This is a genomic window from Neobacillus vireti (assembly GCF_036962465.1).
GTDB classification, from domain to species: domain Bacteria; phylum Bacillota; class Bacilli; order Bacillales; family Cytobacillaceae; genus Neobacillus; species Neobacillus vireti_B.
The window spans coordinates 1-57,671 of record NZ_JBALNF010000053.1 but is presented as its reverse complement, the minus strand read 5'-3'; the positions used below and the strand labels follow the sequence as shown (position 1 = coordinate 57,671).

Here is a 57,671-nt window from a genome sequence, read left to right as displayed (position 1 = left end):
ATAAGGTCCAACTCTAATGTGAATCCTGAACTTGCTTCAAACACATATATCGCACTTTTAAATATGTGGATGATTTCCCCATCAATCTTCACTGATTTAACTTCTGCCATTATAGTTCTTCCCCCAAAAAGTTGTTAAAAATATGTAATGGATTATTTATCATCATAACACCAAATGAGCTTTTTGAGGACGAAAAATGGCTGGGATAAGTTCTATTTATGGAGTAAATAATATGAACATTAATAAAGGAGTGATTACATTGGTAAAAGAAAAAATGAATCCAAGGAATGAAAATAACAATTCCGGACAGCACCAAAAAACGTTAGATGAGATTAAAAAAAAGAGTCCGATGGATTGGGGCGTAATAGACTTTGCAGAAAGCGTCCAGCATCAGACTATAAGGGAAGAATAAGTTTATACACAATAGGAAAGTGGTCAAAACATTCTCCTATTGTGTATAAAAATCAATCACATTATTAAGTTATCATTAGAGATTCTTCATCGTTCACCAGCAGCCTTTTTACTTCCTGCGCTTCAACAGGTTTACTAATATAGTTTCCTTGAGCAAAGTCGCAAGAACGATTGACAAGAAAGTCATACTGTCCACCATTTTCTACGCCCTCGGCAACGACATTCATTTTCAAATTATGAGCCAAGGAAATAACAGCAGAAGCAATCTTTGCATCTGTGTCGTCCCTTTCGATGTTAGCCATAAACGTGCGGTCTAGCTTAAGTGTATCAATTGGGAATAATTTTAAATAGCTCAGCGAAGAAAATCCAGTGCCGAAATCGTCGATGGATATCTTAATTCCAACTTGTTTTAGTTTTTGTAAAACCCGCACAGCTTCTTCTGGATTTTTCATGACCATCCCTTCTGTTACCTCTAATTCGAGGGAATCAGGGGATAAACCGGTCTCTTCAAGGACGGAAAGAATCATCTCCATCAGGTTGTGTCTTTGAAATTGTTTTGGTGACAAATTGACACTTATGGTGATATTTCCAAAGCCTAAATCCTGCCATTCTTTACACTGCCTGCAGGCTTCCCGCATTACCCACTCACCTATTTGAACAATCAGACCGGTTTCTTCGGCGATAGGGATAAAGGCATTAGGAAGAATAAGTTGGCCGAGTTTATTTTTCCACCGAATTAAAGCCTCCACCGCTTTGATTTCACCTGTTTGTAAGTTTACTTTGGGTTGATAATGGAGGATAAACTCATTTTCATCCAATGCCCTTCTTAACAGAATTTCCAGGTCCATCCGTTTATTCGCATGATGTTTCATCTCAGGATGGTATAAACTATAGCAGCTTCTTCCCAGTTCCTTAGAACCATACATCGCAAGGTCAGCGTTTTTAATGAGGGAATTAAGGTCTGTCCCATCCTTAGGATAGAAACTAATCCCCATACTGGTTGAGATATTCAGCTTTTGCCCCTTTATTAGGAATGGGGCCGCCATTACATCCATAATCCGCTCGCAAATTCCGGTTATTTCCTTTTCACTAGATAATTGAGGGATTAGAGCGATAAATTCATCCCCGCCAAACCGGGCCAGTTTAACCTCTCTATGCTCCGTTGCTGATTGCAGCCTTTTTGAAACTTCCTGAAGCAGCAAATCTCCCGCTTCGTGTCCCAAGCTATCATTTACAACTTTGAAATAGTCCAAGTCCAATAAAAGGAAGCCCAATAGACTTGGGGATTCATTCTTTTTGGCCATATGCTCCTCTAAAATGGACTGGATTGCCCAACGATTGGGCAGACCAGTTAAGGCATCATGAAACGCCATATGTTTGATTTGTTCTTCAGCTCTTTTTTTATCTCGAATATCTCGGCAAAGGGCAAAATACATTTGGTTTTCCCCAATATGAATGAGGCGAATATTGATATCTACCGGAATTTGAATTTCGTGATTCCCCATCATCATATCCTCAAAATTACTGGAAGCCTGCTCTTTGGATTCAATCTTTAAGTGTTTTATTTTTTCTGGAAGCTTTGAAAAGACCATTTCAGTACTCATCTTGAGCAGTTCTTCCTTAGAAAAATTTAATACTTCACAAGCAGTCGGATTAACTTCCGTAATCATTCCATCTGTTCCGATTAAGAAAAAACTATCTGCAGCCTGCTCTGTTAAACTTCTGAACTTCTCTTCACTCTCTTTTAAGCGATTTTCAGCTCTGACCCGGTCGGTTATCTCTAAAGCAAAACCTAGTAATACGTCTTCATCCGATTCATCAATATGGATAATGGTTTTTCCAGAAAACATATGATGCTCCTCACCTTTATATCCACTTGGAAATTCCCTAGTGATTAGCTGCCGCTTCTTCCAAACTTCAAGGTCATAAGCACGATTCATTTCGGCGATTTCACGTGGAAAGTAATCAAAAATCGTCTTTCCTACGATTTTATCCAAACTTACACCATTCGATAGGCATACTTGTTTATTGGCATAGAGGGTGCGCCCTTCCGGATCTTCCAAGAAGATATTAATCGGTAAAGCGTCCAATATTCCTTGATATAAAGATTCGTTTACACGAATTTGCTTTGAAAGCTCCTGGTTCTTCCGTTCCAGTTCAGCGACCTGTAGACGCAGCTTTTCTACTTCATTTGCCTGCTGATTAGACTGAACGTCCATCTACACCCTCCTCAAAATAGGTACGTTTTTGTATTATATTTAAAGTTAGTTGATGTTAGTTAAGAAAAAATGAATAAATATATTTCTATTATATAACATTATATAATAGGAATATTTGCACATATTTTTAATTTAAGAAAGATTTATGAAGATGAAGAAAAAAATGAAGATAAGAGCGTGGTTATTGTATAAAACTGCATATTAAGGGCATTTTATAGATAGGACTTGTAGCTCAATGATAGAGCAACTTGCAGTCATCCTATGAAGACTGTAACGTATCTTGTGGGTTTGAATCCCACCAAGTCCTTAAAAAGAAGCAGCTCCAGACTTCATCGCAAAATGGATGAAAGCCTGGAGCTCTATTTGTTTATATAGGCAGCAATTTAGATCCCGCCACCCTCGTCATGAATCGTGCTGTTTTCTTTACGAATATTGGCATAAAGGCTTAACGTCCCTAATGCAGCAATTAAAGTACTTACTATTACGATGATATTGTAAAAATTTGTTTTAATTAACAAGTTAATCAATGTATAAGAAATAACCAAAGAAGCTAAAGGTGAAATTAACCAGACTTTCAATATCTTTCTAATCACAGCTTTTTGCCAAAAGCCAATTCCTTTTTGTGATGCCCCGATACCCAAGATTCCACATGTGGTTACTTGAGTTAATGGAATCGGCAGCCCAAAGATAGAAGCAATCGTAACTAAAGCCCCACCAGTAAACGAAACCGCACTGCCTTCTAATAGGGATAGTTTTGTAATTTTCTTCCCATTTGTTTCGATTACCCTGCCCCCTAGGAGAATTGCCCCTATAGCAACAAATAGTCCACCGATCCAAATCCCTTTGGAGGTAGAAAGCATACCTGCTCCGACTAACGGTCCAACGGCATTGGCCACATTGTTCATCCCTGCAGAAAAGGCTTCAAAGCATCCCCCCAAAACAAGGATCCTCCCCAGCCATTTTTTCCATTTTCCTTGCTTTGTCAAACTTGGCCAGCGCTTTTCAGATTTGGCAATCAGTTTTCCAAAAATAAACGTAATGATGAAGGAAACTACTGGAACAATAATCCAAAAAGAAATAATAACAATTAGACTATTAATGAACAAACTTTTATAGGCGATTCCCGCACCTACGATGGCCCCAACAGTAACTTCACTTGTGGAAAGAGGGATTCCCATTAAATTTGCAATAAACAAGGTTAGGGTTGCACCAGCTAAAATAAGAACCACTAGTTCAATCGTAAGGATTTTCGAAGGAATAATCCCACTTCCTATTGTCTTAACGACCTCCCCGCCGCCAAGAACAGCTCCTAAAAAAGCGGCGATGGCTACTAAAACCATAGCAAGCCATTTATTCCTTATCGCATCTGCACCATAGGCCGACCCCATGGATGCGGCGGTTCCGCTTGCTCCAATATTCATCGCGAAGAAGAATGCTATGATAAAAGCTAAATACGTCCAAAACATATCAATCTCTCCTTATGTATGTCTATCTATCTAGCAGAATAAATCTCGCAATGTTCCGAAACTTCAATTCACACTATTCAGGTAGGATTAATTTTATATTATACAATTCCTTTTCCCAATAATCAACATCCAAATTGCTTATGTCATAGAATTTTTTTAAAATTTCTAAAAAAAGCTTGTTCGTTTTATGGAAGTTGTTTACTAGCCCTTCAAATAAAAAAATGCTATAACCCATATGGCTATAGCATCCTTTATCATTATAAAATTTATTGTTGCACCCTCAAAGCTACCCGGCGGATTTTTCCTGAATCGGTCTTAGGCAGTGCTTCCATGTATTCAATTACACGTGGATACTTATAAGGAGCAGTTAAGTTTTTCACAAAACTTTGCAATTCTTTCGTTAACTCAGGTGTACCGTTAACCCCATCTTTTAATACCACGCACGCTTTTACAACATTGCCTCTTACAGGATCAGGTGCGGCAACAACAGCACACTCTTTTACCGCTTTATGTTTCATTAACGCATCTTCCACTTCAAAAGGTCCAATCGTATAGCCGGAGCTAATGATGACATCATCTTTTCTTCCCTGGAACCAATAATAATTGTCCTCGTCTCTAAAAGCACGGTCTCCAGTTAAAAAGTAGTCACCTAGATAAGACGCGGCAGTGGATTCTTGATTCTTATAATAATGTTGAAAAAGGGCCGGGAAATCCTTTTTAATCGCAATCGTCCCCACTTCCTTTACTGGAGCTGGCTGTCCTTCATCATTTACTACCTCTATAAATTCAGGCATTAGAGGCTTGCCCATTGAACCTAATTTACTCTCATCAATGTTCAGATTCGCAATCAATAAAGTACTTTCAGTCTGGCCATAACCGTCACGGATTAGAATGTTAAATTCATTTTTAAAGACATCAATCACTTCACGGTTTAGTGCCTCACCTGCAGAAACGGCTGTATGTAATGGGGTGAGATCGAAATTTGAAAGGTCATCTAATTTTGCCATCATCCGATACTCTGTAGGTGTACAGCATAAAACATTGACCTTGTTGTCTTGAAGAAGCTGCAAGTATTTATGCGGCTGGAATCTTCCATTATAGACAAATCCAGTTGCACCGGAACCTAATATCGACAAGAAAGGACTCCAAACCCATTTCTGCCAGCCTGGTGCAGCTGTTGCCCAAACAAGATCGTCTTCACTGATGTTGAGCCATTTTGAAGCGGCAATTCGTACATGAGCATATCCCCAGCCATGACTGTGAACGACCCCTTTTGGCTGTCCTGTGGTACCAGATGTATAAGCTAAAAAGGCCACATCCTCTTTTAAGGTATCTGCATCAGTAAACGTTTCAGGCTCTTCTTCCATCAATGCTTCCATTGAGAGCCAATTAGGTACTTCCTGACCGAAGGCAATTTGATATTGAAGAAATGGTGTTTCCTCTGTGATATTTTCAAATTCTTGAATTAAATTGTAGTAGGAAATAACAGCTTTCGCTTCGGAGTGATTTAAACGATAAACTAAATCTTTTGCACGAAGCAATTCAGAAGAAGGGCTAATAACAATTCCTGCCTTTAAACAGGCTAGATAAATCACATAGGACTCGATTAATCGAGTAGTCATGACAACGATGCGATCCCCTTTACGAAGACCTAGTTTCGTTAAACTATTAGCTAATTTGTTTGCCTTTTTATTTAGCTCATCATAAGTTAATGTATTAAACTCGCCATTTTCATTTTCCCATTTCAAAGCAATTTTATCAGATACATGCTTTGATATTTCACTTGCTAAATTAAAGTGTTCTGGTGCTAACAATGATTTCAAATCCACTGTGGTCAATCTCCAATCTAATAATTTAAAAAACACTTTTCTAAATAAAACTGTGTCTTTTTTGAAATTTCTAAGAATTAGTACCTAGTAATAGTACAAGCCTTTAAAAATTATATACTTACAATAATACCACTTTGAAATGGAATGTAAATTAATTAACATCAAAATTTCACCTAATCGTAGTATTTAATAACTAATAAAGTGATATTCCCAAACACACGGTGCCTGTCACCATTTATAATATCAGCATAAAAAAAATAGGATAAAATCAGTGTTACCTACTGATATTATCCTACTACCAAAAAGCAAGAACGCGTTAGAGCGTTAAAGTCCTTACTTAAAAAAATAACTAAAATTCAAAATCCACAATAATACTATCTTCCAAGCCAATCTCCTTCAAATAACTGAATACCTCTTGATGTGCTGGATGCGGGCCATAGTTTGCTAATGAAGTTTTGTCTTCAAAGCGGACCGTCAAGCCCATTTCAAAACCCTGACTACGGTTCGAAAAATTAGCCCCCTGCTGAATATCAACAATCCCAGGTATCACACTTTTTAAAGATAACGTTCGGCGAATTAATTCTTCCTTCTGTTCTTTAGTAGTTTTTGACGAAAATTTAAGTAAGACGATATGTTCAATCATGATTTGACTCCTAGTTTACTATTCAGCTTTTCCTTATCGAAACCGGCAATTTGCTTATATCTAGTAGAGATTTCCTTTAATTCCTCATATGAAACCACATCTTCTAAATGGGTATAACCATTTGGAGCCCGCTCTTCGACGATTTGCATGACAACTTCTGGACCATTCTTCCGATTGGATGTGACAATGTTTGCTGTTGGTTCTAATCTAGCCTCCTCGTAAGCCTTCAAAGCTAGTTCAGCATCGTGATGCTCCAAAATCGCTTCTCCCAAAGCATCAGCATCAAGTATCGCTTGTGAAGCACCATTAGAGCCAATTGGATACATGGGATGTGCTGCATCCCCTAATAAAGTAACACGCCCAAAGGTCCACTGCGGCAGGGGATCCCGGTCCACCATTGGGAATTCATAAACAGCATCTGTTTCATCAATCAACTTTGGCACATTTAGCCAGCCAAAATCCCATGACGCAAAGGCCGGTGCAAAGATCTCCTTGTCAATTTTCCGATTCCAATCTGCCCTCGAAGGCATTTCATCTTCAACCGCTAGTTCCGCAATCCAGTTAACAAGCGAACCTCCTTTTGCTGCGGTGTCGGGGCAAACGGGATAGGCGACAAATTTTTGATCCTGGTAGCCTGCCATTATCATGGATCTTCCTGTTAGAAAAGGTGTAGACTCTGTAATACCACGCCATAAAATTCGTCCACTAAATTTAGGCAGTCCTTCATCAGGATAATAAAATTTTCTTGCAACGGAATGAATCCCATCGGCCGCAATCATGATGTCAGCATAGTAAGACCCTAGACTCTCGCCTGTTTTTCGGTTTTCAAACTGCGCTGTCACTATATCGCCAAAGGTTTGGAATGATTTTAAATGATGTCCGGTAAACACTGCTGCTTCCCCAAGTTCCTTTTTAACAGCATCCAATAACAACATTTGCAGCTTTCCACGGTGTATGGAGTATTGCGGCCAGTGGTACCCCGCCTCAACGCCTCGAGGCTCCCGCCAAATATTTTGACCAAATTTGTTAACATAAAGGAGTTCGGCTGTTGGTAAGCCTATTTTTTGTAGTTCACCCTCTAAACCTAGTTCGGTTAAAACTCTAACTGCATGTGGTAATAGGTTAATTCCAACACCGAGAGCTTTAATTGTTTCTACACTTTCAAAAACACGCACTGACACGCCAACGCGGTGAAGTTTTAGGGCAGTCACAAGTCCGCCAATCCCGCCGCCAACCACAATGGCCGTTTTGATATTAGTCATCTTACTCTCTCCTTGTTTTTCATAACTTGCTGATTATTCTTAATTATTACACAAAGAGAAAATATATCAATATTTTATTTTCTACGAAAGGTACAGTTGTATTTTAGCTTCTTGGAGCAGGACCCACTTGACCCCACGATAATTCTAATTTGACAGACAAGTTGCTGCTTAAAATAAAAATAGGAGAAAATCCAAACCGGACTCTCCCCCACTCTATGTATCTCTTAATTAATGGAATTTGTTTTCTTATTTGAGATTGATACCTTAGTTGAAGTCCGATTTAACAGGATACTAGCTGTCATGAATCCAAGAACAACTGCTATCACGATCGCAACAATCGAACCTACGATAGATACCTTCACTGTCATTAAAAAAACAATCGCTAACGCAAGCATTGTCATAATCATGACTGAATTCCATAACACCCGATCTCTTACCTTTTCCAATAAAACAGCTGATGGCACTACTTCCTTTTCTGCAATTGCAGCATTTAATATCGCCTTTAATCGACGTAGATTAATAATTGGACCCATCAATGTCATAACAATCAACAGAGCCAATGAAAGTTCAATCCACGGATTTCCCCATCCCCACCGAGTAAACACAAGATATAACCCTGGTACTAAAATCAAAAGAACACTAAAAGGCAGCAACCCATCCAATTTAACGGCCAATGCAGCCCAATTTCTCAATGTGTCTGTAGTCTTTGAATTCAGCATGGAAATCATCGCTAATAACGTAATTCCCACTGCCACAAACATAACCACAGCGCCTATGATGTGTAAAAATAATACAATACTATAAAGCACTTCCTATTCCCCCTCAATTTTTCTTTTCCAGTATATATAATTTTTTGGTAGGGCGAAAGTCCTTTATTTAAAATATTTCTATATTTTCAACAGTAATTATGAGTATATTCTCTTAGTTTATTTTAGGTAAAAGCACAATATTTAGATTTTCTAACTAATGTTCACAAAACGTTCACTTATGAAGAGGTTACTACTATCGCTATAATACGAAAGATAAAAGGAAGGGAAGATTGAGAAATGCCTACAACTAAGAGAGAAAGTATTTTATTTGGAACGATGATGTGTTTTGGAATGGTTTTAATTATGTCGGTTTATAATTTATTTCTAAATGGATTGATTGGTGAACTGTCCGTAGGAGAAATGTTTATCGAAGGGGCCATTGGATTTATGATAGCATTGTTTCTGGATCTATTTCTTGTTGGTCCAACAGCAAAAAAAGTGGCATTTATGCTTCCTTATGACAAATCCAAAAAAGTCTATGTCATTTTAGCGATATCTTTTTGTATGGTAGTAGGAATGGTACTGTTTATGTCTTTATACGGACTTGGAACCGCCTTCCTTAATAACGGAGTAAGGACAGGATCCATGATTACTAGCTACTTCTCCATTGTCATTAAGAACTTTATCGTTGCTTTTCCTCTGCAACTACTAATAATGGGACCCATTGTTCGTTTTTTATTTGTAAAAATTATTAAAGGAAAGAATTCCATGAGTGTTGCATAAATATCAAAAGAATAAAGCTGCCATTGGCAGCTTTATTCTTTGATACACTACCTATAGTTCTGGGTGATCGTCACACCAGCTTATGCGCATACCACTTCTTTCCTTTAAATCGCAAAATAAAGATTAATGTACGCATTCCCCACTCGATATTCATCGCTACCCAAACACCGATAATTCCAAATCCAAACGTAATTCCCAATAAATATCCTAAGATGACACGCAATAGCCACATTGAGAGCAAGGAGGCAATCGATGTAAAGTTTGAATCCCCTGCTGCCCTTAAGGCCGATGGCATAATAAAGCTTGCTGGCCATAATAATGGATGACCAACTGCCGAAATTAAAATCATCATAAAAATTGTGGGAATAATTTCAACCGGCGGGCTGAATAGTTTAATTAGGATCGGAAACAAAGGGATCAGCACGGCATCCGCAAGTACAAACAGGATCGTGCCTAGTCCCATCATGGAAATAATAAATTTCCTGGCATCCTGGACGTTCCTTCTTCCGATACATTGTCCCACTACTGTTACAATCGCAATACTTAATGAATTGGGGCCAATTTGAAATAACAGGGCAATCGAATTGCCAATCGCATAAGACGTCAATGCAAGTGTTCCTAATTGGACAATAAATGTTTGTGTTAACAGCTTTCCGCCATTGAAGAATAACTGTTCAGCCGCAAAGGGAAGGCCAATAAACATGACTTTCTTTAAAATAGAAATATCAATATGTAACGCATTGGTCAATTTATATCGGATGGTTTCATTGTATTTAATAATATAAATGACTGCCGCAACCACACCTAGCAGTCTCGCAAAAATGGTGGAAATGACAAGCCCTTCCACCCCCATATCAAAAAAGGTAATCAATAAAACGTTTAGAATGGTATTGGTTAAATTCATTAATAAGGATAAATTCAGGCATGGTTTGGTCTCACCGACTCCTCTTAGTGCCCCCGTTACAGCTTGAAAAATGGCGATGAGTGGATAAGAAAGACAACTGCCAATTAAATAAATTCTGGCATTTTGAAATACTTCGGCTTCTGCCCTGCCGAATAAAAGGCTTAAGGTTGGCGTATGGAAGATGATCACCAAGGCACTAAGGACTACAGAAAATAAGGTAACCGCTGAAATGGCTTGCGTGGCAGTTTTGGACACCATCTCTGAATTGCCGCTGCCTTTATATTGGGCCACCATGACCGTACCACCTGTTGCTACTGCAATAAAGACGTTAACTAAGAATATGTTCAATGAATCCACCATACTCACTGCACTTACAGCAGCAACCCCAGCAGAGCTGACCATGGCGGTGTTTAATAGACTCATAATAATCAAGAAAGCTTGATCAACAAAAATAGGCGTGATAATCGCAAATAATTTCTTATAATCAATCGATTCACCTGTAAAATACTTATCTAACAAAAAAACGGTTCTAGGCTTAATTTTAACTGCGAGTTTGTTCATACCGCTACACTTCTTTTCAATTTATTATGAATTTTATAATGATTGTCAAATGAATATGGACTATTATAGCACGATTTTTGGAAGTTAAAAGGAACTTTTTACTATAAAATCTTTTTGTAATGGTACCGCATACAGAAAAGTTATACACATGCCTTAAGTTTTGTTTTATGGGATTATTTTTGTGAATCTTACCATTTTTTATTTAAAATAGTCTATATTAAATAAATGAAGGGTAAATAAATATAACTGGGATATCCGCCTCTACTCTTAATGGAGTTTCAGAAGGTGTTAAAATTTTATTGAAGGATAAGGAGGATTATATATGTTTTTATCCTGTCCCATTCTGGCTGCCCTTATGGGGATGCTGATAGCGCAATTTGTAAAAATTCCCATACATTTTATCTCAACAAGAGAACTAAAATGGAATTTGATGTTCAGTACGGGCGGAATGCCTAGTTCGCATACATCGACCATTATCTCCTTAACGACAGTGATTGGATTGATGTCTGGATTCAAATCAAATGAATTTGCCATTTGTGTGGTTGTTTCGGCAATTGTTATGCATGATGCGACGGGCGTTCGCAGACATGCGGGATATCATGCCGAAATCTTAAATGCTTTATTAATTGATTTTAATTCACTAATTGAAACGTTAAAGAATCCGAAAATAAAGAAACCCGAGTCTCGTGAAAAACTAAAAGAATTATTAGGTCACCAGCCCATTGAAGTTTTTGGTGGGGCGATCACTGGGATCATTATTGGTTTGGCTACATATTATCTTTATCCGTTCTAACCTAAACAATCCACCCAATGAACATGGGTGGATTGTTTAGGTTAATAATTCTTCATACATCCTTAGGCGAATCGATAGTAAATCAATAAGAATGTAGCTAGTACGAAAATAAAATTCAGGAATACAAAGATAAATTGGTCCAGCTTCGTTTTGTGCATTTTAATGGGCGGGTTGTAGAAGGATACACCTTCGATGATAAAGATTACTAACACGATATGAATCATGAAATGGCCAATCACTTCAGTCATGCCAAATAGCATAGTTGTTGATATAAAAATACCTGTTACAACAAATCCAAGCACTCTGTTTAAAATACCGACTACTAATAAATATCCAACGACAAATTCAATAAACGCGGCCATGACCACAAATAAATCCGGTGCAAAACCAAATGTAGGGACGTGGTGGTGGGCAACAATATCTAAGGCCATATCCGGATATACCCATTTTTCCACGGCTACCCAGCTAAGTGACAATCCAGTACCTAAATATAAAAACGGGAAGCCTACTTTTTCCAGCTTTGTATTTCCTACCAATAAGACCCCAATAATGGCAACATAGAACCCGTAGTCTAACATATGGAAGACGCCATGATGGATCGTTTCATAAATAAATAATCCTAGTAAAATTGTTGCACCAAGTTTAGTGGAGATATGGTGCGGGATTAATAAAAAGCCAATCGTGACCCATGTTAAAACGACCGCTGCAGTGTTATGAATATGAAACTCAGGAGCAAATAATGTTCCGTTGACCATTTGGATGATCAGCGCAATCGCCGTTCCATATTTTAGGATATAACGAGAATACTTTCTTAAACTAGATAAACGATTTTCCCAATTTATCATGGGTCCCCATTCAGCCATTTTTGGAATAATTAACGTCAATGAAGCTAACACAACCGCTGCCACTAGTGCAAAAAATAGAAATGCTGGTGATACTATATGTTCAATTGACTCCTTATGCGGCTTAACAGTAGTGAACCACTTTACATGTGCTTCGGCAATAAATGGTGTCATGATCAAACCCACCATTACCAGAATCTGAAATATCTTTTTCATAATAAAAACCCCCTATATAACATAAACAATATGAATATAGTGTTAATATACTTGATAAAGTAGTTCCGTTACCGGACTATACGTGAACATTTTGTGAAACATTTCACATTACTTAATAAAACTCTCCTATTGAAAGTGAACGATTTAAATAAAATCTCTAATTATGTCTTTCACTTAAGTGGATGGTCTAATTTCGTGTAAATTGGATGGTTAATTTTCCATCCAGTTACGTTATGATTAGATTATTAAAATTTGAGCATAATTAAATCTTTCAGTTTACGAGGTGTATCATGAATATAATGTTTGGCTTAGTTACGTTGATTTTAATTATTGCAGCTGTTGCTACGCTGCTGTTAACTGGAAAGTCTGATGAAAATTACAGTAGTTCGGCAAAAAGAAATACCATAAATTTGTCATTAATCTATATTGTTATTATATTTCTAGCGATAATTTCCCTAGGGATTTACATTTGGTTAACCTAATATATAACCAATATAGTAAGATGTTAAACGGAGATGATCAATATGATGTGGACTATTATTTCAATAATCCTTCTTAGTTTAGTTAAAATATTAGTTACCTGCCTTCCAACCGGTTCTGTAAATTGGTTAATCAGGAAGTTTGAAACACACTCAAAACTCAATGAAGAGGATATTACCTTAACGATCGACGGAAAACCTCTTGAAGGTAACAACAAAACGAAAGTGATACATGATTTTAACGAAGCAATCTTTTTAAAGAAACACTATATATTTCCAGGTACAGAGGATTTATTTTTAAACCCAGACAACAGTGAGCCTCCACTCATCATTGATACTAGAAGAGGCAACAAAGAGATCAAGTTGTTTTTGTACCGATATCATGATCGCATTGATGTAGTCAAACATGACAAGAAGAAAATAATCGCCTATAGCCTTCTTTCTGATAACCTTCAGAAATTTTCATTTTAATAAATCTGCTGTTTTCAAGTATTCAATTCAGAAAAAGACCAATAATGCACGGTGGCTCAGTTCAATAAACTGGGCTTTTTTATTCCTCTATTTTTTTAATGTTTTTTTTCGATATTGCCAATATGATTTCAGCTTCCCTGGTATGGTACACTAGGAGATACAAAATATGAGCAACATAAGAGGTGGCAAGAGTGAAAACAATTGTAGTAGTCGGTGGCGGAATTACAGGATTGGCTGCCATGTATGAATTACAAAAATGGAAAAAATCAAATAGATCAGATGTTAGGCTGGTTTTAGCAGAAGCGGCAGAGCAGCTTGGCGGGAAAATCAGAACCATAAACCAAAGTGGATATATTATGGAAACCGGAGCAGATTCCATTGTGGCACGTAAAATGGAGACGATGACTCTAATCGAAGAACTTGGGTTAGAAAAAGAAGTTGTCTATAATGCGACAGGCCGTTCCTATATTTATACGGATGAAGAATTAAAGCTTATTCCGGAGGATGCTGTGTTTGGTATTCCCGCAAGTATTGAATCCTTGGCTAACAGCACGCTCATTTCGGCAGAAGGTAAAGTGGCGGCACTTAAAGATTTTTATACAAAAAATGAAACGTTTACTAAAAACGACTCCATCGGTTCCTTTCTTGAGTATTTCCTTGGTACCGAAATAGTGGAAAAACAAATATCCCCTGTCCTTTCCGGTGTATACTCGGGAAATCTAAGTGACTTGACACTCGCATCTACCCTTCCGTATCTGATTGATTACAAGGAACAATATGGAAGCATCATCAAAGGTCTTGAGGCTAATAAACAGAAATTTAAGGGCGGGGAAAGAAAATTTCTTTCTTTTCAAAAGGGATTAGATTCACTGATTGACGCATTTGAAAGCCAGCTTAATGACGTGGAGATTTTAAAAAAGACAAAAATCAATAAAATTGTAAAAGAAAACTCCCTTTATCAAGTGTATCTTAACAACCAGGAAATCATCGCAGCCGATTTTGTGGTACTAAGTATTCCAAATACAGCGGCTGAAGATTTAATTGATGATCCGGAACTAAAATCCGCGTATTCAAATTTCAAAAACAGTTCACTTATTAGTGTCTATGTTGGCTTTGACGTGCCTGACAGTGTTCTTCCTGCCGACGGGACAGGGTTTATCACCGCAAATTCAGATGAATTGTCTTGCAACGCCTGCACTTGGACAAGCCGGAAATGGGAACATACTTCAACATCCGGCAATCTGCTTGTAAGACTGTTTTATAAAAGCAGCCATCCTTCTTTTGCTTCCTTAGAAAAAATGGATAAAAAAGAACTGCTGAAAATTGCACTTAGGGATATCCAAAAAAGTCTAAAGCTTAATGCCGAGCCCCTTACAAGTATTGTCACCAAATGGTCTGATCAGATGCCAAATTACTTGATTAGTCATCCAAAAAGTGTTGCGGCGCTTGAAAGCAAACTGGCAGCCGATTACCCAGGAATTATCCTTGCCGGTTGTTCCTATTATGGAGTGGGCATCCCCGATTGTATCCAAAACGGATTCGATTCAGCTAGGAAGATTATACAAATGTGTTAATAGAAAAAGGATAGCACGTATACAGCTATCCTTTTTCTATTTTAAAATCTCGTTTAATGCGTCAGCGAACCTCTTGATTCCTTCATGGATATTCTCTTCATTTTCCCTAGAATAAGTAAAACGGACAAATCCTTTTTTCGATCCCATTGTCGAACCCGGCACAAAAATAACTCCTCTTTTAATCGACTCTTCTAGCAATTGAATTTCATTCAGTTCTTTTTTTATCTTACACCATATATGAATGCCGCCATTAGGGATCGTAAAATCAACGTCCTCTCTTAAAAAGGACTGCAGACTGACAACTATTTGATCTCTCCTGCTTTCTAACTTTTTAACTAGATACTTAATATGATCAGTAAAATCCACTGAGTCTAAAAAGTCATTAGCAACCCATTGGCTGTAACTGGCGTGTCCAAAATCTACTTGCTGTTTTGCATCAGATAATCTCTCGATGACGGCCCTGGGTCCGATAATCCAGCCAATCCGTAATCCCGAAGCTACAATTTTTGTTAAGGAACTAATATATAATACATTGCCATTACGATCTAATGATTTAAGAGTCTTCATCTGTTCACCGCTATAAGAGGTTAAACTGTACGGATCATCTTCTACGATTGGGATCCCATACTCAGATGATAATTCAAGTACCCTTTTCCGCTTGCTAAAATCCAATAAGGTACCGGTGGGATTTTGAAAAATTGGACTCAAAAAAATCATTTTAATTCTATGTTTTTTGTATAAAGCGGTGATTTCCTCGGGGTCTATCCCGTCCTTATCCACTTTTAAAAAATACGTTTTGACTCCTGCTGATTTAAAAACCGGCAGATTATAATGGTAGGAAGGATCTTCTATTGCGACAGCATCCCCGGGTTTTAACAAGCATTGAATGACGAGATGCAAGGCTTGCTGCGCCCCTGATGTAACTAAAATCGAAGTTGGGTCCGTCTCGATCCCACGAAATTGTTTAACATGGTTAGATAGTGTTTCCCGGAGAATGACATTCCCCTGTGGATGGTCATATCCAAGTGAACCAATAAAAGAACGATTAGATGTAATATCGCGTAGAGCCTTCATTGGAAATAAATCCTGCGACAATTCACCGCTAGCTAAATTGATGAGTTTGTGCTCCGCCATTTCTTTATGTATTCTTTGTGTTACAGGCAGGTTAGGCAGAAACGACCCGGCCTCAATATACCTGTTCCAACTTGGAATCCGTTTCTTGGTAATTCCCCAGATATCTTTACTGATAGTTGTCCCGCTTCCCCTGTTACGATTAATCAGGCCATTTGATTCCAACTCGTCATAGGCCGCAATAACTGTGCTCCTGTTTATTCCAAGCTCTTTAGCCAAACCTCTTTCCGAAGGCAAAGGTTTATCAGCTGGAAAAGTTCCATCAGCAATTCCATTCTCAATATAAACAGCAAGTTGTTTATAAATGGGTGTTTTTGATTTTCGTTCAGGTGTCCAATCCATTTGTCAGTTCCTTTGAAAAAGATAAATTTGTTTTCTGTTATCCTATAGTTTCCATCATATTATGAATTAAGTTACCTATACAATGAAAAAGCTTTGGACCTTACCCTTGTGTTGTCTATTACCTTATATTTAAAAAAGCAGGTTCAAAAAGGATTGAACCTGCTTTTTTCGATTTATTCACCTTTTGCGCCTTTAAAGAAATGCATCATTCGATCTTTATGTGGAAAAAGATTTAACTCGTTTACCTTATCGGCATGTTTTGTCATGATCTCATTGAAAAGCTCTTCTGCAGATTTATTTTTTATGTCTAACCCCAGCTTCTCTGCCGCTTGGAAAATCTTTTTATTGCGTACTTCATGGGCTATTTGATGAAAGTTCTTATTATCAGTTGCTATCCCTAATTCTTTTGCTTCTTTTTTTATTTGAGTTTCACGAACAGATCGGGCAACATCTCGAAGATCCTTTCCTTCTGTTGAAATCCCCAACTCTTTTGCCTCGTTTTTTATTTGAGTTTCATGAATTTCTCTGGCTACATCCCGAAGGTCTTTCCCTTCTGTCGAAATCCCCAACTTTTTAGCCTCGTTTTTAATGGTAGTTTCAAAGACCTCTGTGGCAAGTGACTCAATTTCTTTCCCTTTTGTATTAATCCCAAGTTCCTCAGCCTTCTTTTTAATCATAGCTTCCCTAACTTCTTTGGCGATGGTCTCTGTATCTTTGCCTTCTGTTTTAATCCCTAATGATTCAGCTTGCCTTTTTATAAATTCAGGATTGAGTTTGAAGTGACCATGACCATGAATATGGACCTCTGTGGATGGAGTTTGTTCATTTGCCTGTGTGTCAGCAAATACTTGGAGTGGGACCAAAAGTGCAATCATCAAAGGAATAGCAAAAAAATAATTCATCAGCATCTTTTTCATCTTGTAACTTCCTCCTAAAAATGGTTTTTAGTTTTACAGATGGTAGGATGCCCATGTATTATTACCAAATTATGAACAAATTGTTAAATTAATAGGCAAAAATGTGATACATCACTTGAATGCCTTCTCGTTGTTTTTCCAACCATAAAAGGGAAATAAAAAAAAGCCATAACGGCTTTTTCATTTGTTTATTAGAAAACAATGGTTTTATTCTGATGAACGATAATTCGGTCCTCTACATGCCATTTTACAGCACGAGCCAACACGCTTCGTTCAATTCTCCGGCCAATTTTCTTAAGGCTATCCACATTATCATGGTGTCCGACCCGGCTGATATCCTGTTCGATAATCGGTCCTTCATCAAGATCATTCGTTACATAATGGGAAGTAGCACCAATTAATTTTACCCCGCGGTCAAATGCCCGTTCATACGGTCTAGCGCCCACAAATGCCGGTAAAAACGAATGGTGAATATTAATAATTTTATTTGGATTTTCCTTAATAAAATTGGGCGTTAAGATCTGCATATAGCGAGCCAGGACAACGAAATCAATCTTATATTCTTTTAAAAGCTTAAGCTGCTCTGCCTCTGCTTGTTGACGAATATCCTTACTGGCTGGAATATAATGAAACGGGATATTAAATCCTTCGACAACCTCTCTTGCATTTTCATGATTACTTATAACGAGGGCAATATCAGCCATTAAATCCCCACTTTGCCATTCCCATAATAATTCAAGTAAGCAATGAAGTTCCTTAGATACAAAAATGGCGGCCTTTTTAATATTGTAAGCATGCGTAAATTTCCATTCCATTGAGAAATGTTCAGCAATATCAACGAACTGTTCCTCCATTTCCTGAGCTTTTTCCTTAAGCCCCGGGCACTCAAACTCAATTCGGATAAAAAAGGTGCCCCCTTCTGGATTGGTAGAATACTGACTTGATTCGATAATATTAGCATTATGGGAAAATAAAAATTTAGAAATCGCCGAAACAATCCCTGGTTGGTCCGGGCAGCTTACCAATAGCCTTCCACGGTTCTTATTTTGCTCTTGAAATAATTCAATTTGATTTTTAATAAATGCATTCATGTCATAAACCTCTCTATCATTGTTTGAAACATTATACCTGAAAAAAACTTAATAGTTAATAATTATTTGAAAATTCTTTACTAAAATAACAATTAGCAGGTCCCTACTTTTAAAATGATTAAACAATGGGATGAATGGAGTTAATTTCCCCATTCTTTCTCACCCGTTTGTTTTTTCGATTACGCCACTCAATAAATAAAAGATTTATCCCAATCCCTAAATAGACTGCCAGTGGAAAAGCCAGCGATTTCTCTAGAAAAATCAAGAGGGGAATCATAACTACTCGAAAGGTTACAAAGACCCAGGTTATTGCATAACTGCGGAGAATCCATTCCTTATGGGCCGGTATTTTTCGTTGGGCAGCTTTTATCACACCCATTGATGTCGTCCACAACCAAAAGAGGTCAAGAATAAGAAAGGCAATCGTTGACCCCTTACCCCCAGTTGCGGATAGCGTGAGGTAAGGAACCATTAGAATATTGATAAAAATAGCTACTGCATATACTTTACCAAGCCGTTTATGAAGATGTATTTTTTTCTGACTTAACTTTGTTAATTGAAACGGGCCAATTGCCAGCGAGATTGTCCCTAATAAAATATGAGGATAGAAAAACCATTTCCATGTCGACACCGAGAAATTTCGGTCTTCCATCTTCCCTTTAACCATAGGGGCATTCTCAACCCCATTAAGGAGAAACATCCAAAAAATATAAATCATAAACAAACCAATCACACCATACATCGCCCCTATTGTAAACCTTCCATGTTTCATGTTAATCTCCTCCCATTATTTTTTCATAACATATATAAGGTGCTGACCGGAATGGAAAGTGAATCGTTCCTCGATCTTGATAGCCTGCCCGTTCGTACATTTTCACTGCTCCATCATTTACACTAAAGACGTCAAGACGAATACTGGTATATTCATGTAAACGGGCAAATTCTTCAGCAAAATGAAGGAGCCGCTTTCCATATCCCTTGCCTTGGTATAAAGGATGAACGGCTAAACGGTGGATAACCAAAGGGTTCCCCTCCTCATCTTCCCAGTAAAGTTTACGATATTTTTTGCTTTGATTCGTATCCACTACAACCGCACCGACTAAATGATTGTCTGATAGGATACCATAGAGATTTCCTTCTTTTAAATCCGATTTAACAATAAACCGATTGGGGTAATATCGATCCCACTGTTGGATTCCCTTTTGCCTTAAATCAGAGGAAATCTCCCTATAAAATTGAAGGACAGTCTTTAACTCCTTGCACCTAATTTTTTGAATTTCCATGAAAGTTCCCTCTGCGATTTTACAAACCGACTGTCGGTTTGTAATGGGTTATAAATCCCCTCATAGGGGATTACGTTAGGCTTTTGCTGATTACTTTAAAGATATCTCTCATGTCCACCAGATCCTTTTCATCCGAGGATAAGATTTGTGTGACCCGAATACCATAGGAAAATGTCATCATCAAGGTAGACATTTTTTCTGCATCAATACTCGCAGGAATCACTCCATTCTCCTGCCCCATTTTGATCCATCTGGTTCCCGTTTCTTTCGTATAATTAAAAATATCCTGGAGTATTTTTTTTACCTTCTCATTATCTTGACTTAATAAATAGATAAAAATTAAGTTGCCTGTATCATGGGCATTTTTCCGCGATTGGAAAAACTGACTGACCATATTAAAGCTTCCGAAGTCTGAGGATGGGTGTTGTTTGATAGATTGAGTAATGCCCTTATGAAAAGTTTCATTCATTTCTTCAATTTTGGATTTTAAGATAAGCCCAAATAATTCATCCTTACTTTCGACATAGTGATAAATGGCCCCTTTTGATAATCCCGATTTTTCAATAATATCCTTTAAGGTCGTACTGCGGCAGCCCTTCTCAAGAATGATTTCTTCAGTGATCGCAAGGATATGTTGGAAGCTTTGATTGTTGTAAAACGTTGAATTCGACATATAACTACCTTCTTTACGGATTCTGGGAGTATTTTAACTAATGTGTGTCAACTTATCTAAGCGTACTTTTGCATAACGGCGATAAACAACTGTAAATAAAATAGCTGCTCCAATGATACTATAAAAGATAAGTTGTGAGATGGCTAAAAAGGTGGTAATAGAAAGTTCATAGACAAGAATCGTTTTAACAATTGCCTCGCCTAATAAAGCAATACCCCAAATAGCCGTCATGATTCGCAGTACAGTGCGAAAATAGGGGACTTCCCAGTTCTTTTCAAATTTCCCTTTTTGTTGAGATGCTTTTTCAGAAGTAAATTTAAGAGCAAAGTGATAAATTAATGGTTTAGAGAAGAATAAGGATGCAATAAAAATAAGTCCTAATAATCCAGTAACCATTGATTCTCTTAATAAAATAAGCCGCTCGTTTCCTCCCAATAAAAAGGCTAGTAAACTTAGGATAAAGCCGGTGAGCATAAATAGCCCAAAGGCATCCGCTTTTTTATATTTCACGATATGATATAGATTATCCCCCATGGGAATCAATGTCGCAATCAATAAAGAGACAAAGCTGGAATAGTAGTCTGTAAGCACATGATAAACAACGACTGGTATAGCTCCATTAATGATCAAACTAACCGCAATCATTTGGATTAATTTCCTTTTTGACGAAATATTCATGTTCCAAACTCCCCTTTTTAAATTCCATATTTTACAATTTAAGTATTACAAACCGACCGTCGGTTTGTCAATGAGTTTTTTACTTATTTTTTAAATTCTCAGTAGGAAGGTGACTTGAAATACAAGTCACCTTTTGATGGTCAATTGATGTAATAGAAAACAACTCATTTTATGAGGTTTACTTTACTACGAGCAACCGTTCCGCACCAGCAACCAAGTCTCTGATCAGCTGCCCGGCTGAAATCTCATTTTGCAATAATCTTGTCCCTTGCCCCGCCCATAATGACATATAGTTCGAATTATTTTGTGAAACGGCTTCCCTTCGAATGTCATTTGTCAGTGTATTTTGGGTTGGAAAGTCAGCTGGGGCAATATTGGCGTTCTGGTATTCTTCAATAAAAGCATTCTTAATCCCTCTTGCCGGACGACCTGAAAAAACTTTCGTAATCACCGTACTTTCTTCCGTACTATTGATGAGTGCCTTTTTATAGACCGGATGCGCTCCCGACTCAAGTGTCGTTAAGAAGGCGGTTCCCATTTGAATCCCTTGTGCCCCTAACGCTAATGCAGCAATAAGGCCGCGGCTATCCATGATTCCTCCTGCAGCCACCACCGGCAAAGACACGGCATCCACTACCTGTGGAACAAGCGAAAAGGTTCCGATGGCGGCACCATGCGTGTTTTGTTCAATCACAAATGTTCCGCGATGGCCACCGGCATCACTACCTTGGGCAATCAGAATATCAGCTCCCTCTTTTTCTGCCAACAGTGCCTCCTGAACAGTTGTCACCATAGTCGTTACCAGTATTCCTTTTTCCTTGGCTACAATCATTTTCTCGCGAGGAAGCACCCCAAAAGCCGTAGAAATGACGGGTACTTTTTCTTTCACTAGGACATCAAATTGCTCTTCAAAAAAGTTGTCCGTTACGACCCTTTTTTCCAATTCCTTTAAACCTAATTTTACACGAATAACATTTAGTACTTTTTGAGACTCCTCTACTCCAGCATATTGATCTTGCCAGTCTGTACAAAATAAGTTTACAGCAAACGGCTTAGAGGTTTGCTTCTTAATTCTTCGGATAGCGGCTCTTATTTCTTCGGGTTTCATATAGGCTGCACCCAAGGTCCCTAATCCACCGGCATTTGAGACACTAGCAACAAGCTCTACTGTCGTTAGACCCCCAGCCATGCCTGCTTGAATAATAGGATGGTCAATTCCAAGTATTTTGCAAAGTTTCGTGTTAAGACGCATATCCTTCTTCCTTCCTCTTTATCTAATTATTGAAATAATAAATCACTTGAAAACAGTCTATTTGATTTATTTCCCCTGTTTCTATATAATACTAGTATTATTAGGTTACTTTTTGTTTCCTTGTTCCTTTTTGTTGCAAATAAATTATTTGAAAAGAGGTAATTATTGTGAACTTAATAGACTCTAAAGTGATCCAAACAGAATTGGAAAAAGAAATATTTATTGATCAAAGTTCAAACATTGAACTTACCAATTTTCGTTATCCTGATAAGAACTTCCCTTTCTATGAAGTGATGATTAGCATCGGTATGCTGCGGATAAGAAATAATGAATATTATGGAACAAAAAATGAGCTATTCGGTATTAGAATGTCAGAGGATCAACAATCTATCTTTATCTTTGAGACTGACAAACAAAATATTTTCGCTTTAAAGAACGAAAGGGAAAGACTAGCAGCCATCGAATTAATTGAATATATATTAACAAAATCAACCCAATTTAATCAATTAGTAACGACCAAGATCAATTTTTTGAAACAGGCAAACGTGATTTCTACAATCGAAATAAAAGAGATCAAAGGAAAGCTGGAACTACTAGAGAGATTATTAACGATTCATTCTGAAGATATCACATTTCCTAGTCAGAAAAGAATTACAGCTTGAGTTCCTTTTAAATACTAAGAGGAATGCTATGGGGAAAAGCTTCAATTGAAGAAATGCTTTTCCCTATTTTTCTATTTATGTTTGAATCGTTCCTCTCACTTTTCCTCATCGTTTCCTTTCAATTTTGACGAAATAATTACAATTTCATTAATTAAAGGTTTTTCTTTAAAAAATTTACTAATTTAACTTTTTAAGAATTTAATATATGGTTACAATAAGTATATTAGAGATAAATAATACCTAAATTATAAAAAGAAAGTGCGTGATTTGATGGAAGAGGAGGCAAAACTTTGTCCTGAGGTTGAAAGATCTTTTGGGTTAATAGGAAAAAGATGGACAGGATTAATTATATTTGTATTGCTAAGCGGCCCCAAGCGTTTTAGCGAAATTAATGCCCTTATCCCAGATTTAAGTAAACGGGTTCTGACCGAGAGAATGAAAGAGTTAGAAGAGCATGGAATCGTCCTCCGCCATGTTTTGCCTGACCGTCCGGTAAGAACGGAATACTTATTAACAAAAAAAGGAACTGAACTAGGAAAAATACTTGGACCTATAAGTCAGTGGGCAAATTGCTGGATGAAGGATAATTAAAGAAATGGCTTTTATTAGAACAAAGACCATCCTTATCTGTGTAAGATTAGGATGGTCGTTTCATTTTATAATGCGGTTTAAAACAATGAAATCCCGTCTGATTGTACGTACCTATTAAAGGGCACTTTTCCAATCCGCAGCAAACTTTTCAATTCCTTGATCCGTTAGAGGGTGTTTAGATAATTGTTCGATTACTTTAAAAGGAATCGTTGCAATATGTGCACCAGCAAGTGCTACACGTGTTACATGATCTGGGTGACGAACAGATGCTGCAATGATTTGTGAATCTAATTTTTGTACACGGAACAATTCAGCAATCTTTGCAACAAGTTGTACACCATCTTCGCTAATATCGTCTAATCGGCCCAAGAATGGAGAAACATATGTTGCCCCAGCACGAGCTGCTAATAAAGCCTGGTTAACTGTAAAAATAAGGGTAACGTTTGTTTTTACACCTTTCTTTGTTAGATAACGGCATGCCTCTAACCCATCTAATGTCATTGGAAGTTTAATGGTGATATTTTTATCCCCGTTATTAATTTTGATTAACTCGTTTGCTTCTGCAATCATTTGATCCGCTGTTAAAGCGTTTGGAGTTACTTCTGCAGAAACAGACTCAACTTCAGGAACCGCATTTAAAATCTCTGCAATACGGTCTTCAAATTTTACTCCTTCTTTTGCAACCAGGGAAGGATTGGTAGTAACACCCGATAACACCCCAATTTTATAAGCCTTTTTAATCTCGTCTAAATTAGCAGTATCAATAAAAAATTTCATGATGTTTCTTCCTCCTATCTTTTAATCTTTTCTATTGTCTCGCTTTTTCGACTCCGTGTCCACCAAATTCATTCCTTAATGCGGCAACCACTTTTCCTGTAAAGGTGTCATTCTCTAAAGAACGATAACGCATCATCAACGACAAGGCGATAACCGGCGTAGCGGTTTGCAGGTCAAGGGCTGTTTCTACCGTCCATTTTCCTTCACCTGATGAATGCATAATCCCTTTAATTTCTTCCAAATTCGGATATTTTGAAAAGGCATTTTCAGTTAATTCCATTAGCCAAGAACGGATCACAGAACCGTTATTCCATACTCTAGCTACTTTTTCATAGTCATAATTGAAATCACTTTTCTCAAGGACTTCAAAACCTTCACCAATTGCAGCCATCATGGCATACTCAATACCATTATGGACCATCTTTAAGAAGTGGCCGCTGCCGGCTTTGCCTGCATATAAATAACCATTTTCCACAGACGTATCTTTAAAAATAGGTTCAACTATTTCCCAAGCCTCCGGGTCTCCGCCAACCATATAGCATGCACCATGGCGTGCACCTTCCATACCGCCAGATGTACCTGCATCCATAAAATGAACCCCGAGTTCTTTCAATTCGTTATAACGTTGAATCGATTCTTTATAATGAGAATTACCCGCTTCAATTACGATATCCCCTTCGTTTAAAAACGAATGAATTTCTCCAATCACAGAATCCACGACGGCATGTGGAACCATAATCCAAACAATTCTCGGTTGTTCAAGGGATTGAACTAATTCTTTTAAGCTTGAAACGCCTGCTGCACCGAATTTTTTCATTTCTTCGACAGCACTCGAATTAACATCGAATGCGACCACTTCATGATTGTGCTCCAATAAATTTTGTCCTAGGTTGAAACCCATTTTTCCTAGTCCGATTAATCCTACTTTCATGATCTATTCCCCCACATTGTTTACTTATTTAAAACATTTTTCGCGATGTGAACGACATTTTCGGTCGTGAATCCAAAATGCTTCATCACGGCTGTACCCTCTCCAGAAGCACCGAATGATTCAATTGATAGCACTTCTCCTGCAAAACCAACATAGCGTTCCCATCCTAATCGGATACCCATTTCGATTGCCACCCGTTTTGTCACAGATGAAGGAAGCACCTTCTCTTTATATTCAGATGATTGCTTGTTAAACAATTCCCAGCTTGGCATTGCGACAACCCGAACAGAAATATCTTCCTTTTCCAGTTCAGCTTTTGCATTGACAGCCAATGAGACCTCAGAACCTGTTGCTATTAAGATTACGTTTGGGTTCGAAGTGGTTTCAGTTAATACATACGCACCCTTAGATACGTTTTCTACATTTGCTTTCGTTTCACTAAATACAGGTAAGTTTTGACGACTTAGGATTAAGGCGACTGGTCCTTCTGTTTGTTGAAGTGCGTAGGCCCAAGCACTAGCTGTCTCATTAGCGTCTGTAGGTCTGATAACTGTTAGACCTGGGATAGCACGAAGAGCAGCCAACTGTTCCACTGGCTCGTGTGTTGGACCATCCTCCCCAACTGCGATGGAATCATGGGTAAACACATACGTAACTGGAAGCTTTGATAAAGCAGCCAAGCGGATAGAAGGGCGTAAATAATCATTGAAAACAAAGAAAGTGCTAACGAACGGCTTTAATCCGCCGTGATAAGCCATCCCATTTGCCGCTGCACCCATCGCATGCTCTCGAACACCAAAATAAACATTACGGGCTCCGTATGATTCGACGGCAAATATTTGCTCCCCTTTAATCTCAGTCATAGTGGAGTGAGAAAGGTCTGCGCTGCCTCCAAAAATGGCTGGCACTGATTTCACAAAATGGTTAATTGCATCCCCGCTGGCAACACGAGTTGATAGTGCTTTGCTACTATCAAACGTTAAAATATCGTTGGCTTCGATGAGAACTTTTCCAGAAATCGCATTCGTTAACTGTTCTGCCAATTCAGGATTTTCTTTTTGATACGAATCAAATAATTGGTTCCAGCTTTGTTCGGTTTCGATTCCCTTACGCTTTAATTGTTCAAAATGGGCTCTTACTTCATCTGGAACATAGAAATCTTCTTCATAAAGCCAGTTGTAGGCTTGTTTGGTTACTTTCCCTTCATCAACTCCAAGCGGTGCACCATGGGCCTTATTGGTTCCGGCTACCTTCGGACTTCCGTAACCAATGATCGTTCTGATTTCAATCAAACTTGGCTGCTCCGTATTTTCTTTAGCCGATTGAACCGCTTTTGTAATGGCCTCAATATCGTTGCCATCTTCTACTCTTAGATAGTGCCAATGGGCAGATTCTGCTCTTTTCTTGACATCTTCAGAGAAGGAAACATTTAATTCCCCATCTAGGGAGATATCGTTCGAATCATATAATACAACCAGCTTCCCTAGTTTCATATGTCCTGCCATTGACATCGCTTCGTACGAAACACCTTCCATAAGATCACCATCACCAACTAAAGCATAGGTATAATGGTCAATAACAGGAAATCCTTCTTTATTAAACTTAGCAGCTAAATGTGCCTCCGCCATCGCCATCCCAACTGAATTGGCAATTCCTTGTCCCAATGGGCCAGTTGTCGCCTCTACCCCAGCGGTATGGCCAAATTCGGGATGGCCAGGGGTTTTACTATTCAATTTTCGGAAGTTCTTCAAATCATCCATCGATACATCATACCCGAAAACATGCAGCATGCTGTATAGTAAGCTAGAACCATGTCCGGCAGATAAAACGAAGCGGTCACGGTTAAACCAGTGTGGATTTTTTGGATTGTGATTCAAATGGTTTGCCCATAATGCATAGGCCATTGGTGCTGCCCCCATCGGGAGCCCGGGATGACCAGAGTTAGCCGCATTGACCGCGTCGATCGATAAAGTTCGAATCGTTGTTACAGCTAAGTTATCAATGTTTTGTGCCATGTCAATTTCCTCCTAGACTTTTTTATTTCTGAAGTACGGCCTCTTTGTCTTCTTGAATTGTTTCATCCAGCCACCATTTAAAGCCATTTTCAGCTAACAAGGAATCAGCGGCATCAGGTCCATACGAACCGGACGGATATTCATGAAGAGGCAATTGATTTTCCGCAAATGCATTCAAGATTGGCTGTACCCATTCCCAAGATAATTCAACCTCTTTCCAATGAGCAAAAAAGGTCGAATTACCAATGAAGGCATCATAGATAAGTCTTTCATACGCTTCCGGTACACCTGATCCATTGCGATCTGAATCTTCACAAGAAAGATTAATTCTAACAGGTTCCATTTTCCCGTTATTCAAATGGTTTTTACTGTTCAACTGCAAGGTAACATTTTCATCTGGGCTGATTTCAATAATTAATAAATTTGGCTCTACTTTTTGATCATTTTCACTATATAGAAGTTTTAACGTATTTTTAAATTCAATAACGATCCGAGTAGATTTTTCCTTCATGCGCTTTCCTGTTCGTATATAGAACGGAACTCCACTCCAGTTTGGATTATCAATCCATAAACGAGCAGCCACAAATGTATCGGTCTGCGAAGAAGGATTTACTCCCGGTTCGTCACGATAACCTGCAACTGATTTACCATCAATCTTTCCAGAAGCGTATTGACCTCGAACAATTTCATATTGAGCCTCTTCCTTACTTACCGGACGAACAGCTTCCATTACCTTCCGTTTCTCATTCCGAATTTCGGCAGCGTTAATCTTGTAAGGGAGGTTCATGGCGGTCATCATCAGCATTTGCAGCATATGATTTTGTACCATGTCGCGAATGGCTCCTGCTTGATCGTAATAACCTGCTCTTTGTTCGACACCAACTATTTCACTCGCAGTGATTTGAACATTGGCAATATGTTCTTTATTCCAAATAGATTGGAGAACTGGGTTTGCAAATTCAAGCGCTTCGAGGTTTTGTACCATTGGCTTTCCTAAATAATGGTCGATTCGATAAATCTCTTCTTCATCAAACGCACTGCTCAATTTTTCATTAAGTTTGCGTGCCGATTGAAGGTCATGTCCAAATGGTTTCTCAATGATTAATCGTTTCCAGCCCTGCGTTGCGCCGAGGCCACTGCTATTAATATTTAGGGCAATGGTATCAAAAAATTCTGGCGCTACCGATAAATAAAACATGCGATTTTCTGCTATTTGCAGTTCTTCTTCTCGTTCTTTAACTAGCTTAAGCAATTTTTGATAATCCTCTGACTTACCTACATCCAACGTACTGAATCGAAACGCCTCAAGAAATTCTCCCAATTGACTGGCATCATGCTCTAAGCGGCGTGAAAACTCGATCACTGATTCTTTTACCTTTTCTTGAAAATTTAGCTGAGTTAAATTCCCTCTGCCAAGGCCAATAATCGAAATAGGTTGTGGCAGCTTATGATCTATATATAAATTATAAAGAGCGGGGTATATTTTTCTCTTTGCTAAATCCCCTGTTGCTCCAAATAATACAAACGTCATTGATTCCATATTTGTTTCTCCTCATAATTGAAAAATTATATCTAGTTATCGTATTACTTAATTATTTTCCCTCATCCATACCCGATTTATTTTCGCGAATTAATGTCAATTTCCTTATGTAAATCCAAGGTAATGACGATGTCAGCCATTCCAACAAATAATCCATTTTCGACAACACCAGGAATGAGATTCAGATCTATTTCTAAATCTCGAGGATTGGTAATCGTTTGAAAGCTGCAATCAAAAATATAATGACCATTATCTGTTAGATAAGCTGATCCATTTTTTTGCCGTAATTGAGGTGATCCGCCAAGCTCTTCTAAATATTTTCGTGTCATTTCCATCCCAAATGGGATCACCTCTACTGGGAGTGGAAAGGATCCTAATGTATCAACCATTTTGCGTGAATCTGCTACGACAATAAACGTATCAGCCGCTTTCGCAATGATTTTTTCTCTTAGAAGGGCACCCCCTCCTCCTTTAATAAGGTGTAAGTCTGGGTTTACTTCATCAGCACCATCAATGGCCAGATCAATTTGGTCTATTTCATTAAAAGTTGTCAAAGGTATTCCTAATTCCCTGGCCAATTGCTCTGTTTGTAAAGATGTAGGGATTCCCTTTATCGAGAGTCCTTGTTGTACTAATTGACCCAGTTTTGTGAGAGTATAAAATACAGTAGAACCTGTCCCTAGCCCAATAACCATTCCATCTTCAACATAATCGGCAGCTTTTTCTCCGACTTTTTGTTTCTCATTCAAGAAGTTATGCTCCTTTCAGAAAGGATCTAGTGGTAACCATGTACATCTTCTATTTTAACCATCGCTTCTTAATTTGTTCCTTTGCGATACGCAGTATTTGTTTCTCTGGTGTGCCCTTCTCCACCATTACATTCGTTAAATAATTTTTACCTCTGTAATGAATCATCAAAGTAACTTCCACCATATCTATCACTCCTTTTATGTTCATTATTATTTTACTTTTTGGTAACAATTAGTAACCTAGATTAAATAACGTAACCATCATACTCCCAGACATTTTTGAGGTCAAGAAATTTAGCTTGAATCAAAGATATCCGATAATAAAAATAAAACAAACTTTTTTACAACAGCCTTACAAACTGAGTTTATAACAAGGTCATAAAAAAAAGGCACTATCCTTCTAGTATGGATAGCGCCTTTTTCAATTGGGTTTCAATTCCTTATTTCCTGCAAAAAATAGTTTGTCGTCCATTATGTTCGTTTTCTTCATAATAAAGTATCTGCCAATCACCAAATTCGTTTAACAACTCTTTTGGCTTTAATTTATAATGAGTGGATATTTCCTGATTCTCTGCATTTGGTGACTGATAATAAGTCTCCATGAAAAAGTAACCACTCTTTTTAAGGAATTTTTTTAGATAAGGAAAAAGCTTGCGATCAAGGTAATTGGTAACAACAATCATATCGAAGGATTGGCTGTCCCAACTGAAATGGTCCATAGCAGTGAGATCGGCCATCTTGGCATCGATTGAGAGGGCCGTTTTTGCTGCTTGTTCTTGAATATAGGTGATAGCAACTTCCGAAATATCTATAGCTTGCACCTTGTATTCCTTTTGAGCTAAAAACAAGCTGTTTCCTCCAAGACCACACGCAAGATCAAGCGCATTGCCGCCACTTAGATAAGATGCAAGCTTTACTAATCTAGGATTCGGTGTAGGTTCCTCAAGCTGTTTGATCCGTTCCATATGTTTCGTGTTCCATTTTAATTTACTGTTCATTGCTTACACCTTTATTATTTTTATAATGGTCATAGTCTGTTTTAACGTAATGAAAAACTACCGCATTGCCCCCATGATCAGGGTGGGTGATTTTTAATAATTTTTTATATCTTGTTAAAATTTCCTTTTCAGTTGCCGTTTTTGATAAACCTAACTTTTGGCGATAATCAAGTGTTTGATCGGTTATGAACACCTGGGCCTTTTCAGGAACTCTTTTTCCCTGTTTAGAAAGTTTATCTTTTAAGTATAACAATTCACTACGTAATTCAATATTTTCTTTTAGTACTTTTCTAGTTTCCTTTTGTAATTCATTTTTTTCAAGCTCTAAGTTGAGAATTTCTTTTTGTAATTTGTTTCTTTGCTGGATGAAAGTCTTGACTGATGTTTTATGGAGTTCCTCTAGCTCTTTTATATGGTCATCCTGTACCTTGACTTTTGCCTTTAATTCTCGGATCAGTTTATCCTGATCTGTAGGAGAGTTTATTATTTGCTTGGGATTTTTAACGTTTGCTATGTATTCAGTCAGTTGATTTCCATTTCCTACTTTTTGAATCTTCCCCTCATACAACCAGCGTTGCACGACTTGAATCCCTATATTAGCGGCTACACCTGCATCATTTAACAGGTTAATAGCCTGATTGGTATCATCAAGTATATAGTCAGTTTGATGAAATGCACCCTTTGCTTGGTATTTAATTTTCCGCTCTCGCAGCCATCTTCTTACCGTTTCGACACATTGATCGTCTGAAACTCCTGCGGCTTTTAAAAAGTCAAAAGCTTGGTCTGTGTTCACATTGCTCTCCTTTCTCTCACGAGTTATAAAGTTGACTCAATCGGGTTTAATATTATAGTTGCTTCCAATGGTTATCACTCTAATATCTTATCGAAGTTGATGGGTAAAGTGAATGGCTCAAATAGACTAATAGTAGAGACCCATGACCGGTCATTTAAATACAGGTTGAACAAGGAATTAGTTTACATAATATTATTATGAAATATATTTAAACTTAATAAGCGGAGTTACATACCGATAAAAGGAATTTTTTTTCAAAAAAAAGCTTGCACATCAACATGCAAGCAAAACAAATTAACATTAAATTTTAGAATCTTATTGTACAAGGTTAAATCAAAGCTACTATTTAGCGTTTGCATCAGGCTGATGAATACCAAATATATTTCCTTCCGGATCCATATAATAGCCTTGCCACGCCATTCCAGGAAGGGCATACTTCGGCATTGCAACCTTCCCTCCATTGTTTAAAATTTTGGATTCTGCTGAATCGTAATCTTCTACACCCATTGTGCATGCAAATGCATTTAACCCCTGATTTGTTTCTGGAGGTGCACTTTGGCGCTGCATTAAAGCACCATTAATTCCGGGCTCATCTTCACTTCCCGTTACTGCTCCAAAATAAGGCATCCCTGCATATTCACTCCAATCTTGAAATGACCATCCGAATACCTCTCCATAAAACTTCTTAGCTCGATCCATATCACTTACATGAATTTCAAAATGAACTAATCTTCCCATATTTTCCTCCTATAATTAACGACACTCTAGTCAATCGTTTGATTTTAATGCTTGTGTCTATTTCATCTCTATTATACAGCAGGATATGGTGACACTTCCAATTATTACAAATAAATTCTTGAGTAACTATCTTTGTTTTTTTAATTCCGTTCTATTTTGTAGTCATCAAGGAGATTTTTTATTGACTGGTTCAGCTCTCCTATATCCACATTCCCCCTGTTCGTATTGTTGATCCCATATTTCCTTTTTAATATGATAATTCTTCTCACACTATCATTAATTCTTTGTTCAGAAATTTCCCCTGTTTGAACAGCCCTTTTTACGGATGTAATCGCATCAACTATTTGGTTATAATCATGGGCCACTAAAATGATGTCACTGCCAGCATTAATGGAATCCACAGCTGCCTCACCCATTTTAAAATGGTCAGTGACCGCCTTCATCGTCATGTCATCCGTTATCACAACCCCGTTGAAATTAAGCTGTTTTCTAAGGATATCTGTGATGATAACCTTGGACATAGAAGCTGGATAATGAGCATCCAATTTTGGAAGTAAGATATGTGCCACCATGACTACATCCGCCCCATTTTCTACGGCACGCTGAAACGGGATTAATTCAAGTTTTTTAAGATCTGTCAGATTTTTATATACAATTGGCAATTCGAGATGGGAATCAACTGATGTATCCCCGTGTCCGGGAAAATGCTTAATCGTTGCGATTATTTTTTGCGATTGAATGCCTTTCACCGTTTGGATCCCAAGCTTACTGACAACATCCGGATTGTTCCCAAATGACCTGTCCCCTATGATTGGGTTGTTAGGATTACTGTTGATATCAAATACAGGAGCGAAATCAAGATTAAACCCAAACCCATTTAGCTCTTTGCCTAAAAGCGTTCCGACTTTGTAAGAAAACTGAGAATCATTTACCAGCCCAATCTCTTTATTAGTAGGAAAATTGATAAGTCCCCCGGGCAGCCTGGTAACGCGTCCGCCTTCTTGGTCAACACTTAAAAATAATGGTAGACGGTTGTGAACATTTTCAGTTTTTATTTCATTTAGAAGCTGAACCGTTTGCTCCGGATTAACTAAATTATTCTGATAAAAAATTATCCCGCCAACTTTGTATTTCGTGATTAAACTATTTGATTGTGGATCCATATTCGTACCAGAAATACCGGCAATCATCATCTGCCCTATTTTTTCTTCTAAACTCATTTGCGAAACAATTTCCTCTATGCCCTTTTGTTGAACTGCTTGATTTTGAACTTGGGTAAAGACAGAAATATGATCCACTTTCGGGTTCGGCTCCTTTTCGGTTGGCTTCGGTAATATCCATTTTAAATCAGTGGTAGAATTAACATGATATAGCAGAATGATTTGGTTATTGAATTGATCTTGATAATACCGAACTTGATCAGGTTCACCACCTGCCTTCTTGATTTCATTCAATGGAATGCTTTGTATGTCCCTATCATAGGACCTGATATCATTTACTACCTCCCCACTGTATCCAAGAACGACATGGTGGGTTGCAAATTCTTCGTAGATGCCGCTTGGTGCTTTCGTGGTTTTAGTCGGTTTTCCCCATTGTTTCATTACGTCTACTTTTTGAGTTTTACCAGAAATGAACGGAGCGTTTACTACCTTACCGTCCTTAGATAGTGAGAAGGCGTCACGTACCAAAGCTTCTAGGATCGAAGGTTTATTTCCGTTTGAATCTGCTGGTTTATTACTAGTTGGGTGTGACTTTGTAGGAACTGCCTTGTTCGGCGGCTTTTCGCCTATATCCTCACCAAAAAAATAGATGCCAACAACTAGGAGAAGAACGAGTGAAAGAGCTGAAATAATAAGCGGTTTCAAAAAAGAGGTGCTGCGTCTACGCATAATATACTTCCTTTCTACAGCAAATTCTATCTTTAAAAAAACAGGTGCTGTATCAGTCTGATATATTCATAGTATCTTAATACACTATCTATACGCAATCAGTATTACCTAACAATAAATTAGCTATAGGTTATGCTTACAAAACCAATTCTTTTGCTGATACTATCTATTTTTAAGGTCTTTATCAAAATATTAATAAAAAGGTGCTGGTTAAACCCTTAGCACCTTTAATTCCCAATCCATTATCAGTCCAAAAATTCCTTTTTTAATATGTTTTTTTATGATTGAATACCGAGTCGTACCATCTTTGATATAAATAAATTATTGGTAAATGACTAATAATTGCAATATAAAGCCCCAAATTACTAATTTTATTTAATTCATAAAGACCAAATTGTTCAAAAATAAAGGGACTTATGATAAAGGCTTGTATTGCATCCAATAAGAGATTAGCTCCGAAAAATAACCACGCGTTAGGATAAAAAAAATAAAATACAATAATCGTTGTGACTGGTAGGAGTCCATATGTAAACGATGAAACATTTGTTAGAAAAAATACATTACTTGTTACCGTCCACCAATTCCAAACTTCTGCCATTTGGAAATATATAGTATTCAAAAAAACAGTAAAAAATGCAACTGATAAGAAGTTTCTTACCCTAATTGAATTTAGTGGTATAAGTAAAAACCAAGGCACAATCATTATTATCCAGGATAGGACCTCACCCATTGAAGAACCTCCAATAATTTTTATTATCTTTTCCTTATTAGGGTAACTCTTATTCTAATGCTCGATAACAATATATAAAAAAAGAAGGGTGTATAAATTATACATCCTTCTTACCCCACTTCATCAGAGTTTATAAACCTTACTCCCATTTCATGGCCTTTGATGTTTCTGCATCGGCATATGCAACAAAAGACATAGTTCCAAAAAATAAATTTGAAACCTTAATTCCCGTTTTTTCTACTGTACGGTATTCCATTTTGTACCTCCAATATTTATTTATTGGTTTTTGTATATTGAGTCAATATATCTGTAGTCATCTGTAAGGATGCTTTATGTAAATCCTAGTTCAGGCTTTTCGATTCCAGATTCAATCTTTCCATTGTTAGATCATCATAATATGACCAATTACTTCCTCGTTGTTTAAGGTCTATTTTAACCTGCTTATGATACCTATTCATTAAACGAACCTTTCGTATTTCGCCGCTTTACTAGTAAGACTAAAAGATACCGCCGTAATAATTGCAGCAATTGCCACTGCTGCGGCCCCTATCCAACTAACCACTCCAGCTGATGTGTTTTTTACGGCAATACCCCCTATTCCTGCTGCCGCAGCAATGCCCAACTGTATGAAGGAGCCATATAAACTTAGCATGATTCCTGAAGCTTGTGGAGCAAGCCATACCAAATTATACTGCATTCCTGGGCCTGACGACCATGCTGAGAAAGACCAGAGCATAAGCAATGGAATGACTAGAAAGGTTGAACTAGCAATAGTAGATAGCAACACTAAAGCTAAACAATGGACAACCAAACCGCCGACAAGAGTTCTGGGATTACCAATCCGATCCGTCATAAATCCACCAAACTTGGAACCAATTAAGGTAGCGATACCGAAGGCAAACAAAGCACCGCTCACTTCTCGTCCATTCATTGCTGTAACAGTAAGCAGGAATGGTGCAATATACGAATACATCACCCCATATCCTAACTGCCAAAAGAACGTTGCACCAAGGCCTAATAAAATTTTTGGGTCCTTTAAATAAGAGAGTTGCTTGCCCAGCGGAATGGCTGCCCCATTATTTGTGGCAGGAATCATACGCATGATAATAAAGATTGCTAGTAAACTAAGATTCCCAATCCCCAAAAAGATTAGCTTCCAATCATATGCAGTGGCTACAACACGACCAATAGGTACGCCGATAATGATCGCAGCACTAAACCCAAGTATAACTGTACCAATAGCCCCAGCTTGTTTTTCTGGGGGAGCTAGCTTGGCTGCTGCAGTTTTGGCAGCTATGGCAAAAACTCCACTTCCAAGTGCAAGTATGATCCGAGAGAGTATTAGAAAACCGAAGCCAGGAAGGGTAAATGTCATCACGCTGCCAAGCACCATTAAGGTAAGAGAAAGTATCAATAACTTTCGCTGATTCATTTTTGTAGTCGCCATCACGACAATTGGGGATCCGAATGCATTTGCAAGAGCAAATACGGTGATTAGCTGGCCTGCCGCCGCTACCGAAACATGATTCGAGGCAGCCACTTTATCCAAAATACCTGCAATAACGTACTCCGATGTACTTACCATAAAGGTAATCAAGCCGAGCAAGTAAATTTTCCAAGTGTTTTTCATGTTTTTCGCAGCCCTCCTAAGCATCAACAATTATCCTCTGTCCCTATAAAAATCAATATTGATTGATTTATGAACATCTGTTTATAATTATAAAAAAGCCCTTCATACTTTCAATGGTTAATTTAATGAATTTCGTTGATTACTCAACATATCTATTAATATTGTTGATTATCTTTAGAAAGATTGCTAAATACAATGTCTAGAGTAGATAGAAGAATAGCCGAAAGCCAAGTAGCTATAAAAAATGCTGTCATTGACCTGTTGTCTGAAAAAAGTTTTGATTACATTACCATTCAGGATATTGCGGATAGAGCAGATGTGAATCGAGGAACAATCTGTTATTCTTCAATTTTTTGGTTCAGCAGTCGCTGGAGCATGGAATGGTGGTTCATGAATGGAAAGCCATTGCCTGCTCGTGTTATGGGTGAACAAACGGGGGCATTGTTAGATAGGAACCTTGAATAATGTAACAACGCTTTTAAAGAATGAATAACCTGAGTCTCTTGCTCTACTGAGACTCAGGTTATTCAGTATGATTGACATTATTTAAAATCTATTAAACTATAATGTATTATTTTTACCACCTTGAGACCATTTCACCACTGGAATGAGTAATAATGACAAAATCCCTCCAACAAGTGATAAAGTTGAATAACTTGACCCTGCCACAATCAATCCAGACAAGGCTCCGCCAGCAGCTCCTGACAACGCAATCAATACATCCACTGTACCCTGTGTTTTCGCCCGTGTGGAAGTTTCAGTTGAATCAACAATAAGCGCTGTCCCGCTTATCAAACCAAAATTCCATCCTAATCCGAGTAAAGAAAGAGCAATTACCATAAGGACCATCGAATCTCCTGGAGCAAATGCAGCGAATAAACCTGCAAGAAGCAATGTAGTTCCAGAAGCAATCGACATCGCCATACGCCCTAACTTATCAACAAGAAAACCTGTAACCAGCGAAGGGAGATACATGGCACCTATATGAAATCCAATAACTAGGCCAACTGCTCCCAAGCCATGTCCATGGTGCATCATATGAACTGGCGTCATGGTCATAATAGCCACCATCACAATTTGAGTAAGAACCATAATCGTTGCACCAACGATTATGCCCCTTTTATTTTCTGTATGTTCAATTGTGGACAAAACTCCTTTATCACTACGTTCTTGGTTTGTCGACTCTATCGTCCTAGCTATAACTAACGGATCTGGACGAAGCATGAAGAAAAGGACAAGGCCTGCTAAAATATAGGATGCTGCCCCTAAAATGAAAGGACCGGCAAGTGATGGAACACCAATCGATAGAGCGAAATCCCCCATCACATTCACTAAATTTGGACCTGCAACTGCACCAAAGGTTGTAAAAACCATCGTCATACTAATCGCAGTCGCCCGCTGTTTACCATTTGCTAAGTCCGTACCTGCATAACGAGCCTGTAAATTTGTTGCCGACCCTGCACCATATACAAGCAGGGAAGTAAATAACAGGAAAACACTATTCATTATTGCTGCAAGAATTACTCCGATTGCTCCAAGTCCACCGGTCATAAAACCAGCTGTCAAACCTGCACGGCGTCCGTACCGTTGAGAAAGTCGCCCAACAAATAAAGCTGCTCCTGCTGATCCTAAAGTAAGTAAAGCAGAAGGAAGTCCAGCATACGCATCCGTACCAAGCATTTGCTGTGCTAAAAGCGCTCCCACCGTCACTCCTGCTGCTAACCCTGCCCCACCAAAAATTTGTGAAATACTTACAACGAATAATGTACGCTTGTATAACGCTTTTTGTTTTTCTGAAGAGTGAATGTAGTTTTGTAACGAAGCTGATTGAACGTCTAACACTTTTACACTATCTCTGTGTATCATGATCTAACCTGCCTTTCTAGCAAATTTCCAGATAAACTCGAACTAGATTTGAATCATCATATCATGCCTAAAAAAACCATACAATGTTATAATTGTATGGCAAACAATATTAGCTAAGATCGTTTAGCAAACGTTTAAGGATCATCAATCCTTGCTCAAGCTCTTCGAGAGTTTTTGGTGCACAGACAGAAATCCTTACAGCCCTTTCTGGACAACTATTTCCAACAACAAAACGTTCTGCCGCATACACTTGTACTCCCTGCTGTGCGGCTAACGCTTCAAATTCTGCACCTGTAATCTTGCCTGGTAATAACAGCCACCGAAAGATACCTGTTTCAACACCCAGACACGTATAGTCAGCCAAATAACGATTGACAATCTTGTTTCTTTTAATGGCTTGTTCCCGATGACTTTCAATTAAGACTTCAAATTGATTCGATACAATCGTACGTGCTGTCAATTCTGCTAGTAACGGGGAAACGGTTATATTTAAATTATAAAGTGCCTTTGAAATGGGCTCCTTAAATTGAGCCGGAACTGCTACATAGGCTAGTCGTAACCCAGGTGCAAATGATTTTGATAAACTAGAAATATAAATAACCTGTTCTGGTGCAAATGATGCAAGTGCTGGCAGTGGTTTTTCATCTAGAAGATGGTACGTTGCATCTTCAATAACAAACTGTTTATACTTCTTGGCAATAGCTGCAATCTTTTTTCGATTCTCTACCGACATAATGCAAGCCGTTGGATTATGATGATCTGGGATTAAGTAAACGCCTTTAATATTGTCATTTTTACATGCATATTCAAAGGCCGTTGGATTCATTTCATTGTTCTCTGACTTTATCGGTACTATTTGCACACTTAGCATTGCGGCAACCGTTTTTAAGCCAGGGTAGGTATGATGGTCAACACCAATCCGTTCTCCAGGCTTACAAAGACTTGCCAGTGTAGCAGCAATCGCATTTTGACCCCCATTTGCAAATAAAATGTGATCCACAGTTGTTTCAAACCCGCCTCTTCGGATTAGCTTTAGAGCCGCATCCTTTTGCCAAAGGCTCTCGCCTGCCCGGCCATAACCAAACCATTTTTCATAATCTGTTTCATGCAGCATACTTTTTAGCTGGAGTAGCAAAGGCTCATAAGAAGCATGGTCTGGTAGTGTTGCTCCCATTTCAATTAAGTGCGTCGGCTTTGTATCCTCAAGTAAGTATGCGTTTGATAACGCATCATACGATACATATGTCCCACTTCCAACAGATGCACTTAACAAGCCCTTTAACTCACAAACTTTAAAAGCTTTTGAAATAGTACTTAAATTTAAATCCAAAAAATCAGCCAGTTCTCTCTGGGGAGGAAGTTTTGTGCCAGGTAATAAAACTCCTTTTAATATATCCTGTTCCAATTGACCTGCGAGTGCCTGATATATCGGCTTTTTAGTTTTATCAATTGATGGCCTCCAGCTCATTGGATAGTTTTCAAAAGAATTAATCGGCAACATACTCATCCTTTTTCTTACACAATAATATGATTGTGAATTTTTTTAAATCAATATTACTGAAACCTCCAATAACCATCCAGCATTTCAAAAAGGTGATTTTGATTCGTGTCAGTAAGGTTCACCAAGAAAGGAGTCTCCCCTTTTTCTTTTAATACCTTAGCAGCCGGACCATCTCCAATTGGTGTACAAAATAATAAATTAGTTAGGTTCAATTCTAAAATTCTACAACGTGCATTAATTTCCGTATCAATATACTCCTCGCCTAATTTAAGGCCAAACAATTTGTTCCAAATTTCTACTGTTTTATCCAAATTATTCACAACAAAACCAACACTTTCTAATTTTGGCAGGCCTAATATGTGTGCCCCTACGAGTCCTTGTTCCTCTAAATCCGAATACCTTTCTTCATCTGATTTTTCCCATTCAATAAAAAATGGTAAAGAAACCTTGTTTTCCGCGTATTCAGGGAATAACAATGACCACCTGATTACTTGACCATCAGCACGAACTCTCTCCCCAGTAAGCGGCCCAAAAACTGTAAGTCCTTCTGCTTTAAGTTTTATTGCTAATTCTTCAATTTGATTTGTTCGGATCGCTACTTTCGCAGGTCCTTCCCGCCTTTCTTTTGCTAGCTGTTCAACAATTTGCGTAATCAATCGGTTTTCACCATGTTTTTCGGCTATTGCTAAATTTTCAATTCCTAAAAATTCAATATAACTTAGGCCAAAATAGGTTAGGGTATTATATGTTCCCCAAGATTCATGACGACCACCCTGCACAGCATAAAGTCCTCTTTGTTTTAAGAGTGAAATTGCTTTCTCTGGTTTCTTAAAGAACCAAACAAGGTGATCAAAGAAAATGTTCATGAGTTACTCCCCCCAGTTCTGATGACAATCAATTATTTTTTATAAGTTATTGTACTGATAATATCGTTTCATAAATGCTTCTTATTTAAATTAATAATTTCAAAAACAGCCTGTTCAGCTGACTGTAGTGCACCTTCAAGATGTCCACTAGATTGTGAATTCGTCTCTGTACCGGCAAAAATAAGTTTCTTTTCCCATACACCTTCTACTGACGGCTGCCCATAACTCTGGTAATTTCTAAGAGGACTGTAGTCTTCCTCAACAGCCGTTTCGGAATCGCTGGACCAATCTTTATAAAAAATAGCCCTTAAATTTTTGGCTTCACTTCCAAAGAGCTTAACTAACTGATTAGAAACTAATTTTAATATTTTATCTTGTCCCATTTTTTTACGGACTTCAGCAGGCATTCCAAATAATGCACCAGGGCCTTTATTAGGAGAAGCATCAAATATTTCTTCTAAGGGACCAACGGTACTCAATTCATATCCTGATAGTCCTGTTTCTCTCCAGAAGGGACGATCATAGACTGCAACTACCTTGGCCTGCCCCGTCATCCACGTAGGTTTTTTTGAAATGTCTGTCATAAGATTTGAAAGGAGGGAAGGTGAAAATTCAACTTCGATTTGCTCAATTTTCTTAACTCGCGTTTCTAGCTCAATTATGTCTGACAGAAGCGTTTTTGCTAGAGCATCAATAAGAGACTGAACGCCCCCCAGTCAAGCGGACCCATCTTTCATCAGAGTTTTCTTTCAGCACACAGCGTTCTGCCGGCTTGATTTGAAATCGTTTGAAACATCATATCATGCACAAAAAAACCATACAATATTAAAATTGTATGGCAAACAATAAATAAAGCATTTTATTTCATTTTGACCCTGATGCATTTTTTAAATGTGTACCTTTTCAAGATACACAATTATAATACAATTTATATGAAAGAGTTCTATCGAAATGAGGTAATTTCTAATTGAATCGGAAAATTATTAATTTAGCTGTCGGCAAACCGAAGGAATCTAATTGGAACAATAAAAAAGAGCAATCTGCAATAGGAAAAACATCTTTACAAGCTGTTGAGTTAAAAAAATCTGGCTTTATTGGTGATGATGTTGCAAACCACCAGTTCCACGGGGGGCCAGACCGTGCAGTTTGTTTGTATCCATTTGAGCATTACTCATATTGGGAAGATATATTTCAAAAAAAGCTTATTCTGCCTGCTTTTGGAGAAAATATTACTGCAACTGGAATGGCGGAAGAACAGGTTTGTATTGGTGATATATATAAGATAGGAGATACAATAGTTCAAGTAGCACAAGGAAGGGTGCCTTGTTCAACTATCTCCAAATATAATGAAGAAAATCAATTTTTAAAGAAAGTGGTTGAAACGACTCTTACTGGTTACTTTTTTCGGGTATTGGAAGAAGGGACTATTATGTTCGATTCGGAAATAACACTTGTTGAAAAACACTCAAAAGAAATATCCGTTTCTTTCGCTACACAAATTCTTTTTCATCAAAAACAAGATATTAAATCAATTGAAAAAATATTAACAGTAGATGCCCTTGCAGAGGACTGGAAGAATCGATTCTTGAAATTGTTATGATTCTTGTTAAATTTTGAATATCGCTCTAACCTAGCTGCTAATTCTCGGCAATAAGGTTCATAAAATATGAGTTTAAAGTCATCCTATTATATAGGAGGCGAAATAATGGAAAAACGTCGAGAAACTGTCATTGCCGTCCGGAAGAATGGAGATGACGATATTATGGAACTTAAGTTGTCAAACGGTCAGGTTGTTAATTACAAAGAAGCACAACAAATGGCAAAAAGCGGGATGATTGTGAACGTCAATGTGTTCAAAGGTCCCGACGGCGAGGAACATCTTCGGAGCAATCCTGACGGGGATCCAACCAACAACCTTGGTAACCTGCCACAGTTCTGACCGAATTATAAATTATAAGCATTTTTTTTCCTATCGCCTTATGGTAGAAAGGTTTGTTAAAAAGCAAAAAAGGCAGAATGCTCCTGCCTTTTTTTAATTTTCCTCTATTTAAAATAGACACGGCTTTTAACTTGCTCGTGTATCCGGTGAAAGACTGCGAATTTTACCAGGATTGCTTTTATCTTTCGCTTTTGGTGTCCCATTGCCTGGCGTCTTGATTAACATGGCAATGATAACAGATACAATGCTTAAAACAGCAATCAACTTAAAGGTAGGAATAAATCCGCCTAGAGAAGAAGCAATAAAGGATCCTGAAATCGCACCAATACCAAAGCCTTGATAAATGATTCCATAGTTTTTACTTTGATTTTTTAAACCAAAGAAATCAGCTACAATCGCTGGAAATACTGTAATATTACCACCAAAACAAAACGCAATCGCTGCCACACAAGCAAAGAACAATCCATAGTTTAGTTGAACAAAACTTAATACCGTTACCGCTGCTGCCGTAACAAGTAATGCACCTGAAACCACACGTAAACGTCCCACTTTATCGGATAATGCTCCAAGAATGATACGGCCGCTTGTATTAAAAATGGCCACTAATGCCACCGCATTACTTGCTGTAGCAATATCAAGCCCCGCCATTTTAACACCAATATCCTTCACAATTCCAATTAAGAATAATCCGCTCATGCATGATGTAAAGAAGATGACAAATAAAAGATAAGCTTCTTTCGTTTTCAACATTTCTTTCACGGTATAATCTTTTTGAACGCTGCCATTTTGAACTTTCAAATCGTTACCTATTTTGGCCTCCCGAACTAGGAAAGAACCTCCGACAATCATAATCATGACAATTAAACCCCAATAAAGGAAAGCATGGGTAACTCCTGCTGATTGGATGAATGACCCGTTAATAAACTTAAATATCAAACTACCAGTACCATAAGCTCCAACAGAAACACCTGAAATAAGTCCTTTTCTTTCCGGAAACCATTTAATTAAATTGGAAAGTGATGTGATATAGGCTGTACCATCGGCTGCCCCAACAATCACGCCTGCTAAGATATAAAGCATCCACAAGGATGATACTTGAGAACTAATCATTAATCCTGCTCCAACTACAATGCCCGCTACTGTGAGTAATCGGCGGATTCCCCATTTATCCTGCAGCTTACCGGCAAACAAAGTGGATAGTGCCAAAGCTAAGCTAGTAATCGAAAAGGTAAAAGCAACTGAATTAAGCTTCCAGCCAAAATGGTCGACCAAGGGCTGGTTGAAAAGACTCCATGTATAGATAGTTCCTAATCCCATTTGCACGATAATGGTTCCTACAACAATCAACCAACGGCGATCTGTGCTAGTTTTCATTACAATCTCCTCTTTTCTTCCTTTAAAAATAATCATGGTGAACATTCGTGTTTTTTATTTGTTATCGTTTACATGATCATAATACCACCGAAAAAAAGAGAGAAACCGTTTTTTGAATGAAATGCCTATTATACGGAATGAATGGAGGTTATAGCTTCATAATTTGTCGAAACTCTTTCACTTTACTTCTACTAACCGGGATTTCCGTTGAAAGATCTTTTAACCGCAATTGGTAGGTTTGGTTAAACCATGGGACAATTTCGCGGACTTTCGTTAAGTTAACCGTGAAAGATCGATGGCAGCGAAAAAACATTTCCTCCGGCAGAAGAGCCTGAAACTCCGTTATACTCATCTGCATGGTATACTCTTCCTTTTGCGTGTAAACCAATGTCACCTTTTCACTTGCCTCCGCATAGTAAATGTCATTTACATCCGTCACAATAATTTTGTCGTTCTTTTTTAAATTGATTCTGTTAGAAGGTTTTGCATGGATCTCCACTTCCTGTACTTTAGTATTTGGTCGGCTTTCTTTAGCGATTGCGTCAGCCTGATCTCGTTTATAAGCAGATTCTAGCCTTCTTAACATCGTTGCCATCCGCTTTTCATCATATGGCTTGAGAACATAATCAAAGGCTTCTAATTCAAATGCCTGTGCGGCATGTTCTTTATAGGCCGTGGTAAAAACAATATACGGTCTTTTCGTAAATTTGCTTATCGTACTAGCCAGCAGCATCCCATCAAGTGAGGGAATATTGATATCCAAAAAAATCACATCTGTTTCCTGCTCCTGCAGAAATTTTAAAACATCTAAGCCATCATCAAAAAAATGCGTGACCTCAATTTCACTATAGGCTTCAATTAAATACTCCAATTCTTCCCGAGCTGGAATTTCATCTTCTACAATAATCGCTTTCATATTTTCTCCTTTACCATATCAAAAAAAGCTTCTGTTCCTGGTGACAACCGATGAATGACCAAACCATTTCCATAGATCAGTTTGACTCGCTGATGCACGTTATACAGGCCAATTTTGTTTGCTGGTACCGTATCATGCTGCAAATGGTGGATGACCTCTTCACTTATTCCAGCACCCGTATCCTTCACACTAACTCTTATTTTTTCTCCCAAATCTTTAACTGCTATCGTCACCAAGCCAGGTCCTTTTTTCTTTAAGATGCCGTGAATAATAGCATTCTCCACTAAAGGCTGAATGAGAAGGCTTGGGATATTTACATTCACTTCGTCTATATCATATTCAACCGTCAGACGGCTGCCAAAACGGGCCTTTTCAATTTCCACATAATCGCGAACTTGTTCTAGTTCTTTATGAATATCAATCAATTCATCACTTACCTCTAAATTGTAGCGCATATAGCCAGAAAGATTGATGATTAACTCACGAGCCTTGTCTGGATTCCTGCGTGTCGTGGAGGCAATGGCATTCAAGGCATTAAACAAAAAGTGCGGATTAATCTTTGTTTGAAGTGCCTTCAACTCAGCCTTGTTGGCTGCTTCCTTCATCTGTTCAATCCGAGAAACTTCCATAAGTGTAGATATAATCTGGGAAAGTCCGATTGCCATTGTCTGAAGAGAGTACGTCATCTTATAGGCTTTCCGATAGTAGATTTTTAAGGTTCCCGTCACTTCTCCATGTTCCTCAAAAGGAACAATCAGCAGCGAGTGAATTTGGGGCGTGTGGTGATCCGCGATATGATTCCGAATGATGAACTTGCCCGTTCGGATTGCTTCTTTCGTCAAATCACTGATAATTTCCTGACCAGTCACATATCGCTCTTCCCCGAAACCAACATAGGCAAGTACATTTTCATTATCTGTAATGGCAACCGCATCAGCCTGGATATCATTTTTGATAATACTGCAGATTTGCCTTAAGGATTCAGTATTGATGGAGCGAAAATAAGGCAAAGTTTTATTGGCAATATCTAATGCAAGCTTGGCGTGTCTAGCCGCAATTGTTTCCTTTTCACCTTCCACGCTCATGACCAGTAATACAATTAGACCAATGTTAACCTCTCCCACGATCATCGGAAAAGCAATCTTCGAAACGATATCTAATCCTAGTGAAAATGGTTCTGCCATAGCAAGGATCAACAGCATGGTCAATACTTCACAAACCATTCCAGCGGCGATTCCATAGATCCATCGTAACGACCGCTTAACTTTACGGTTTATATAACCCGAAACGATCCCCGCAATAATACTTGTAATAAGGCACGGGACAGATGTAACGCCGCCAATATCGATTAAGTAGCGATGTACACCCGAAACAACGCCCGAAATGATCCCAACCCAAGGTCCAAACAATATACCACCTGACACAACCGCGATAATCCTGGTATTCACTAATGAACCTTCGACATTGATCCCTGAGTAGGTCCCAAAGATAGCAAATAAGCAAAATAAGATGGTAATGACCAGCCGTTCTGTTTGAGAATGGCGGTCTTTTTGCAGGGATTCCTTAAACCTTGGGATTCGGATCATAAAAAACAGACAGATCAGCAGCAAGGCTGCTCGTTCAAATAAATGGATCAGCATTTCTAGTGATGTATTCATCGAAAAATCCTCTCAAGCTAAGCATTGATATTTTGAAAGATAATTGTTTTTCTGTACCTCTATTTTGTACGTGTACGTTCAATTGTAAAAGTCTGCCTAGTCATTGTAGGCAGACTTTATGATTCAGAGATAAATTATCTCCCACAACACTTTTTAAATTTTTTATTACTTCCGCATGGACAAGGGTCATTTCGGCCAACTTTCTGTCTTGTTGCGAAATCTATGATATTTGATTTAGAATCTGACTGTAGTGAGTGCTGCTCATTTGCACTCGATACCTCTCGTGGTGAATATCCTTTGAGAAACCATTGTTTCGTGTTATTCACTAGATTTACAATTTTGTCCATGCAAGCCTTCACCATTTCTATATTTTCAATTTCTATTCTGCTTTGCAAAAATTGAAAAATATGATTAAGGCTTTCTCCAATATTATTCGCATAAACGCATTCTTCTACAATTCTATCCGCTTCTTGCCTGCTCATTTCATAGTTTTGCGTTAAAAAGTTTACAAACTGAAGATAGCTATCATTGCGTTCGATATACCCTGGTTCACCCGCTCTAAGTAATTGCTCTTTAGAGAATTGGAAAAATGCCAAGTCTTTTCTAGATCTCTGTTCTCCTCTTACTTTTTCTGGATCCAACACTCGATTATTAGCAAATCCAATTTGATCTATTTTTATTTGCTCGTAGTAGGAAATAGCATGATCGATTACAGATAGATAATCGGAAAGGTTGATAGGTTCATTCATATATTTTTCTAGCAAATCATGCAGCTCATTAAGGGTCAATGTCCCATAATAGTAGAGCAATCCTTGTGTAAGCTTAATCCATTCGGTATTGCGCCGGCTAATGGTGATGAACAGCTTGTGCTTGTCTCGAAAAAGCGGATTTTCAACAATTTCTTCAGTTATGGCAATAATTTTTTTGCCTTTAAAAGTTCCTGTGAAGATTATCCCAATGTTACGGAAGTAGTTTAGTTGATTTGGTGTTAATTTAGGAGCTTCTATATAACCTCCATGGTGGATTAATTTCTGGATTAAATTGTAACGCTCTTGGTCCAGATACATGATTATCTTTTCCATTGATAGTGGAATCTTTATACTTAATAAATCAATTAATTCGCCTTTTTTAAGCTGACTGGCGCCTTTTATCTCTAAACGTCTTCTAATGGAACTTAATTCCTCTTTGGAAAACCTAGAAAGTGCCTCATTCATAGTAAAAGGAACAGAAATATCACTCCACAGTTTTAATTCCTGTTTCTGCTGGTTCTTCTGCGTCATTTCTCTTAAAGCTTTAAATGCGCTTTGTAATTCTTCATAAGTTTCTTTTTCCAAGATGCTTGTACTCATGTTGTTCACCTTCTGAAAATTTTGTAGTTTAATATATTTAAGAATTTTTATATGTATAAAAAGGGCTCACCTTTTTAGGTGTTTATTATATCAGAAAATCGTTTTATTAATAAACTTTTTCATACCAGACGCTATCTGTTGGTTAGTTTTATGTTCAAATCTTGGATAACATTAATTTTTTTGCAGTAATAAACTTCTTTACCCATAATCTACTGAGGTTTTCTTATCTTTTATGGGCGGCCACACAGTCAAATAGGTATAGACCTACATATGGTGCACAAAGTATGTTCATGAGCTTTGGAAGGGGACATTTAGAAAATTCATATGGTTACAAGACTGATGGTAAAAACATATGAAGCAAGTGATGTGACCGTTTACGGCTTTATAGCTGTTGTCTATGTGTAGGAGGTATAAGGATGACAAAATTTTATTCATTTCATGGGACCATTACCATGATTACTGATCTTATAGGGCAAAATGGTGAAGGAGATGGCTGTAATAAGTTAATAACTGTTGAGAACGGAATAGGAACAATAGTTAATTTCGTAATTTCTCCTTCAACTTACTTTGTGGACCATGTTATGGTGTCCGTAGGAGATCGCGTGACTGGATATTATGACGGAAATGCACCTGCTCTTCTTATTTACCCGCCGCAATATCAAGCACTTGTTATGGTAAAAGATAGTTCCTATCAGAATGTAAAAGTGGATTATTTTAATAATGAGCTGGAGAGTAGTGATGGCCGGTTACGTTTAAATATTTCCCCATTTACTCAAGTGGTTTTAAGAAATGGGCAACTCTTTACAAGAAACCCGGCAAATCGAGATCTAATTGTTATTTATGGAGCTGTCACAAAAAGCATCCCAGCCCAAACCACACCCTATAGAATAATCGTTTGGTGTTAAAGTGTGTTGAGAAAGACATTTCTAAATAAGAACAATAAGACTCTGAAAAGCCATCTTAAGCATAAACAATGGAACTCCGAAGATTTCGGAGTTCTTTTTTAATAAAAAATCACATCATTAGTTAACTTGCTAGAAAAAAGCAACCTACTTGTATTAGAACTCTACGGTTAATAGAATTTCATAAACTTGTCAGAATGTGTTAAAATCCATGAAACTCTCTGTGCAGCCTTACGAATATACCTCTTAACCGTATCAATTGAGTCAACCCCGTCCCAATATCGGCCGAGAAAATGGATAAACACATCTATACTTCGAAGCTGGATTAAAAGAGGTAGGGCATGAATTTCTCCTTCTGTTAGCTTAATGCTGCTGCCATATCCCATTAGGAAGGCCTTAATCCTTTCAAAAATAATAACCTCATCCTCTTCATCATTTATGAAATCAGAAACAGAAACCGCAACTTCCATCACTCGTAAATCATGTGTTACAAATTCAAAATCAAGAATGGCTAAAATCTTTCCATTCTGATCAGAAAGAATATTGGAAGCATTTAAATCTCCGTGGACCAGCTGATGGGGAAGCTTTTTTATAAACGGGACACTTTCTTGAAATGAAAGTAGTTGTTTGTGGATAATGACTAATTCATGAGTTAACTCCACAAAGTTCTCTGGCGGATTGAAGGAAAAATTCTTAATCTGGTCCAAAGAACATTTTGGGTGTGTACTATCCATATCATAATAAGGTCTATATACTGGCAGTTGATTTACATTGACCTCGGCAAGTTCTGCAGTAAGTTGGCCAGCCGCCTTACCAAATGAATAGATTTGGTCTAGGTCCTCTAGGACAGGATTCTGTCCATCAATAAATTGAAACATTCCTGCAAGAGAACCGGATTTAGTTTTGACAATGGTTTGCCCATCTAGAGTTATCATTGGTACTGGTATGGAAAAGGAAAGGGGCCGTTTGATTAATGCTAATAATACAGCGTGTTCATAGTTTACCTTGTCTTCATCTTGATGGGTTTCATAAATTCTCAGTACATATTGCTTATTATTGGCCAAAATAAAGACGGTTGTATTGTTTTCACCACTTGGCCCGGGAACAATCTCCCAGTTCTCTCTTGGGAAGTACAAAGGTACTATTTCTTCCAAATATGATAAACATTTTCTCATCTTATTCAAATATCCTTTTTAAAAAGAAGTTTATCACCTGCAGGAAAAAGAAGAAAGTATTTTTGAATAGATAAGTAAAATGCAAACAATTTATTATCTTTCAGTAGACCTAAGCGGTATAGTAAGACCTTTGCATAACCTTTTCGATTTGAGATATTACATATCTTCACAATCTGTATGCTATAATTTGGAGGGTAAAATAAAGATAGAGTTGACCATTCTTGGCAATATATGTTGTACTACCATTGCAGCTACATCACTGCCAGCATTCGGTTCAGTCAAACCAAACGCACACACCAATCTTTTCCCCCTTTGCCTAAGGAATTAAAAACTTTTGGTTTTGCGCTTCATTTCCCCATTTGAGTATCGTCATGCTGTTTAACCCTGTATGAACAGAAACTGCTGTTCGATAGGCTGTATCACCTCGTTCTAATTCAACACAGAAAATGGCAAGTGTATTATAATCCATGCCAGCTCCGCCGTACTCCTCTGGAATACAAACACCCATTAGCTGTAAAGCAGCAATTTTTTCAAAATAGTGGTTGAAATTCACCCTTACGTTCATTGTTGAAATATGGGATAATTTCCTTCCGACAAACCTTCTCACCATTTTTTGAACACTTTGTTGTTCTTCGGTTAATTCGAAAATATCATGATATGTTCCTCCTAATTTTATAAAACTGATTGCTATCTTCGCTTCTGACAAAACTGATTCCTCCAGTAGACTTCTACACAAAATCCTTAATGATGTTACGAAGATTTTTAATATCTACACTCATTTAATTGATAACACCTAAACGTGATTCATTATTTTCTAGTGAAGCAACTCTTTTATGTGCCCACACATTTAGAAAGGATAAATTTTTTTGACTTCAAAAAGGACAGAAAAAGGTAGCTTGAATTCGTACTACCCTTCTCTATCCTCTTTACCTAATAAGATTTTAGTTCATAAATGGTTTTCCTCACGATATTTAATTTTTAATCAGAATACTCAAAAAATTACCGTTAGGGAAACCCTATGTTTAGTCACTTTTTAAAATAGTAAGATTTATCTTAACAGTTAATTTACTTTCATACTCTTAACTTACCGTTTTTACCGTTGGTTGTTCAGTCACTTTAGGGCTCTTTTTACTGGACGGCAGCAAAAATGCTATGATTCCTGCTATTAAACAGCAAATAGTTAAGAATAAGAAAGCACTTTTGTAAGATCCTCCGGACGAAGCGATTAGAGCTCCCATGATCATCGGGGAAAAGATTCCTGCTGCTTGACCACCGAAATTGATAATACCAAAGGCAGTACCTACTACCTTCTGTTCCATAACCCGGTGAGGAAGTGTGAAGATAAAGCTCATGATAAAGGAGGTAAAGATAAAAGTAATACATTGATAGGTAATCACCTGGCTAATACTAGTAGCAAGTGTCATCAAATAAAGAAATATGCCCATAATAAAAATCCCAACGATGACTCCATACTTTGCATAAGAACCAAACTTATTGATGATTCTTCCACTGATCACCATTCCTAATGCCATGAACAAGCTGGGAATAGCGCTAATAAGTCCAACAGATTTGAGGTCAATTCCCAGAACCTGCATCAAGTAGGTAGGCATCCATGATGAGAGACCCCAGTTTGTTATATTAATAAAGAAGAAAACAAATAGAACCTTCCACAAATAGGAATTTTGAAGAAGCTGTTTATATTCTTCTTTACTAGGCTTATGTGCGGTATCCGAACCAGTGTATTCGCCTTTCGTTCTAGTAGATAGAAGGAAACAGACAACGACTATAATTCCAAGAAGGGATACAACCCAAAAAACATGACGCCAGCCTAACCAAACAAGTAGAGGAGCGCAAATAATGGGGGCAAGTGCGCCTCCCAGTGCATTTGAAGACATCATAGTTGATTGAGCTTTCGTTCGTTTAGCAACAGGAAAATAATCAGATATGGCTTTGGTGCTAGCTGAAGGATATCCTCCTTCCCCAATTCCAAAAAGGAAGCGAATCAGAATTAACGAGGTTAGTGACCAGGCAAGACCAGTAAATGCTGTAAAAATGGACCAGAATAAAATAGCAGTTGTGATCACTCGCCTGGATCCAAAGCGATCTGCGAGCCAGCCGCCGGGAATTTGCATCAATGCATAACCCATAAAAAAGGCACTTAAAATGACTCCAAGTTTGGATGCATCAAGCGATAAATCTCCACTAATTTGGACAAGTGAAAGACTTATCACGGTTCGGTCGATGTACGATACGATCCAGCCAAAAAAGAGAACAGACAATATGATCTTACTATTCGAGGTTCTATTTTTTTCAACCATTACAACACGCTCCTTTTTTTCGCTTTTCTACTATAAATGCCGATCTCCTAAATTTTAGGTAGAATGGAAATGTATTAGAATCCATTTGTTCTATGCCATTCTACCTTACCTAGGAATCAGTTATATATTCTTTATAAAGTCCTGTTTCATTGATCATTCAAGCTCAACTTACTGGTACTGAAAAAACTCACTTTGTTTCACAGGAGGTTGAACCATGGCAGGTATTCCAGGTTTATAAGTCTCCCCTTTCGTATTTGTTGTAAATTCTGCTTTTGCCTTTTCAAGAATACCCTCTTTATCAATTAGTAATTCGTATGCAGATAATGCCATTAGTTTAGCGGCATAATGCATTCCTTTCATGCCAATGGAGGATCCAAAAGAAGCGGTTGCCTGCCATGTATGAAGCTGGACTCCTAGGGGGGCGCACGTTGTCATAACTTGTCCGAGCGGTGTAATCCATGAGACATCTCCTACATCGGATGATCCACCCATTGTTTTACCAAAATTCTTCTTATCATTATAAAATCCAGGATCAAGTAGTTTATCATCTGCACCAAGGGCTTGTTGTTTAGCAGCGGCCAACACTGATGGATCAACTGTTTGGCGGAGCTCTATAGCAAAGGTCTCTTCTTCTAGCGTATAGGTCATTTGTCCAATGGATTCAGCTTGCTGATGCATGAGATCATTTAGCGTTTCATTTGGCAATGTATCGTAGCAGCCAGATTTGATTTGCCACTTTACAGAAGTTTCGGTCATTAAGGTTGCTCCCTGTGCGATTTTTATTAATCGTTCGGTTAGTTCATCGACCTGATCTCGATTTTCACCACGTAAGAAATAATAAACACTAGCAGCTTCAGGCACGATATTAGGTGCCATACCCCCATTTGTAATTTGATAATGAATCCGAGAACCATCTGGTACATGTTCACGTAAATAGTTGGCACCCACATTCATTAACTCGACAGCATCTAATGCACTACGGCCAAGATGTGGAGCCGCTCCGGCATGGGAGGTCCGTCCAGAAAAGAAAAATTCAATCGCAGTTAATGCCTGCATACTGTAATTGGCAGCTAGATTATTTGTTCCCGGATGCCATGTTAGGGAGCAATCCAAATCATTAAATACCCCAACGCGTGCCATAAACGTTTTCCCTGAAAGTAATTCTTCAGCTGGACAACCATAATATCGGATCGTTCCAGGCAGCATTTCTGCTTCCATCTGCTCTTTAAGAGCTATCACCGCTTCTACTCCTGCCGTTCCTAATAAATTGTGACCGCAGCCATGGCCAGGTCCCTTCTGGACTACAGGATTACGTACGGAACTTATTTGTTGGGACAAGCCTGGCAGTGCATCAAATTCACCAAGAATACCAATAATTGGTTTAGTGGTTCCATATTCTGCGATAAAAGCAGTTGGAATTCCGCCAATATTCGATTTTATGGTAAAGCCTGCTTCCATTAATATCTTTTGTTGTAATTGTGATGCAAAGGTCTCTTCATAGCCCACCTGGGGATTTTCCCAGATTTTTTGCGCAACCTCTGTAAATCTTTCTTCATTTTGATTCATCCATTCTAACAATGTGTTCTTACTCAAGTTTTACTCCTCCTTCATAATAATTTTCCTATCAGCATAATGGGTTAAGCCATTTTTATACTGATGTTGGTTTTATTAAAGACAGGACTAACCTTTGGCAACAAAAAAAGGACAGAAGAAGGCAATGTTTCTACCCTCTCTGTCCTTTTACCTGAAAGTTTGTCCTGCTAATAAAGCAGATCCCCTTTGGTGGCATATAAAGAAATATGCACTCTCCAGAGTTACGTCATGTAATGGTTCTTTTTACCTGAGAGATTTATTCCAAGGATTTTATGGAATTTGCTCCTTCGGCGGCGACATACGTCACTCTCTCCCAATACAATCAACCGTAAAGATATTCAATTGCTATATGAAAAGATTACCTGAATGTAGAAAAGAAAACTAGTAACTCGTAAGATAATCTAACATAAATTTTATAACACCATAAAAATTAGCCATCTTCATTTACTAAAATTAAGTATGCTTGGGGTGAGGTGGAACCTTATAAAAATCACTTAGAGTGAATTTTCTAAATATTGAAAAATATATTATAAAATTATAGTCCCATAGACTTTTGTCATTGTCAATCAAAATAAAAACTATTAAGGAAAATACAAACATTAAAATCAAAAAAAGAGCACAAAGTATTACCCATTTAAGGCAGTTACTTTGCGCTCTTAATGTCTTACTCAAATCTAATGAATCGGGTTGTTTATAGTACCTTACTTAAGAAAGCTTTTGTTCTCTCATGCTGAGGGTTTCCGAATAACTCATTCGGTTCATTTTCTTCGACAATAAAGCCACCATCCATGAAAATAACTCGATCGCCAACTTCTCGGGCAAATCCCATTTCATGGGTAACAACAATCATCGTCATTCCTTCTTTAGCAAGCTGCTTCATGACCTCTAATACATCACCGACCATTTCCGGGTCAAGTGCAGAAGTAGGTTCGTCAAAGAGCATAATTTTTGGATTCATAGCCAATGCTCTTGCAATGGCAACCCGCTGTTTCTGTCCGCCAGATAGTTCTCCAGGATAGCTGCCAGCTTTTTCTTTCAATCCAACCTTTTCAAGTAATTCTAGGGCCAATTTTTCAGCCGCCTCTTTACTAATAGAAAGAATTTTAATAGGACCTAACGTGATATTTTCTAAAACCGTTTTATGAGGAAACAGATTAAATTGTTGAAATACCATTCCAACTTCTTGTCTAACTTTGTTGATATTAATTTTTGGGTCCGTTATGTTATGCCCGTTAATCACTACCTCACCACCTGAGATGTCTTCCAGGCGATTAAGGCACCGAAGGAATGTACTCTTTCCTGATCCAGAAGGGCCTATAACACAGATTACTTCTTTTTCTTGCACTTCAGCGTTAATATCTTTTAAAACCTCTAGTTTTCCAAATGATTTGCTTAAGTTTTTCACGGTTATAATGCTCATCGAACCTGAATCCTCCTTTCAACAAAATTAGCTAGAAGGGTTAACAAATAAATAATGATAAAATAAATGACACCTACAGCCAACCAAATCTTAAATGCTTCAAAGGTTGCTGAAGCCTGAATTTGACCCTGCTGTGTTAAATCTGCAATACCGATAACAGATAACAGCGAAGTATCTTTTAAACTGATAATGGATTGGTTCGTAATCGTAGGAAGCATTCTTCTAAAAGCCTGAGGCAGAATCACGTAACGCATGGTTTGTGCTCCGGTAAAACCAATCGATCTAGCGGCTTCTGTTTGTCCCTTATCAATTGATTGAATACCCGCTCTGATAATTTCTGCAAAATAGGCCCCCGCATTAATCGCAACAGTGATAATACCAGCCGTTGTGCTGTTTAAAGAAACCAAATGCAGCGAATTCACTCCAAAATAGATAAAAAACAACTGTACTATAAATGGAGTTCCTCTGATTGCATCCACATATACCTTTGCAATCCAATTCAAGACTTTAAGAGGTGCAAGGCGTAACAAGGCCATCAGTAAACCAATTAAAAAACCTAGAATAATAGCAATAATAAAAATATAAAGTGTGACTTGTAATCCTTTTAGTAATATTGGTAATGCTGCAACAATTATATCCACTGTTTCATCCCCTTTCAAAAAGAAGACGCGCTTTATGCGCGCCTAATCATTATTTATTCACCAAGATAGGTTTTTACAATTTTATCATATGTTCCATCTTTTTTGAGTTCAGCAAGGCCTTTATTAATTTTTTTAATTAAGTCCTGGTTTTGCCCTTTCAAAACAGCAATTCCATATTGGTCTCCATTTAAGCGGTCACCAACAATTTTCAAACCAAGGTCCTTTTGGGCAATAGCGTAAGAGATAACAGGATAGTCTTCAATAAGTGCATCGGCATTTCCGTTAGAAACTTCTTGGAACATGGCTGGACTATCGTTAAACTGAACGACAGTAATTCCTAGTTTTGATGCATTATCTTGTGCATATTTAGCACCTGTTGTTCCTTTTTTAACCGCAACAGTTTTTCCTTTAAGGTCATTAACTGATTTAATAGTTGAATTATCTTTTTTAACAACAACTGTTAATCCCGCATCAAAATACGGAGTTGAGAAATCGACTACCTTTTTTCTTTCATCAGTAATACTCATCCCTGCAATCGCTACATCAAGCTGATTAGCTTGCATTGCTGGAATAATTCCACCGAAGTCCATTGGATTAAGTTCAATTTTAAAGCCCTGATTTTTCGCGATGGCATTAATCAAATCAATATCTATACCTTTATACTCATTTCCATCCTTGTATTCAAATGGAGGGTAAGTCGTGTCCACGCCGACTTTATATACTTTTTCACTACTCGTTTTCTCTCCTGATGTTTCCTTACTTCCGCATGCTGCGATAAAGACTGTCAGAATTAAAAATAAACTAAATAAACCTAATTTCTTCATCTAATACACCCCTACTTTTTAGATTATTTTTAATATAATAAAAACAATACTTTCTAACTATATCATAGATATCAAACTTGAAAAAGTATTTTTTGTTTATTCATTCTACTTATTTGCTAAAATATTTAAAAATCCATTAACCTCTAGTACTTTTAAAGTAGTCGGACCAACGATAAGGACCATATTTAAAAGAATTTTATTTTTACGAATGGTTTAGGGTTATTATTTTAATATTCTAATTATATTATTTAGAAGTAAATAAAACTGTTAATTTATTTATATACTTCTAAATAATCCATCACTGGGGGAATCCTTTTATGAAAGTAAAAAGAGCCATTTCCAAAGAAACTAGCTCTTAGAGAGTGCGCTATTAAATTAGTAAGTACCTCGGTTGTCAGTTGAACATAAGAAAAGCCACCATAATGGCAGCTGAATTTTAAGCTTTTGCACTACTTTCCCATAAGGTTTTATAAACTATACGCAAGTAAAAGATTGAATTTGCCGTAGGCTTATTCCAAAGTTAACCCATCTATGTCCGGTCCAGCGATACCCTGATACAGAGTGTCGACCAATAAAAGTCGGATAAAACCAAAATTGCTCAAAACCTCTTAACCATACATAGGTGTATCTGTGTAAACATCTGACCATACTGCCTGGGTCTACTGCAAATGCTCCTGCTTGGTGCATTTGTTGAGGAACAGCTGATGGCGGTGGAGA

53 protein-coding genes, 1 tRNA gene, 3 pseudogenes and 1 riboswitch (1 of these 58 running past the window's edge) are annotated in these 57,671 nt (G+C 37.8%); of the genes and pseudogenes, 12 read left to right on the top strand and 45 right to left on the bottom strand.

Annotation, left to right across the window (positions count from 1 at the left end; translation table 11 throughout):
- A protein-coding gene (locus tag V7077_RS20565; protein ID WP_335505376.1) for a hypothetical protein crosses the window boundary here: on the bottom strand, positions 1–110 show its start. It extends 391 nt beyond the left edge of the window; 110 of the gene's 501 nt are visible here — the first part of the coding sequence; it begins with the start codon at positions 108–110; its stop codon lies beyond the left edge, outside the window.
- 122 nt (positions 111–232) lie between these two features.
- On the opposite strand from V7077_RS20565, the gene V7077_RS20560 reads away from it, so the two are divergent.
- Entirely contained in the window at positions 233–412 is a 180-nt protein-coding gene (locus tag V7077_RS20560; protein ID WP_335505374.1) for a hypothetical protein, read from the top strand.
- A gap of 64 nt (positions 413–476) precedes the next feature.
- Here the strand turns inward: V7077_RS20560 and V7077_RS20555 are convergent, their stop codons facing one another.
- On the bottom strand, positions 477–2,630 hold the full coding sequence (locus V7077_RS20555; RefSeq protein ID WP_335505372.1) for a sensor domain-containing protein: 2,154 nt from the start codon (positions 2,628–2,630) through the stop codon (positions 477–479).
- A 221-nt stretch (positions 2,631–2,851) separates the two neighbouring features.
- Here V7077_RS20555 and V7077_RS20550 point away from each other — a divergent pair.
- Positions 2,852–2,937, top strand: a tRNA-OTHER gene (locus V7077_RS20550).
- 76 nt (positions 2,938–3,013) lie between these two features.
- Here V7077_RS20550 and V7077_RS20545 read toward each other — a convergent pair.
- The 5 genes from V7077_RS20545 to V7077_RS20525 form a co-directional block, all read right to left on the bottom strand.
- Positions 3,014–4,096, bottom strand: coding sequence for an inorganic phosphate transporter (locus V7077_RS20545; RefSeq protein WP_335505370.1), 1,083 nt, complete (start codon positions 4,094–4,096; stop codon positions 3,014–3,016).
- A 266-nt stretch (positions 4,097–4,362) separates the two neighbouring features.
- Positions 4,363–5,925 carry an acyl-CoA synthetase gene (locus tag V7077_RS20540; protein ID WP_335505368.1) on the bottom strand — a complete coding sequence of 521 codons (1,563 nt, stop codon included), beginning with the start codon at positions 5,923–5,925 and terminating at the stop codon, positions 4,363–4,365.
- 349 nt (positions 5,926–6,274) lie between these two features.
- Positions 6,275–6,568 carry a Dabb family protein gene (locus tag V7077_RS20535; RefSeq protein ID WP_335505367.1) on the bottom strand — a complete coding sequence of 98 codons (294 nt, stop codon included), beginning with the start codon at positions 6,566–6,568 and terminating at the stop codon, positions 6,275–6,277.
- Entirely contained in the window at positions 6,565–7,830 is a 1,266-nt protein-coding gene (locus tag V7077_RS20530; RefSeq protein ID WP_335505364.1) for a flavin-dependent oxidoreductase, read from the bottom strand. The genes V7077_RS20535 and V7077_RS20530 overlap by 4 nt, the downstream gene beginning before the upstream one ends.
- A 224-nt stretch (positions 7,831–8,054) precedes the next feature.
- Positions 8,055–8,639 (bottom strand): DUF2269 family protein, encoded by a 585-nt coding sequence (locus V7077_RS20525; protein ID WP_335505362.1) that lies wholly within the window; start codon positions 8,637–8,639, stop codon positions 8,055–8,057.
- A gap of 237 nt (positions 8,640–8,876) precedes the next feature.
- Here V7077_RS20525 and V7077_RS20520 point away from each other — a divergent pair, with 237 nt between their 5' ends.
- Complete coding sequence (locus V7077_RS20520; RefSeq protein WP_335505360.1) at positions 8,877–9,362, top strand: DUF2798 domain-containing protein; 486 nt, start codon at positions 8,877–8,879, stop codon at positions 9,360–9,362.
- Between the two features lie 70 nt (positions 9,363–9,432).
- Here V7077_RS20520 and V7077_RS20515 read toward each other — a convergent pair whose 3' ends face one another.
- A complete protein-coding gene (locus V7077_RS20515; RefSeq protein WP_335505358.1) occupies positions 9,433–10,827 on the bottom strand; it encodes an MATE family efflux transporter in 1,395 nt (464 codons plus the stop codon).
- Positions 10,828–11,149: 322 nt separating this feature from the next.
- Between V7077_RS20515 and V7077_RS20510 the strand changes: the two genes are divergently transcribed.
- Complete coding sequence (locus V7077_RS20510; protein WP_335505356.1) at positions 11,150–11,620, top strand: divergent PAP2 family protein; 471 nt, start codon at positions 11,150–11,152, stop codon at positions 11,618–11,620.
- 62 nt (positions 11,621–11,682) lie between these two features.
- Here V7077_RS20510 and V7077_RS20505 read toward each other — a convergent pair whose 3' ends face one another.
- Entirely contained in the window at positions 11,683–12,678 is a 996-nt protein-coding gene (locus V7077_RS20505; RefSeq protein ID WP_335505354.1) for a hypothetical protein, read from the bottom strand.
- Between the two features lie 524 nt (positions 12,679–13,202).
- On the opposite strand from V7077_RS20505, the gene V7077_RS20500 reads away from it, so the two are divergent.
- Together V7077_RS20500 and hemG are read left to right on the top strand one after the other, a co-directional pair.
- Positions 13,203–13,628 (top strand): YfmQ family protein, encoded by a 426-nt coding sequence (locus tag V7077_RS20500; protein WP_335505352.1) that lies wholly within the window; start codon positions 13,203–13,205, stop codon positions 13,626–13,628.
- Between the two features lie 191 nt (positions 13,629–13,819).
- Positions 13,820–15,202 (top strand): protoporphyrinogen oxidase, encoded by a 1,383-nt coding sequence (gene hemG / locus V7077_RS20495; RefSeq protein ID WP_335505350.1) that lies wholly within the window; start codon positions 13,820–13,822, stop codon positions 15,200–15,202.
- A gap of 36 nt (positions 15,203–15,238) precedes the next feature.
- Here the strand turns inward: hemG and V7077_RS20490 are convergent, their stop codons facing one another.
- The 8 genes from V7077_RS20490 to V7077_RS20455 form a co-directional block, all read right to left on the bottom strand.
- Positions 15,239–16,675 carry a PLP-dependent aminotransferase family protein gene (locus V7077_RS20490; protein ID WP_335505348.1) on the bottom strand — a complete coding sequence of 479 codons (1,437 nt, stop codon included), beginning with the start codon at positions 16,673–16,675 and terminating at the stop codon, positions 15,239–15,241.
- A gap of 173 nt (positions 16,676–16,848) precedes the next feature.
- Positions 16,849–17,592, bottom strand: coding sequence for a hypothetical protein (locus V7077_RS20485; RefSeq protein WP_335505346.1), 744 nt, complete (start codon positions 17,590–17,592; stop codon positions 16,849–16,851).
- 191 nt (positions 17,593–17,783) lie between these two features.
- Positions 17,784–18,683 carry a formyltetrahydrofolate deformylase gene (gene purU / locus V7077_RS20480; protein ID WP_335505344.1) on the bottom strand — a complete coding sequence of 300 codons (900 nt, stop codon included), beginning with the start codon at positions 18,681–18,683 and terminating at the stop codon, positions 17,784–17,786.
- Positions 18,684–18,801: 118 nt separating this feature from the next.
- Positions 18,802–19,455, bottom strand: a complete 654-nt coding sequence (locus V7077_RS20475) for a DUF2306 domain-containing protein (protein WP_335505342.1) — start codon at positions 19,453–19,455, stop codon at positions 18,802–18,804.
- A 1-nt stretch (position 19,456) separates the two neighbouring features.
- Positions 19,457–19,966: a GNAT family N-acetyltransferase gene (locus V7077_RS20470; protein WP_335505340.1), complete on the bottom strand. Its 510-nt coding sequence runs from the start codon at positions 19,964–19,966 to the stop codon at positions 19,457–19,459.
- Between the two features lie 70 nt (positions 19,967–20,036).
- On the bottom strand, positions 20,037–20,639 hold the full coding sequence (locus V7077_RS20465) for a TetR/AcrR family transcriptional regulator (protein ID WP_335505338.1): 603 nt from the start codon (positions 20,637–20,639) through the stop codon (positions 20,037–20,039).
- Between the two features lie 33 nt (positions 20,640–20,672).
- The gene (locus tag V7077_RS20460; protein WP_335505336.1) at positions 20,673–21,317 is read right to left on the bottom strand and encodes a VC0807 family protein; all 645 of its coding nucleotides are present in this window, start codon (positions 21,315–21,317) and stop codon (positions 20,673–20,675) included.
- 178 nt (positions 21,318–21,495) lie between these two features.
- The gene (locus V7077_RS20455; RefSeq protein WP_335505334.1) at positions 21,496–22,569 is read right to left on the bottom strand and encodes an NAD(P)H-dependent flavin oxidoreductase; all 1,074 of its coding nucleotides are present in this window, start codon (positions 22,567–22,569) and stop codon (positions 21,496–21,498) included.
- A 167-nt stretch (positions 22,570–22,736) separates the two neighbouring features.
- Here V7077_RS20455 and V7077_RS20450 point away from each other — a divergent pair, with 167 nt between their 5' ends.
- Complete coding sequence (locus tag V7077_RS20450; RefSeq protein ID WP_335505332.1) at positions 22,737–23,231, top strand: hypothetical protein; 495 nt, start codon at positions 22,737–22,739, stop codon at positions 23,229–23,231.
- A gap of 270 nt (positions 23,232–23,501) precedes the next feature.
- Positions 23,502–23,822 (top strand): winged helix-turn-helix transcriptional regulator, encoded by a 321-nt coding sequence (locus V7077_RS20445; RefSeq protein ID WP_335505393.1) that lies wholly within the window; start codon positions 23,502–23,504, stop codon positions 23,820–23,822.
- 114 nt (positions 23,823–23,936) lie between these two features.
- Here V7077_RS20445 and fsa read toward each other — a convergent pair whose 3' ends face one another.
- The 12 genes from fsa to V7077_RS20385 form a co-directional block, all read right to left on the bottom strand.
- Positions 23,937–24,599, bottom strand: a complete 663-nt coding sequence (gene fsa / locus V7077_RS20440; protein WP_215042091.1) for a fructose-6-phosphate aldolase — start codon at positions 24,597–24,599, stop codon at positions 23,937–23,939.
- A gap of 31 nt (positions 24,600–24,630) precedes the next feature.
- On the bottom strand, positions 24,631–25,530 hold the full coding sequence (gnd, locus tag V7077_RS20435) for a phosphogluconate dehydrogenase (NAD(+)-dependent, decarboxylating) (protein WP_335505328.1): 900 nt from the start codon (positions 25,528–25,530) through the stop codon (positions 24,631–24,633).
- A 20-nt stretch (positions 25,531–25,550) separates the two neighbouring features.
- Positions 25,551–27,545, bottom strand: a complete 1,995-nt coding sequence (gene tkt, locus V7077_RS20430) for a transketolase (protein ID WP_335505326.1) — start codon at positions 27,543–27,545, stop codon at positions 25,551–25,553.
- A 22-nt stretch (positions 27,546–27,567) separates the two neighbouring features.
- Entirely contained in the window at positions 27,568–29,085 is a 1,518-nt protein-coding gene (gene zwf, locus V7077_RS20425; protein WP_335505325.1) for a glucose-6-phosphate dehydrogenase, read from the bottom strand.
- A 77-nt stretch (positions 29,086–29,162) separates the two neighbouring features.
- Positions 29,163–29,834 (bottom strand): ribose-5-phosphate isomerase RpiA, encoded by a 672-nt coding sequence (gene rpiA / locus V7077_RS20420; RefSeq protein WP_335505323.1) that lies wholly within the window; start codon positions 29,832–29,834, stop codon positions 29,163–29,165.
- A 49-nt stretch (positions 29,835–29,883) separates the two neighbouring features.
- Entirely contained in the window at positions 29,884–30,018 is a 135-nt protein-coding gene (locus tag V7077_RS20415; protein ID WP_335505321.1) for a BA3454 family stress response protein, read from the bottom strand.
- Between the two features lie 256 nt (positions 30,019–30,274).
- Positions 30,275–30,832 (bottom strand): methyltransferase domain-containing protein, encoded by a 558-nt coding sequence (locus tag V7077_RS20410; RefSeq protein ID WP_335505319.1) that lies wholly within the window; start codon positions 30,830–30,832, stop codon positions 30,275–30,277.
- Positions 30,822–31,625, bottom strand: coding sequence for a hypothetical protein (locus V7077_RS20405; protein ID WP_335505317.1), 804 nt, complete (start codon positions 31,623–31,625; stop codon positions 30,822–30,824). Before V7077_RS20405 ends, V7077_RS20410 begins: the two co-directional genes overlap by 11 nt.
- Before the next feature lie 342 nt (positions 31,626–31,967).
- Positions 31,968–32,363 carry a VOC family protein gene (locus V7077_RS20400; protein ID WP_335505315.1) on the bottom strand — a complete coding sequence of 132 codons (396 nt, stop codon included), beginning with the start codon at positions 32,361–32,363 and terminating at the stop codon, positions 31,968–31,970.
- Positions 32,364–32,503: 140 nt separating this feature from the next.
- The gene (gene nagZ, locus V7077_RS20395) at positions 32,504–34,252 is read right to left on the bottom strand and encodes a beta-N-acetylhexosaminidase (protein WP_335505313.1); all 1,749 of its coding nucleotides are present in this window, start codon (positions 34,250–34,252) and stop codon (positions 32,504–32,506) included.
- A gap of 265 nt (positions 34,253–34,517) precedes the next feature.
- Positions 34,518–34,982, bottom strand: a complete 465-nt coding sequence (locus V7077_RS20390) for a hypothetical protein (protein WP_335505311.1) — start codon at positions 34,980–34,982, stop codon at positions 34,518–34,520.
- A 457-nt stretch (positions 34,983–35,439) separates the two neighbouring features.
- Positions 35,440–36,612, bottom strand: coding sequence for an MFS transporter (locus tag V7077_RS20385; protein ID WP_335505309.1), 1,173 nt, complete (start codon positions 36,610–36,612; stop codon positions 35,440–35,442).
- Between the two features lie 195 nt (positions 36,613–36,807).
- On the opposite strand from V7077_RS20385, the pseudogene V7077_RS27805 reads away from it, so the two are divergent.
- Positions 36,808–36,948, top strand: a pseudogene (locus tag V7077_RS27805) (TetR/AcrR family transcriptional regulator); the annotation flags it as partial.
- 225 nt (positions 36,949–37,173) lie between these two features.
- On the opposite strand, the gene V7077_RS20375 reads toward V7077_RS27805, so the two are convergent.
- The 4 genes from V7077_RS20375 to V7077_RS20360 all read right to left on the bottom strand — a co-directional run bounded on the left by V7077_RS20375 (position 37,174) and on the right by V7077_RS20360 (position 41,399).
- Positions 37,174–38,481 (bottom strand): MFS transporter, encoded by a 1,308-nt coding sequence (locus V7077_RS20375; RefSeq protein ID WP_335505391.1) that lies wholly within the window; start codon positions 38,479–38,481, stop codon positions 37,174–37,176.
- A gap of 106 nt (positions 38,482–38,587) precedes the next feature.
- Positions 38,588–39,976 (bottom strand): PLP-dependent aminotransferase family protein, encoded by a 1,389-nt coding sequence (locus tag V7077_RS20370; protein WP_335505389.1) that lies wholly within the window; start codon positions 39,974–39,976, stop codon positions 38,588–38,590.
- Positions 39,977–40,032: 56 nt separating this feature from the next.
- Positions 40,033–40,845, bottom strand: a complete 813-nt coding sequence (locus V7077_RS20365) for a VOC family protein (protein ID WP_335505305.1) — start codon at positions 40,843–40,845, stop codon at positions 40,033–40,035.
- Positions 40,846–40,913: 68 nt separating this feature from the next.
- Positions 40,914–41,399: an FAD-dependent oxidoreductase gene (locus V7077_RS20360; protein ID WP_335505303.1), complete on the bottom strand. Its 486-nt coding sequence runs from the start codon at positions 41,397–41,399 to the stop codon at positions 40,914–40,916.
- Positions 41,400–41,812: 413 nt separating this feature from the next.
- On the opposite strand from V7077_RS20360, the gene V7077_RS20355 reads away from it, so the two are divergent.
- Positions 41,813–42,445, top strand: a complete 633-nt coding sequence (locus V7077_RS20355; protein ID WP_335505301.1) for an MOSC domain-containing protein — start codon at positions 41,813–41,815, stop codon at positions 42,443–42,445.
- Positions 42,446–42,550: 105 nt separating this feature from the next.
- Positions 42,551–42,784, top strand: a complete 234-nt coding sequence (locus tag V7077_RS20350; protein ID WP_335505299.1) for a DUF3892 domain-containing protein — start codon at positions 42,551–42,553, stop codon at positions 42,782–42,784.
- Positions 42,785–42,910: 126 nt separating this feature from the next.
- On the opposite strand, the gene V7077_RS20345 is transcribed toward V7077_RS20350, so the two are convergent.
- The 4 genes from V7077_RS20345 to V7077_RS20330 all read right to left on the bottom strand — a co-directional run bounded on the left by V7077_RS20345 (position 42,911) and on the right by V7077_RS20330 (position 48,066).
- Positions 42,911–44,158 (bottom strand): L-lactate MFS transporter, encoded by a 1,248-nt coding sequence (locus V7077_RS20345; RefSeq protein WP_335505296.1) that lies wholly within the window; start codon positions 44,156–44,158, stop codon positions 42,911–42,913.
- 148 nt (positions 44,159–44,306) lie between these two features.
- Positions 44,307–45,074, bottom strand: a complete 768-nt coding sequence (locus V7077_RS20340; RefSeq protein ID WP_335505293.1) for a LytR/AlgR family response regulator transcription factor — start codon at positions 45,072–45,074, stop codon at positions 44,307–44,309.
- The gene (locus tag V7077_RS20335) at positions 45,071–46,732 is read right to left on the bottom strand and encodes a sensor histidine kinase (protein ID WP_335505291.1); all 1,662 of its coding nucleotides are present in this window, start codon (positions 46,730–46,732) and stop codon (positions 45,071–45,073) included. The genes V7077_RS20340 and V7077_RS20335 overlap by 4 nt, the downstream gene beginning before the upstream one ends.
- A gap of 134 nt (positions 46,733–46,866) precedes the next feature.
- A complete protein-coding gene (locus V7077_RS20330; protein WP_335505289.1) occupies positions 46,867–48,066 on the bottom strand; it encodes an SEC-C metal-binding domain-containing protein in 1,200 nt (399 codons plus the stop codon).
- Between the two features lie 431 nt (positions 48,067–48,497).
- Between V7077_RS20330 and V7077_RS20325 the strand changes: the two genes are divergently transcribed.
- Positions 48,498–48,986, top strand: a complete 489-nt coding sequence (locus V7077_RS20325) for a hypothetical protein (RefSeq protein WP_335505286.1) — start codon at positions 48,498–48,500, stop codon at positions 48,984–48,986.
- A gap of 167 nt (positions 48,987–49,153) precedes the next feature.
- Here V7077_RS20325 and V7077_RS20320 read toward each other — a convergent pair whose 3' ends face one another.
- The 8 genes and pseudogenes from V7077_RS20320 to V7077_RS20285 all read right to left on the bottom strand — a co-directional run.
- Positions 49,154–50,158 carry a phosphotransferase enzyme family protein gene (locus V7077_RS20320; protein WP_335505284.1) on the bottom strand — a complete coding sequence of 335 codons (1,005 nt, stop codon included), beginning with the start codon at positions 50,156–50,158 and terminating at the stop codon, positions 49,154–49,156.
- A 243-nt stretch (positions 50,159–50,401) separates the two neighbouring features.
- Positions 50,402–50,768, bottom strand: a pseudogene (locus V7077_RS20315) (acyl-CoA dehydrogenase family protein); the annotation flags it as partial.
- Between the two features lie 469 nt (positions 50,769–51,237).
- On the bottom strand, positions 51,238–52,476 hold the full coding sequence (locus V7077_RS20310) for an MFS transporter (protein ID WP_335505283.1): 1,239 nt from the start codon (positions 52,474–52,476) through the stop codon (positions 51,238–51,240).
- Between the two features lie 168 nt (positions 52,477–52,644).
- Complete coding sequence (locus V7077_RS20305) at positions 52,645–54,069, bottom strand: amidohydrolase (RefSeq protein WP_335505281.1); 1,425 nt, start codon at positions 54,067–54,069, stop codon at positions 52,645–52,647.
- Between the two features lie 224 nt (positions 54,070–54,293).
- Positions 54,294–54,395, bottom strand: a riboswitch (glycine riboswitch).
- Positions 54,396–54,760: 365 nt separating this feature from the next.
- Positions 54,761–55,489, bottom strand: a complete 729-nt coding sequence (locus V7077_RS20300; RefSeq protein ID WP_335505279.1) for an amino acid ABC transporter ATP-binding protein — start codon at positions 55,487–55,489, stop codon at positions 54,761–54,763.
- The gene (locus tag V7077_RS20295) at positions 55,486–56,130 is read right to left on the bottom strand and encodes an amino acid ABC transporter permease (protein WP_335505278.1); all 645 of its coding nucleotides are present in this window, start codon (positions 56,128–56,130) and stop codon (positions 55,486–55,488) included. Before V7077_RS20295 ends, V7077_RS20300 begins: the two co-directional genes overlap by 4 nt.
- A 53-nt stretch (positions 56,131–56,183) precedes the next feature.
- A complete protein-coding gene (locus V7077_RS20290) occupies positions 56,184–56,954 on the bottom strand; it encodes a transporter substrate-binding domain-containing protein (protein WP_335505276.1) in 771 nt (256 codons plus the stop codon).
- Between the two features lie 474 nt (positions 56,955–57,428).
- A pseudogene (locus V7077_RS20285) lies at positions 57,429–57,671 on the bottom strand (hypothetical protein); the annotation flags it as partial.

Coding starts and splice junctions, on each gene's coding strand:
- V7077_RS20560 (WP_335505374.1), top strand. CDS start 233: ATGAACATTAATAAAGGAGTGATTACATTGGTAAAAGAAAAAATGAAT.
- V7077_RS20555 (WP_335505372.1), bottom strand. CDS start 2,630: ATGGACGTTCAGTCTAATCAGCAGGCAAATGAAGTAGAAAAGCTGCGT.
- V7077_RS20545 (WP_335505370.1), bottom strand. CDS start 4,096: ATGTTTTGGACGTATTTAGCTTTTATCATAGCATTCTTCTTCGCGATG.
- V7077_RS20535 (WP_335505367.1), bottom strand. CDS start 6,568: ATGATTGAACATATCGTCTTACTTAAATTTTCGTCAAAAACTACTAAA.
- V7077_RS20530 (WP_335505364.1), bottom strand. CDS start 7,830: ATGACTAATATCAAAACGGCCATTGTGGTTGGCGGCGGGATTGGCGGA.
- V7077_RS20520 (WP_335505360.1), top strand. CDS start 8,877: ATGCCTACAACTAAGAGAGAAAGTATTTTATTTGGAACGATGATGTGT.
- V7077_RS20515 (WP_335505358.1), bottom strand. CDS start 10,827: ATGAACAAACTCGCAGTTAAAATTAAGCCTAGAACCGTTTTTTTGTTA.
- V7077_RS20510 (WP_335505356.1), top strand. CDS start 11,150: ATGTTTTTATCCTGTCCCATTCTGGCTGCCCTTATGGGGATGCTGATA.
- V7077_RS20505 (WP_335505354.1), bottom strand. CDS start 12,678: ATGAAAAAGATATTTCAGATTCTGGTAATGGTGGGTTTGATCATGACA.
- V7077_RS20500 (WP_335505352.1), top strand. CDS start 13,203: ATGATGTGGACTATTATTTCAATAATCCTTCTTAGTTTAGTTAAAATA.
- V7077_RS20490 (WP_335505348.1), bottom strand. CDS start 16,675: ATGGATTGGACACCTGAACGAAAATCAAAAACACCCATTTATAAACAA.
- V7077_RS20485 (WP_335505346.1), bottom strand. CDS start 17,592: ATGAAAAAGATGCTGATGAATTATTTTTTTGCTATTCCTTTGATGATT.
- purU (WP_335505344.1), bottom strand. CDS start 18,683: ATGAATGCATTTATTAAAAATCAAATTGAATTATTTCAAGAGCAAAAT.
- V7077_RS20475 (WP_335505342.1), bottom strand. CDS start 19,455: ATGAAACATGGAAGGTTTACAATAGGGGCGATGTATGGTGTGATTGGT.
- V7077_RS20470 (WP_335505340.1), bottom strand. CDS start 19,966: ATGGAAATTCAAAAAATTAGGTGCAAGGAGTTAAAGACTGTCCTTCAA.
- V7077_RS20465 (WP_335505338.1), bottom strand. CDS start 20,639: ATGTCGAATTCAACGTTTTACAACAATCAAAGCTTCCAACATATCCTT.
- V7077_RS20460 (WP_335505336.1), bottom strand. CDS start 21,317: ATGAATATTTCGTCAAAAAGGAAATTAATCCAAATGATTGCGGTTAGT.
- V7077_RS20455 (WP_335505334.1), bottom strand. CDS start 22,569: ATGCGTCTTAACACGAAACTTTGCAAAATACTTGGAATTGACCATCCT.
- V7077_RS20445 (WP_335505393.1), top strand. CDS start 23,502: ATGGAAGAGGAGGCAAAACTTTGTCCTGAGGTTGAAAGATCTTTTGGG.
- fsa (WP_215042091.1), bottom strand. CDS start 24,599: ATGAAATTTTTTATTGATACTGCTAATTTAGACGAGATTAAAAAGGCT.
- gnd (WP_335505328.1), bottom strand. CDS start 25,530: ATGAAAGTAGGATTAATCGGACTAGGAAAAATGGGTTTCAACCTAGGA.
- tkt (WP_335505326.1), bottom strand. CDS start 27,545: ATGGCACAAAACATTGATAACTTAGCTGTAACAACGATTCGAACTTTA.
- zwf (WP_335505325.1), bottom strand. CDS start 29,085: ATGGAATCAATGACGTTTGTATTATTTGGAGCAACAGGGGATTTAGCA.
- V7077_RS20415 (WP_335505321.1), bottom strand. CDS start 30,018: ATGGTGGAAGTTACTTTGATGATTCATTACAGAGGTAAAAATTATTTA.
- V7077_RS20410 (WP_335505319.1), bottom strand. CDS start 30,832: ATGAACAGTAAATTAAAATGGAACACGAAACATATGGAACGGATCAAA.
- V7077_RS20400 (WP_335505315.1), bottom strand. CDS start 32,363: ATGGGAAGATTAGTTCATTTTGAAATTCATGTAAGTGATATGGATCGA.
- nagZ (WP_335505313.1), bottom strand. CDS start 34,252: ATGCGTAGACGCAGCACCTCTTTTTTGAAACCGCTTATTATTTCAGCT.
- V7077_RS20390 (WP_335505311.1), bottom strand. CDS start 34,982: ATGGGTGAGGTCCTATCCTGGATAATAATGATTGTGCCTTGGTTTTTA.
- V7077_RS20385 (WP_335505309.1), bottom strand. CDS start 36,612: ATGAAAAACACTTGGAAAATTTACTTGCTCGGCTTGATTACCTTTATG.
- V7077_RS20365 (WP_335505305.1), bottom strand. CDS start 40,845: ATGAACATTTTCTTTGATCACCTTGTTTGGTTCTTTAAGAAACCAGAG.
- V7077_RS20360 (WP_335505303.1), bottom strand. CDS start 41,399: ATGACGGGGCAGGCCAAGGTAGTTGCAGTCTATGATCGTCCCTTCTGG.
- V7077_RS20350 (WP_335505299.1), top strand. CDS start 42,551: ATGGAAAAACGTCGAGAAACTGTCATTGCCGTCCGGAAGAATGGAGAT.
- V7077_RS20345 (WP_335505296.1), bottom strand. CDS start 44,158: ATGAAAACTAGCACAGATCGCCGTTGGTTGATTGTTGTAGGAACCATT.
- V7077_RS20340 (WP_335505293.1), bottom strand. CDS start 45,074: ATGAAAGCGATTATTGTAGAAGATGAAATTCCAGCTCGGGAAGAATTG.
- V7077_RS20335 (WP_335505291.1), bottom strand. CDS start 46,732: ATGAATACATCACTAGAAATGCTGATCCATTTATTTGAACGAGCAGCC.
- V7077_RS20325 (WP_335505286.1), top strand. CDS start 48,498: ATGACAAAATTTTATTCATTTCATGGGACCATTACCATGATTACTGAT.
- V7077_RS20320 (WP_335505284.1), bottom strand. CDS start 50,158: ATGAGAAAATGTTTATCATATTTGGAAGAAATAGTACCTTTGTACTTC.
- V7077_RS20310 (WP_335505283.1), bottom strand. CDS start 52,476: ATGGTTGAAAAAAATAGAACCTCGAATAGTAAGATCATATTGTCTGTT.
- V7077_RS20300 (WP_335505279.1), bottom strand. CDS start 55,489: ATGAGCATTATAACCGTGAAAAACTTAAGCAAATCATTTGGAAAACTA.
- V7077_RS20290 (WP_335505276.1), bottom strand. CDS start 56,954: ATGAAGAAATTAGGTTTATTTAGTTTATTTTTAATTCTGACAGTCTTT.